Source organism: Micrococcus sp. 116 (genome assembly GCF_902506395.1).
Classification (GTDB): Bacteria; Actinomycetota; Actinomycetes; order Actinomycetales; family Micrococcaceae; genus Micrococcus; species Micrococcus luteus.
Genome location: NZ_LR732370.1, coordinates 2398209 through 2455331, shown reverse-complemented (window position 1 = coordinate 2455331; position 57123 = coordinate 2398209). Strand labels below are relative to the sequence as shown.

47 protein-coding genes, 1 tRNA gene and 1 other RNA gene (1 of these 49 cut by a window edge) are annotated in these 57123 nt (G+C 73.5%); 22 read left to right on the top strand and 27 right to left on the bottom strand.

Translation table 11 applies throughout. From position 1 onward, the window contains the following. Positions 1-326: the 5' end (the start) of an electron transfer flavoprotein subunit alpha/FixB family protein gene (locus CITRIK5_RS11480; protein ID WP_144879291.1), read on the bottom strand. The gene continues 712 nt to the left of window position 1, outside the view; the window shows 326 of its 1038 coding nt (coding positions 1-326); its start codon is at positions 324-326; its stop codon lies off the left edge, out of view. Continuing rightward, positions 323-1105 (bottom strand): electron transfer flavoprotein subunit beta/FixA family protein, encoded by a 783-nt coding sequence (locus CITRIK5_RS11475; protein ID WP_144879293.1) that lies wholly within the window; start codon positions 1103-1105, stop codon positions 323-325. Before CITRIK5_RS11475 ends, CITRIK5_RS11480 begins: the two co-directional genes overlap by 4 nt. 179 nt (positions 1106-1284) lie before the next feature. Here CITRIK5_RS11475 and CITRIK5_RS11470 point away from each other — a divergent pair, with 179 nt between their 5' ends. The 3 genes from CITRIK5_RS11470 to CITRIK5_RS11460 all read left to right on the top strand — a co-directional run bounded on the left by CITRIK5_RS11470 (position 1285) and on the right by CITRIK5_RS11460 (position 5007). Continuing rightward, the gene (locus tag CITRIK5_RS11470) at positions 1285-2199 is read left to right on the top strand and encodes an NUDIX hydrolase (RefSeq protein ID WP_144879296.1); all 915 of its coding nucleotides are present in this window, start codon (positions 1285-1287) and stop codon (positions 2197-2199) included. 184 nt (positions 2200-2383) lie between these two features. Then, positions 2384-3802, top strand: coding sequence for an L-serine ammonia-lyase (locus CITRIK5_RS11465; RefSeq protein ID WP_061867550.1), 1419 nt, complete (start codon positions 2384-2386; stop codon positions 3800-3802). Positions 3803-3909: 107 nt separating this feature from the next. Further along, positions 3910-5007, top strand: coding sequence for a YihY/virulence factor BrkB family protein (locus CITRIK5_RS11460; protein ID WP_227717929.1), 1098 nt, complete (start codon positions 3910-3912; stop codon positions 5005-5007). 93 nt (positions 5008-5100) lie between these two features. Here CITRIK5_RS11460 and CITRIK5_RS11455 read toward each other — a convergent pair whose 3' ends face one another. Both CITRIK5_RS11455 and CITRIK5_RS11450 read right to left on the bottom strand, forming a co-directional pair. After that, the gene (locus tag CITRIK5_RS11455; RefSeq protein ID WP_159833662.1) at positions 5101-6105 is read right to left on the bottom strand and encodes a thermonuclease family protein; all 1005 of its coding nucleotides are present in this window, start codon (positions 6103-6105) and stop codon (positions 5101-5103) included. Positions 6106-6255: 150 nt separating this feature from the next. Further along, complete coding sequence (locus tag CITRIK5_RS11450; protein WP_041102773.1) at positions 6256-7188, bottom strand: TspO/MBR family protein; 933 nt, start codon at positions 7186-7188, stop codon at positions 6256-6258. Positions 7189-7302: 114 nt separating this feature from the next. Here CITRIK5_RS11450 and CITRIK5_RS11445 point away from each other — a divergent pair, with 114 nt between their 5' ends. Next, entirely contained in the window at positions 7303-8199 is an 897-nt protein-coding gene (locus tag CITRIK5_RS11445) for a haloacid dehalogenase (protein ID WP_049146689.1), read from the top strand. Between the two features lie 130 nt (positions 8200-8329). Further along, positions 8330-10045 carry a ubiquinone-dependent pyruvate dehydrogenase gene (gene poxB / locus CITRIK5_RS11440; protein ID WP_049146688.1) on the top strand — a complete coding sequence of 572 codons (1716 nt, stop codon included), beginning with the start codon at positions 8330-8332 and terminating at the stop codon, positions 10043-10045. A gap of 87 nt (positions 10046-10132) precedes the next feature. Here the strand turns inward: poxB and CITRIK5_RS11435 are convergent, their stop codons facing one another. Continuing rightward, positions 10133-11695 carry a sodium:alanine symporter family protein gene (locus CITRIK5_RS11435; RefSeq protein WP_061867552.1) on the bottom strand — a complete coding sequence of 521 codons (1563 nt, stop codon included), beginning with the start codon at positions 11693-11695 and terminating at the stop codon, positions 10133-10135. A gap of 217 nt (positions 11696-11912) precedes the next feature. Continuing rightward, a tRNA-Ser gene (locus CITRIK5_RS11430) sits at positions 11913-11998 on the bottom strand. A gap of 155 nt (positions 11999-12153) precedes the next feature. On the opposite strand from CITRIK5_RS11430, the gene ffs reads away from it, so the two are divergent. Beyond that, positions 12154-12250, top strand: an RNA gene (ffs, locus tag CITRIK5_RS11425) — signal recognition particle sRNA small type. Positions 12251-12266: 16 nt separating this feature from the next. Further along, positions 12267-13253, top strand: coding sequence for a tRNA glutamyl-Q(34) synthetase GluQRS (gluQRS, locus tag CITRIK5_RS11420; protein WP_061867553.1), 987 nt, complete (start codon positions 12267-12269; stop codon positions 13251-13253). Between the two features lie 39 nt (positions 13254-13292). Here gluQRS and CITRIK5_RS11415 read toward each other — a convergent pair whose 3' ends face one another. Beyond that, complete coding sequence (locus tag CITRIK5_RS11415) at positions 13293-13958, bottom strand: malonic semialdehyde reductase (RefSeq protein ID WP_049146682.1); 666 nt, start codon at positions 13956-13958, stop codon at positions 13293-13295. Positions 13959-14036: 78 nt separating this feature from the next. On the opposite strand from CITRIK5_RS11415, the gene CITRIK5_RS11410 reads away from it, so the two are divergent. The 3 genes from CITRIK5_RS11410 (at position 14037) to recR (ending at position 18053) form a co-directional block, all read left to right on the top strand. Then, positions 14037-16952: a DNA polymerase III subunit gamma and tau gene (locus CITRIK5_RS11410; protein ID WP_236557187.1), complete on the top strand. Its 2916-nt coding sequence runs from the start codon at positions 14037-14039 to the stop codon at positions 16950-16952. Beyond that, on the top strand, positions 16895-17338 hold the full coding sequence (locus CITRIK5_RS12290) for a hypothetical protein (RefSeq protein WP_236557186.1): 444 nt from the start codon (positions 16895-16897) through the stop codon (positions 17336-17338). The genes CITRIK5_RS11410 and CITRIK5_RS12290 overlap by 58 nt, the downstream gene beginning before the upstream one ends. 115 nt (positions 17339-17453) lie before the next feature. Then, entirely contained in the window at positions 17454-18053 is a 600-nt protein-coding gene (gene recR / locus CITRIK5_RS11405; RefSeq protein WP_041102761.1) for a recombination mediator RecR, read from the top strand. 43 nt (positions 18054-18096) lie between these two features. Here recR and CITRIK5_RS11400 read toward each other — a convergent pair whose 3' ends face one another. After that, on the bottom strand, positions 18097-19353 hold the full coding sequence (locus tag CITRIK5_RS11400; RefSeq protein WP_002856658.1) for an ABC transporter permease: 1257 nt from the start codon (positions 19351-19353) through the stop codon (positions 18097-18099). After that, positions 19350-20363: an ABC transporter ATP-binding protein gene (locus CITRIK5_RS11395; RefSeq protein WP_002856656.1), complete on the bottom strand. Its 1014-nt coding sequence runs from the start codon at positions 20361-20363 to the stop codon at positions 19350-19352. Before CITRIK5_RS11395 ends, CITRIK5_RS11400 begins: the two co-directional genes overlap by 4 nt. 227 nt (positions 20364-20590) lie before the next feature. On the opposite strand from CITRIK5_RS11395, the gene CITRIK5_RS11390 reads away from it, so the two are divergent. Next, on the top strand, positions 20591-21877 hold the full coding sequence (locus CITRIK5_RS11390; protein ID WP_002856654.1) for an aspartate kinase: 1287 nt from the start codon (positions 20591-20593) through the stop codon (positions 21875-21877). 125 nt (positions 21878-22002) lie between these two features. Here the strand turns inward: CITRIK5_RS11390 and CITRIK5_RS11385 are convergent, their stop codons facing one another. Continuing rightward, on the bottom strand, positions 22003-24987 hold the full coding sequence (locus tag CITRIK5_RS11385; RefSeq protein WP_002856649.1) for a S8 family serine peptidase: 2985 nt from the start codon (positions 24985-24987) through the stop codon (positions 22003-22005). A 266-nt stretch (positions 24988-25253) separates the two neighbouring features. Between CITRIK5_RS11385 and CITRIK5_RS11380 the strand changes: the two genes are divergently transcribed. The 3 genes from CITRIK5_RS11380 to CITRIK5_RS11370 all read left to right on the top strand — a co-directional run bounded on the left by CITRIK5_RS11380 (position 25254) and on the right by CITRIK5_RS11370 (position 29480). Next, positions 25254-26324, top strand: a complete 1071-nt coding sequence (locus CITRIK5_RS11380) for a hypothetical protein (RefSeq protein WP_002856647.1) — start codon at positions 25254-25256, stop codon at positions 26322-26324. 95 nt (positions 26325-26419) lie between these two features. After that, positions 26420-28285, top strand: a complete 1866-nt coding sequence (locus CITRIK5_RS11375; protein WP_002856645.1) for an alpha/beta hydrolase — start codon at positions 26420-26422, stop codon at positions 28283-28285. A gap of 202 nt (positions 28286-28487) precedes the next feature. Continuing rightward, entirely contained in the window at positions 28488-29480 is a 993-nt protein-coding gene (locus CITRIK5_RS11370) for a GNAT family N-acetyltransferase (protein WP_159833660.1), read from the top strand. Positions 29481-29701: 221 nt separating this feature from the next. Here CITRIK5_RS11370 and CITRIK5_RS11365 read toward each other — a convergent pair whose 3' ends face one another. Continuing rightward, complete coding sequence (locus CITRIK5_RS11365; protein ID WP_020621445.1) at positions 29702-30064, bottom strand: VOC family protein; 363 nt, start codon at positions 30062-30064, stop codon at positions 29702-29704. Positions 30065-30679: 615 nt separating this feature from the next. On the opposite strand from CITRIK5_RS11365, the gene CITRIK5_RS11360 reads away from it, so the two are divergent. The 3 genes from CITRIK5_RS11360 (at position 30680) to CITRIK5_RS11350 (ending at position 31635) form a co-directional block, all read left to right on the top strand. Beyond that, a complete protein-coding gene (locus CITRIK5_RS11360; RefSeq protein WP_233569922.1) occupies positions 30680-31186 on the top strand; it encodes a hypothetical protein in 507 nt (168 codons plus the stop codon). Positions 31187-31189: 3 nt separating this feature from the next. Further along, on the top strand, positions 31190-31393 hold the full coding sequence (locus CITRIK5_RS11355) for a helix-turn-helix transcriptional regulator (protein ID WP_002856639.1): 204 nt from the start codon (positions 31190-31192) through the stop codon (positions 31391-31393). A gap of 86 nt (positions 31394-31479) precedes the next feature. Beyond that, positions 31480-31635, top strand: a complete 156-nt coding sequence (locus CITRIK5_RS11350; protein ID WP_002856637.1) for a hypothetical protein — start codon at positions 31480-31482, stop codon at positions 31633-31635. A 40-nt stretch (positions 31636-31675) separates the two neighbouring features. Here the strand turns inward: CITRIK5_RS11350 and CITRIK5_RS11345 are convergent, their stop codons facing one another. Both CITRIK5_RS11345 and CITRIK5_RS11340 read right to left on the bottom strand, forming a co-directional pair. Next, a complete protein-coding gene (locus CITRIK5_RS11345) occupies positions 31676-32122 on the bottom strand; it encodes a YchJ family protein (RefSeq protein WP_002856636.1) in 447 nt (148 codons plus the stop codon). Continuing rightward, positions 32119-32283 carry a hypothetical protein gene (locus CITRIK5_RS11340; protein ID WP_155116188.1) on the bottom strand — a complete coding sequence of 55 codons (165 nt, stop codon included), beginning with the start codon at positions 32281-32283 and terminating at the stop codon, positions 32119-32121. Before CITRIK5_RS11340 ends, CITRIK5_RS11345 begins: the two co-directional genes overlap by 4 nt. A 175-nt stretch (positions 32284-32458) precedes the next feature. Between CITRIK5_RS11340 and purS the strand changes: the two genes are divergently transcribed. From purS to purL, 3 genes are read left to right on the top strand one after another with little or no spacing between them, the layout of a single operon-like run. After that, a complete protein-coding gene (gene purS / locus CITRIK5_RS11335; protein WP_002856633.1) occupies positions 32459-32725 on the top strand; it encodes a phosphoribosylformylglycinamidine synthase subunit PurS in 267 nt (88 codons plus the stop codon). Next, positions 32722-33516 (top strand): phosphoribosylformylglycinamidine synthase subunit PurQ, encoded by a 795-nt coding sequence (gene purQ / locus CITRIK5_RS11330; protein WP_002856628.1) that lies wholly within the window; start codon positions 32722-32724, stop codon positions 33514-33516. Before purS ends, purQ begins: the two co-directional genes overlap by 4 nt. Next, the gene (purL, locus tag CITRIK5_RS11325; protein WP_123244063.1) at positions 33513-35819 is read left to right on the top strand and encodes a phosphoribosylformylglycinamidine synthase subunit PurL; all 2307 of its coding nucleotides are present in this window, start codon (positions 33513-33515) and stop codon (positions 35817-35819) included. Before purQ ends, purL begins: the two co-directional genes overlap by 4 nt. Before the next feature lie 91 nt (positions 35820-35910). On the opposite strand, the gene CITRIK5_RS11320 is transcribed toward purL, so the two are convergent. The 4 genes from CITRIK5_RS11320 to CITRIK5_RS11305 all read right to left on the bottom strand — a co-directional run bounded on the left by CITRIK5_RS11320 (position 35911) and on the right by CITRIK5_RS11305 (position 38994). Next, positions 35911-36822, bottom strand: a complete 912-nt coding sequence (locus CITRIK5_RS11320; RefSeq protein ID WP_123244062.1) for an anti-sigma factor domain-containing protein — start codon at positions 36820-36822, stop codon at positions 35911-35913. After that, positions 36809-37357, bottom strand: coding sequence for an RNA polymerase sigma factor (locus CITRIK5_RS11315; RefSeq protein WP_049148010.1), 549 nt, complete (start codon positions 37355-37357; stop codon positions 36809-36811). Before CITRIK5_RS11315 ends, CITRIK5_RS11320 begins: the two co-directional genes overlap by 14 nt. 76 nt (positions 37358-37433) lie before the next feature. After that, the gene (locus tag CITRIK5_RS11310; protein ID WP_158604212.1) at positions 37434-37868 is read right to left on the bottom strand and encodes a class F sortase; all 435 of its coding nucleotides are present in this window, start codon (positions 37866-37868) and stop codon (positions 37434-37436) included. A gap of 307 nt (positions 37869-38175) precedes the next feature. Continuing rightward, positions 38176-38994: a DUF4397 domain-containing protein gene (locus CITRIK5_RS11305; protein WP_049148008.1), complete on the bottom strand. Its 819-nt coding sequence runs from the start codon at positions 38992-38994 to the stop codon at positions 38176-38178. A gap of 191 nt (positions 38995-39185) precedes the next feature. Here CITRIK5_RS11305 and CITRIK5_RS11300 point away from each other — a divergent pair, with 191 nt between their 5' ends. Both CITRIK5_RS11300 and CITRIK5_RS11295 read left to right on the top strand, forming a co-directional pair. Then, the gene (locus CITRIK5_RS11300) at positions 39186-39662 is read left to right on the top strand and encodes a hypothetical protein (RefSeq protein WP_233569921.1); all 477 of its coding nucleotides are present in this window, start codon (positions 39186-39188) and stop codon (positions 39660-39662) included. 106 nt (positions 39663-39768) lie between these two features. Next, entirely contained in the window at positions 39769-40149 is a 381-nt protein-coding gene (locus CITRIK5_RS11295) for a YtxH domain-containing protein (RefSeq protein WP_049148007.1), read from the top strand. 63 nt (positions 40150-40212) lie between these two features. On the opposite strand, the gene CITRIK5_RS11290 is transcribed toward CITRIK5_RS11295, so the two are convergent. The 10 genes from CITRIK5_RS11290 to CITRIK5_RS11245 all read right to left on the bottom strand — a co-directional run bounded on the left by CITRIK5_RS11290 (position 40213) and on the right by CITRIK5_RS11245 (position 54408). Continuing rightward, the gene (locus tag CITRIK5_RS11290) at positions 40213-40959 is read right to left on the bottom strand and encodes a hypothetical protein (protein ID WP_049147412.1); all 747 of its coding nucleotides are present in this window, start codon (positions 40957-40959) and stop codon (positions 40213-40215) included. Beyond that, positions 40956-41666 carry a Tat (twin-arginine translocation) pathway signal sequence gene (locus tag CITRIK5_RS11285; RefSeq protein ID WP_223247498.1) on the bottom strand — a complete coding sequence of 237 codons (711 nt, stop codon included), beginning with the start codon at positions 41664-41666 and terminating at the stop codon, positions 40956-40958. Before CITRIK5_RS11285 ends, CITRIK5_RS11290 begins: the two co-directional genes overlap by 4 nt. Before the next feature lie 820 nt (positions 41667-42486). Then, positions 42487-43095, bottom strand: a complete 609-nt coding sequence (locus tag CITRIK5_RS11280; RefSeq protein ID WP_159833658.1) for a flavoprotein — start codon at positions 43093-43095, stop codon at positions 42487-42489. Next, positions 43095-44366 carry an ABC transporter permease gene (locus CITRIK5_RS11275; RefSeq protein ID WP_049146757.1) on the bottom strand — a complete coding sequence of 424 codons (1272 nt, stop codon included), beginning with the start codon at positions 44364-44366 and terminating at the stop codon, positions 43095-43097. The genes CITRIK5_RS11280 and CITRIK5_RS11275 overlap by 1 nt, the downstream gene beginning before the upstream one ends. Beyond that, positions 44366-45067: an ABC transporter ATP-binding protein gene (locus CITRIK5_RS11270; RefSeq protein ID WP_159833656.1), complete on the bottom strand. Its 702-nt coding sequence runs from the start codon at positions 45065-45067 to the stop codon at positions 44366-44368. The genes CITRIK5_RS11275 and CITRIK5_RS11270 overlap by 1 nt, the downstream gene beginning before the upstream one ends. Further along, the gene (locus CITRIK5_RS11265) at positions 45036-47708 is read right to left on the bottom strand and encodes a S41 family peptidase (protein WP_049146753.1); all 2673 of its coding nucleotides are present in this window, start codon (positions 47706-47708) and stop codon (positions 45036-45038) included. The genes CITRIK5_RS11270 and CITRIK5_RS11265 overlap by 32 nt, the downstream gene beginning before the upstream one ends. Before the next feature lie 604 nt (positions 47709-48312). Beyond that, a complete protein-coding gene (locus CITRIK5_RS11260; protein WP_159833654.1) occupies positions 48313-48942 on the bottom strand; it encodes a GNAT family N-acetyltransferase in 630 nt (209 codons plus the stop codon). Continuing rightward, positions 48939-51518 (bottom strand): phosphotransferase, encoded by a 2580-nt coding sequence (locus tag CITRIK5_RS11255; RefSeq protein WP_159833652.1) that lies wholly within the window; start codon positions 51516-51518, stop codon positions 48939-48941. The genes CITRIK5_RS11260 and CITRIK5_RS11255 overlap by 4 nt, the downstream gene beginning before the upstream one ends. Further along, positions 51515-53152 (bottom strand): thiamine pyrophosphate-binding protein, encoded by a 1638-nt coding sequence (locus CITRIK5_RS11250; RefSeq protein ID WP_049147084.1) that lies wholly within the window; start codon positions 53150-53152, stop codon positions 51515-51517. Before CITRIK5_RS11250 ends, CITRIK5_RS11255 begins: the two co-directional genes overlap by 4 nt. After that, entirely contained in the window at positions 53149-54408 is a 1260-nt protein-coding gene (locus tag CITRIK5_RS11245) for a beta-ketoacyl synthase (RefSeq protein ID WP_049147082.1), read from the bottom strand. Before CITRIK5_RS11245 ends, CITRIK5_RS11250 begins: the two co-directional genes overlap by 4 nt. Positions 54409-57123: the final 2715 nt, after the last annotated feature.

Sequence of the window (57123 nt, the reverse complement as noted above, 5' to 3'; positions counted from 1 at the left end):
GCCACGGGCGCGGTGCGGGCGGCCGCGGCGGCGAGGGCCTGCACGGCGGCGTCGCCGAGGGTGGTGGCGGCGTCGTCGGCCACGAGGACGTGGACGCGCGTGGCGCCGTACTCCCCCAGACGGGCTACGGCGGCGTCCCTGCCCTCCGCGCCGGTCACGAGGACGGCCTCGGGCACGCCCACGGTTGCGGCGGCGCCGAGCAGCTCGGCCACGACCGGGCGGAGCGCGCCGTCCGCGCCGATCTCGGCGTGCACCAGCACGGTCTGACCGCTGTTCGCGGCGTCGGTCTGCGTCGTCATCTCGGTCTCCTCCACGTTCGCGCTCACACGAGCCCCCGACCCGCGAGGAACTCCACCAGCCGCTCGGCGGCGGTGCCGTCGTCGGTGATCTTCTCGCCCGCGGCACGCTCGGGACGCGTGTCCGCCGAGACCATCACGGAGCGGTAGGCGGCCTCGGCCGGGCCCGCGGCGATGCCGAGGTCGGCCAGGGACAGCACGGTGAGCGGCTTCTTCTTGGCCGCCATGATGTTCTTGAAGTTCGGGAACCGCGGCTCCGCGGTCTTCTCCGTCAGGCTCGCCACGGCGGGCAGGGCGACGGCGGCGCGCACGTCCGCGTCCGAGGTCGCCACGGTGCCGGTCAGCTCGCCGTCGGCCAGCTCGGGTGCCTCGGCGTGCGGCAGGTAGGGCCGGTCCAGGAGCTCGGCGACCATGGCCGGCACCACGCCGGTGCCACCGTCCGTGGACAGCGTGCCGGCGAGCACGAGGTCGGCGCCCTCCTTCTCGACGGCCGCGGCGATCACGCGGGCCGTCTCCACGGCGTCCGAGCCGACGAGCGCGTCGTCGGTGATCTGCACGGCGGAGTCCGCGCCCATGGCCAGCATCTTGCGCAGGGTCTTCGAGGAGTCCTCGGGGCCCACCGTCAGGGCCACGACCTCGACGTCCGCGCCGGCGTCCCGCCAGCCCAGGGCGACCTCCATGACGCGCTCGCTGATCTCGTCCGGCACGGGCTCGGCCGCGCCGTCGCGCACCACCCAGCCGGTCTCCAGGCTCAGCTCACGCTCCTGCCACGTGTCCGGCACCTGCTTGGCCAGCACCAGGATCTTCACGGCCTCTCCTCCTTGGGTCGCGGTCTCGCCCCGGGGCCTCCGCCCCGAGCACGGTGACTTACGCTACAGACTACGGGTCCGCGCACGTCCGGGCCGCATGACCCCCGCGCGGGAGCGGCCGGGGCCGCCGTCGTCGGCCCGTGCGTCCGGACCATGATCGCCCGAACCGAGGAGGCACCGTGAGCCCCGCCGCCCCGCCCGCCGAGCCGCCGGCCGCCGAGGACCGGCCCCGGGTCCCGGCGGTGCCCGCCTCCTCCCTCGTGCTGGTCCGGCCCGGGGCCGGCGGCGAGATCTCGGTGTTCACCGTCCGCCGCGCCGGGACCATGGCCTTCAGCGCCCACGCCACGGCCTTCCCCGGCGGCCGCGTGGACCCCGCGGACGACCTGCCGGACCGGCTGTGGGAGGGCACGGATCTGGCCGACTGGGGCCGGCGCCTGGGGCTGCCGCGCGAACCCGTGGACGCCCACGGCACCCTCACGGAGCTCGACCCCGCCGAGGGCGCCGGCCGCGTGCTGGCCGCCGCCGTCCGCGAGACGTTCGAGGAGACCGGAGTGCTCCTGGCCCGGGACGCCGTCACCGGCACCCCCGTGGACCCGGCCCGGGTGGCCGCGTTCCCCGACGAGCTGCGCGACGCCGTCGAGCGCCACGAGGTGGACTTCGGGGAGCTGCTCGACCGCGAGGGGCTGCGCCCCGACGCCGGCGCGCTCGTGCCGTGGTCCCGGTGGATCACCCCGCACGGGGGCCCGCGCCGCTACGACACGTTCTTCTTCGCCGTCCACCTGCCGCAGGGCCAGTCCCCCGAGCGGATGTCCTCCGAGGCGGCCAGCCACGGCTGGGCGTCCCCCGCCGAGCTGCTGCGCCGCTTCCGGGCCGGCAAGGTCAACCTGATGGCCCCCACGTGGTGGCAGCTGCGCACCCTGGTCGACGCCGGCGAGGACATCCACGCGGGCCGCTCCCGGTTCGAGCCCCTCGAGGGGGTCATGCTCGTGGCCGGGCAGGGGCCCGTGTTCCCCCACGCGGACGAGTATCTGCGTGACCTGACGGCGTTCCGTGCGGCCGCGCAGGTGGAGGAGTCCAAGGACAACATCCTCTGAGCGCTCCCGTCTCCGGTCCGTGCGGTGGGCGACGGGCCGGAGAGCAGCGCGGACCACGAGCCGCGACCCCATGGCCTGCCGGGCCCCGTGCCCCTAGTCTGGTCTGCACCGGATCACCCGGCTCCGCGCGTCCGGCCCCCACCCCCGGCCACCGCGCGTCCCGCTCGCACCCTAGGAGCACTGCATGGCGCTCAGCGTCCTCGACCTGTTCTCGATCGGCATCGGCCCGTCCTCGTCCCACACCGTGGGACCCATGCGCGCCGCCCGCCGCTTCACGGACAGCATGGGCCAGCACGGCGTCCTCGAGCGCACGGCCCGCGTGCACGCCGAGCTGTTCGGCTCGCTGGCGGCCACCGGAGTGGGCCACGGCTCGGACACCGCGGTGCTGCTCGGCCTGGCCGGCCAGGACCCCGAGACCATCGACCCGGACGCCTGCACCGGGCTCGTGGCGGAGATCGTCACGGGCGGTCGGCTGCCCCTGGACGGGCGCCACGAGATCGCCTTCGACCGGCAGGCGGACCTGACGCTGCACATGCGCGAGTCCCTGCCCGGGCATCCGAACGGCATGCGCCTGACCGCCTACGACGACGCCGGCGAACAGCTCCACACCCGCGACTACTACTCGGTGGGCGGCGGCTTCGTGGTCACCTCGGACGAGCTCGAGGCCGAGCTGGACGCCACCAAGGACGTCAACCGCACCGACGACGGCGACACCGGCGAACCGTACCCCTTCTCCACGGGCGCCGAGCTCGCCGCCCGCTGCCGCGAGGCCGGCCTGAGCATCGCGGAGCTCATGCTCGCCAACGAGGCCACCCGCCACGACCTCGACGAGCTGCGCACCCAGCTGCTGGCCATCTGGGCCGTCATGGAGGAATGCGTCCACAACGGCGTGACCCGCACCGAGCCGATCCTGCCCGGCGGACTGCAGGTCCGCCGTCGGGCCCCCGCGCTGCGGGAGCACCTGCTCCAGACCACCGACCGCACCGACCCCATGTGGGCCATGGAGTGGGTCAACCTCTTCGCGCTCGCGGTGAACGAGGAGAACGCCTCGGGCGGGCGCATCGTCACCGCGCCCACGAACGGCGCCGCGGGCATCATCCCGGCCGTCATGCTCTACTACATGCGCTTCGTGCTCCCCGAGGGCGCCACGCAGCAGGAGCGGGACGACAAGGTGGTCGAGTTCCTGCTCACCGCGGCGGCGATCGGCATCCTGTACAAGCGCAACGCCTCCATCTCCGGCGCCGAGGTCGGCTGCCAGGGCGAGGTCGGCTCGGCCTGCTCCATGGCGGCGGGCGCCCTGTGCGCCGTGCTCGGCGGCACCGTGGACCAGGTGGAGAACGCGGCCGAGATCGGGATCGAGCACAACCTCGGGCTGACGTGCGACCCCGTGGGCGGCCTCGTCCAGGTGCCGTGCATCGAACGCAACGCGATCGCGTCGGTGAAGGCCATCAACGCGGCCCGGCTGGCGCTGCTGGGGGACGGCTCGCACCGGGTGACCCTGGACCAGGCCATCACGACCATGCGCGACACCGGCGCGGACATGAAGTCCAAGTACAAGGAGACCTCGCGCGGCGGCCTGGCCGTGAACGTCATCGAGTGCTGATCGCCCGGGTCCGCGGCCCAGCGCCGCTCCGGTCGGGACGGACGGGGCACCCGTCCGCTACCGTGGGGCCCGACCCGCACCCTGCCCCCGAGCGCGAGAGGACCGACGTGGCCATTCATCCTGTGGACGCGACCCTGGAGGCCGCGAAGATCGATCCCGACCAGCGTGCCGAGAGGCTCAAGGGCGTGAAGCTCGACGGCGCCGGCTGGAAGTACGCGCTCACACGCGCGCTCAAGGAGTTCGGCAACGACGGCGGCACCGACCTGGCCGCGAAGCTCACCTACTACCTGGTGCTCTCGCTGGCTCCTTCCCTGCTGGCCGTGTTCTCCATCCTGTCCCTCGTGCTCGCCTCCAACCGCGGGGCCATCGACGATCTGCTGGGGGAGCTGACCGGCCTGGTCCCGAGCGACTACCAGCCGCTCGTCACGAACCTGGTGACCACCATGAGCGACTCGGCCGGCTCAGGCGGCGGGATCATCGCCCTCATCATCGGCATCGCGACCGCCCTGTGGTCCGCCTCCGCGTACGTGAAGGCGTTCAACCGCTCGGCCAACACGGTGTACGGCTACGAGGAGGGCCGCGGCCTGGTGAAGCTGACGCTGACCAACCTGCTCACCACGCTCATCCTGATCGTGGGCATCGTGGTCGTGCTGCTCTCGCTGGCGCTGAACCGCTCGCTCGTGGACGGCTTCCTCCAGCCGATCGCCGGGCCGCTCGGCATGACCGGCGTGGTGAACTTCCTCTCGGACACGTTCCTGCCGGTGTGGGCGTGGGCGAAGTGGCCTGTCGTCGTCGTGATCCTGCTGGTGCTGATCGCGACCCTGTACTACACCACCCCGAACGTCCAGAAGCCGCGCTTCCACCTCTTCGGCCCCGGCAACATCGTGGCGCTGGTGGGCATGGTGCTGGCCGCGGTGGCCCTGTCCGTGTACTTCACGCAGTTCGCCGGCTACTCGGCGTACGGTGCGATCGGCACGGTCATGGCGCTGCTGTTCGCCCTGTGGATCTTCAACATCGTGCTGCTGCTCGGCCTGGAGGTCGACGCCGAGGTGGAGCGTGCCCGCCAGCTCGAGGCCGGCCTGCCCGCCGAGGCTCGGGTGCAGCTGCCCCCGAAGGACGTGGCCGGGGTGGAGAAGCGCGCCGAGAAGCAGACGGCCGTGGAGGAGCGCGGCTACGAACTGCGGGCGGTCCACGAGGGCCGCTGACCGCGCCCGGCGCGGCGCCGAGCGCACGTTCCGCACCGACAACGACGGCCGCTCACCTGGCGAGGTGGGCGGCCGTCGTCGTGCGCGGGGCCCTCAGCGCCGGGCCGCGCGGTAGCCGCCCGCCTGCGCCGCGGAGGCGGAGGCGTAGCAGTGGCGCGCGTTGGTCTTGCCGTAGTGCTGCTGACCGGGCATGTGGTAGATGCCCGAGTTGTCGTTGGCCTTGACCGGGTGGGAGTCCGGGCACACGGAGTCGGCTCCGCTCACCGGCCCCGCGTCGCCGGCCGCGGGGGCCGCCTCCGGGGCGGGGGCCGGGGCCGCCTCCGGGGAGTGCGGCACCGCGGCCGAGCCCATCCCGGAGGCGGCCCCGGCCCCCGCCCCGGAGAACCTGCCGACGCCGTTCGCCCGGGCCTCCTCCCACGCCGCCTCGACCTCGGGCAGGAAACGGTCGTTGCCGTCGAAGACCGCCGGCTCGCCGTAGCCCAGGCGGGCCATCTCGGCGTTGAGCAGGACGCCGTCGGCGTACACGCCGGCGAGGAGGCGGTCGTAGCGGTCGTAGAGCCGGCGATCGTACCGCAGCACCACCGTGTCGCCGGGGCTGATCATCGACTTCAGCGCCGCCGTCGCCTCCGGTCCCATGCACTCGACCGGCTTCGAGGGGTGGTGGGTCTCGGGGGTGTCGATGTTGAGCAGGCGCACCCGCGTGGACACCTCGCCGAGGGTCACGCGGAGCGTGTCGCCGTCCGAGATCGACTCGACCGTGACCACGTCTCCCTCGACGTCGGCCGGGGCGGCGGGCGCCGCCGGCTCGGCACTGCGGGAGCCCTCAGCGGCACGCGACTCGGCGGCCCCGCTCGAGGACGACGCTGCGGCGCGCGAGCTCTGCGCGGCGGAGGAGGCGGCCAGCGACGACGCAGCGGCACGGCTCGTCGCAGCCGCGTCGACGGAGGGGGTGGGCGTCGTCGGCATCGTGCTGACCGACGCGGAGGTGTCGGCATCGCTCGCCGGGGTGACGCCGTCGTCGGTGGCGGTGCAGCCGGTGAGCAGGAGCAGGGACAGTGCGGCCGCGGGGAGCGCCGCGCGCAGACGGGCAAGGGGCACGAGGATCCTGGAGGGGAAGGGACGGGGACATGACGAAGGCCCCGCCGTGAGGCGGGGCCTTCGGATCACCACATCATCGCATGTGGGAGGCACAGGTGTTGCCGCACGTCACGACAGCATCGGTCCCCGTTCCGTCAATGACGACGGGGGTCAGCGACGGCCGTCGATGGGGTCGCCGCCGCCGTCGAGTGCGTCGAGGACGAGGTCGCGGGCCTCGCCCGTCGCGGACCGGCGGGAGAGCAGCAGCGCGGCCAGCCAGCACAGCAGGACGATCGCCGCGCCGCCCCACGCCAGGAGGGCGAGGCTGCCCGAGAGCAGCCCCGTGCCGTCCGCGCGGCCGACGCCGATCCACACCAGACCCCACGCGAGCGCGAACGCCGGAGCCGGGCGGCCGCCGTTGTACACGGCCGTGAACGCGCCGATCAGCACGGCCACCACGAGCATCACCTTCGCCCAGAGGGACGACTGCCCCGGATCGCCGACGACGCCGGTCGAGGCCAGCCACGCGGCCAGGTTCGCCACGGCGGCGATCGAGACCCAGCCCAGATGCAGGCCCTGCACCCCGTCCAGGAGGATCCGCTCCCCCCAGCTGTGCGCGCGGACGGATTCGAGGAGCACCAGGATCCACGCCAGGCACGTCAGCAGCAGCGCGATCACCACGACGCTCAGCCCCAGCAGCCCGGCCTGCACCGTCCAGATCCACGCGGCGTTGAGCAGCACCGAGACCAGGATCCACGGTCGCAGGCGGTCGTGACGGGCGGACTGGGCCGAGGCGAGGAACTGCCACACGGCGTACGCCAGCAGCCCCGCGTAGATCACGGACCAGATGCCGAACGCGGGGGTCGCCGGGGAGACCCAGGTGGCGTCCGGGCCGAGCCAGCCGCCCGCGGCCTCGGCCACGGGGGTCAGGCCGCCGACGACGCCGGAGCCCAGGAACGCGGCCACGACCGCGAGGATCACGACCACGAGCATGGCCACCCGGCCGCCCGTCGAGGACAGCCCCGTCCCCGAGCTGGGGACGCGCGCCGCGGCGTCGGGGCCGAAGGGGCTGCGGGACGGGCCGAGGTCGGTGGCGGTGCTCATGGGTGCTCCCGTGGGGTGATCGTCGGGGGTGTGCCCCGGGCGGGGCGGGTCTCAGGGTCAGCGTAGCCGCCGGGCCCATCGCGGGCACGGGCCACCGCGGCCTAGGGTGGGGGCATGCGCACTTCCTCCCCGATAGGACTCCTGCTGGACGTGGACGCCCCCGTGGCCTCCACCGAGACCCGGACCGTGCCGGAGGGGATCATCGACGTGCTCGTCCGCCTCGCGAGGCGCGGGGTGCCGGTCGGCTTCAACACGGGCCGCTCCACGGACTTCCTCCTGCACAACCTGATCGCCCCGCTGCGCGACGCGGGCCTCCCGGACGACGCTCCCTTCCACGCGATCTGCGAGAAGGGCGCCGTGTGGTTCCCGTTCTCCGCGGTGCCCTCCGGGGACCTGCCCGACGTCACCGTGGACGGCACCGCCCCGGACTGGCTCCGCACCGACCCGGACATGGCCATCGACGCGGACACCCGTGACGCGATCTGGGCCCTCAACGATGAGCGCGCCGGGGACCTGCAGTTCACCGACCGCACCAAGCTGGCCATGGTCTCCCTCGAGAAGACGGTCGGCGCGGACCAGACGGAGTACGAGCGGGTGCGCGACGACGTCGCCGCGGGCGTCGAGGATCTGCTCGCCGAGCGCGGACTCGCCGAGGAGGTGCGCGTGGCCCCCTCGGTGATCTCGGTGGACGTCGAGCACCGCTCCTCCGGCAAGGACCTGGGCGTCGAGCGCTGCTTCGACCTGCTGGCGGAGGCGGGCACCCCGGTGCCCGAACGCTGGCTCACCGCGGGCGACTCGCGCAGCGACTACGCCATGGCCGACCGGCTGCACGAGCGCGGACTCGCCGTGGAGCACATGGACGTGCGGCCCGCCGACGGCGTCCCCGAGAAGCCCTACGGCGTGGTGACGGCGGCGATCCTCGCCGAACGCGGCATCGGCGACGCCGACGACGTCCACGAGCGGGCGGGCGAGTCCCTGCTGCGCTGGGTGGAGCGCGACCTGCTGCGCTGACCAGGCCGGACGCCCCCTCTGCGGACGGCCGACCCTCCCCGGGCCTGGACCTCGACCCCTAGCGTGGAAGGGAATGCCGCGCCCCTGCCGAACCGGCCCGGGCGCCTCCCGACCAGAGAGAGGTTCCACCGTGGCCACCGTCGCCCAGAACATCGTCGAGACCCTCCACGCCTCGGGCGTGCGCCGCATGTACGGCGTGCCCGGGGACTCCCTCAACGGGCTGACCGAGGCCCTGCGCTCCCACGGCGGCATCCAGTGGGTGCACACCCGGCACGAGGAGACCGCGGCCTTCGCCGCCTCCGCCGAGTCCCAGCTCACGGACGAGCTCGCGGTCTGCGTGGGCTCGTGCGGTCCGGGCAACCTCCACCTGATCAATGGCCTGTTCGACGCGCAGCGCTCCCGCACCCCGGTGCTCGCGATCGCCGCGCACATCCCGTCGGAGGAGATCGGCTCGGGCTACTTCCAGGAGACCCACCCGCAGGACCTGTTCCGCGAGTGCTCCGTCTACGTGGAGCACGTCTCCTCGGCGGACCAGATGCCCCGTATGCTGCGCACCGCGATGCGGGCCGCCGTCGAGCAGCGGGGCGTGGCCGTGCTCGTGATCCCGGGCGACGTGGCCCTCACCGAGCTCTCCGCGAAGCCCGAGGTGATCCGTCACACGCCGTCCCGCGTCATCCCGGCCGACTCCGTGCTGCGCGAGGCCGCCGAGGCCCTGGACTCGTCCAAGCGGATCACCATCCTGGCCGGCGCGGGTGCGGCCGGCGCCCACGACGAGGTCGTGGCCCTGGCGGAGCGCCTGCAGGCCCCGATCGTCCACGCGCTGCGCGGCAAGGACCGGATCGAGTACGACAACCCGTATGACGTCGGCTTGACCGGCCTGCTCGGCTTCGCCTCCGGCTACCACGCGCTCAAGGAGGCCGAGACGCTGCTGATCCTCGGCTCCTCCCTGCCGTACCGGCAGTTCTACCCCGAGGACGCCACGGTCATCCAGGTGGACGTGCGCGGCGAGCAGATCGGCCGACGGGTGGCCGTGGACGTGCCGCTCGTGGGCGGCGTGAAGGAGACGGCCCAGGCCCTGCTGCCGCTGCTACGCGGGAACTCGTCGTCGGCGTTCCTGGACAAGGCGCTCAAGCACTACGCCAAGACCCGCAAGGACCTCGACCAGCTGGCCACCCCGGGCCGTGGACGCGTGCACCCGCAGTATGTGGCCCGCCTCCTCGACGAGCTGGCCGACGACGACGTGGTGTTCCTGCCCGACGTCGGCTCCCCGGTGGTCTGGGCCTCCCGGTACCTGACGATGAACGGGCGCCGCCGGATCATCGGCTCCCTGTCCCACGGCTCCATGGCCAACGCGGTTACCCAGGCGGTCGGCGCCCAGGCGGTCGACCCCACCCGCCAGGTGGTGGCGATGGCCGGCGACGGCGGGCTGGCCATGATGCTCGGCGAGCTGATGTCGTTCGTGCAGAACGGCCTGCCCGTGAAGACGCTCGTGTTCGACAACGACTCGCTGAACTTCGTGGAGCTCGAGATGATGGCCGCCGGGTTCGTCCCCTACGGGACGAGCCTGGAGAACCCGGACTTCGCGGCGATCGCGGAGGCGATCGGCATCAAGGGCTTCCGCGCGGACCACACGACGGACCTGCCCGCGGTGATGCGCGAGTTCCTCGCCCACGACGGGCCGGCGCTGCTGGTGGTCAAGACCGAGCGTCAGGAGCTGACGATCCCGCCGAGCATCGAGTTCGAGCAAGCCAAGGGCTTCGCGCTCTACGCCATGCGCACCGTCCTGGACGGCAAGGGCACCAAGCTGCTCGACCTCGCGAAGGCGAACCTGCGCCAGCTCTTCTGACCTGCCGCGCACGACGACGGCCCGGACGCTGGCGGCGTCCGGGCCGTCGTCGTGGTGGGGCGGGGAGAGCCCAGCCCCGCCGGTAGGTCAGGCGCGGTGGGCGCCGCCCTCGGCGACGATCGGGTGCTCGGCCGTGCCGGCGACGCCCTGGGTGATCAGGCCGTCGGCGCGGTGCTCCCAGAAGTCCGCGTTGCGGATGCCGAGCGGGCGCGGGTCGAACTGCGGGTCGAGACCCTGGCGCTTCTGTGCGCGGTAGTCCTTGAGGGCCTTGAGGGCCGGGCCCTGCAGCACCAGGATGCCGAGGATGTTCAGCCAGGCCATGGAGCCCACGCCGATGTCGCCGAGGCCCCAGGCCGCACCCGTGGTGGCGACGGCGCCGTAGGCCACCGACACGAGGATCAGGGCCTGCAGGAAGCGCAGCGCGACGCGGCGGACCATGCCGTTGCGCAGGTTGCGCGTGAGAAACACGATGTTGACCTCGGCCATGTAGTAGTACGCCACGATCGTGGTGAAGGCGAAGAACGCCAGCGCCACGGCCACGAACGTGGGGCCGAAGCCGGAGAACATGGCGTCGAAGCCGGTCTGGACGAAGGCCGGGCCCTCGGAGGCCGTCGGCGAGACGATGCCCTCGAACAGCAGGCCGGAGCCGGACCCGTCCGAGTACACCCGGTAGGCGCCCGTGGAGATGATGATGAACGCGGTGGCCGAGCAGACGAAGAGCGTGTCGATGTACACGGCGAACGCCTGCACGAAGCCCTGCTTGGCTGGGTGCGAGACCTCGGCGGCCGCGGCGGCGTGCGGGCCCGTGCCCTGGCCGGCCTCGTTGGAGTAGACGCCGCGCTTCACGCCCCACTGGATGGCGAGGCCGAGGATCGCGCCGAACACGGCGTGCACGCCGAACGCGCTGGCGAAGATGGAGCCGAAGACCTCGGGGATCTGGTCGAAGTTCAGGAACAGCACGATCAGCGCGAGGATGATGTACAGCACGGCCATCACGGGCACCACGTAGACGGCGAACGTCGCGATGCGCTTCACGCCGCCCAGGACGATGAAGGCCAGCAGGATGACCATGGCCAGGGCCACGACCCAGGCGGGCACGGCCCACGCCTCGCCCACGGCCGCGGCCACGCCGTTGGCCTGCACGCCCGGCAGGAAGTAGCTGGTGGCGAAGACGGTGACGACGGCGAACAGGATCGCGTACGCCTTGAAGGCGGGGGCGGCGGCCGTGTGCTTGTAGGCCTTCTCGAAGTAGTACGCCGGGCCGCCGCGGTACTCGCCGGTGTCCGGGTCGCGCTCCTTGTAGATCTGGCCGAGCGTGGACTCGATGAAGGATGTGGCGGCGCCGAGCAGGGCCATGACCCACATCCAGAACACGGCGCCGGGGCCGCCGAACGCGATGGCCGTGGCGACGCCGCCGATGTTGCCCATGCCGACGCGGCCGGCGAGCGACATCATGAGGGACTGGAGGGACGAGGTGCCGTCCGCGGAGTCCTGGCCCTCGCGGAGCTGCTTCACCATGTCCGGGATGTTCACGAACTGCAGGAACAGGGTCCGGATGGTGAAGTAGAGGCCGACGATCAGGCAGAGCCAGATCAGGGCCGGGGACCAGATGACGTCGTTCACGGCGGTGATGAGATCTGCGAAGGACATGGGGTCTCCAGATCGGGGTGGGGATGGCCGGTGCGGTGCGAGCTCCGAGCGGCGGCCGCCGGCGGTCCCGGACGACTGGGGAGAAGGATACGCGCAAATGTGACCCGCGTCTCGCATCCAGCGTGGCGGATCGGGAGTCCGGGCGCGCGGCCCGCGACGACAGCGGCCCCGGACATGCGAAAAGCCCCGGAACCACTGGGGTCCCGGGGCTTGCCCGCGGAGGATGGGGGATTTGAACCCCCGAGGGCTGTTAACCCAACACGCGTTCCAGGCGTGCGCCATAGGCCGCTAGGCGAATCCTCCTTGGTGCGCCCCCATGCGGCGGACCGCGCGAGGGCAGGTTCCATCATAACCAGATCGTCCTGGGCCGCGCCAATCCTCCGCGGGAGGCGCGAGCTCGGCCCGAGCCTCCCCGCGGCCCGAATCGCCGCGCCCGCCGCCACCCTGCTAGACTCTTCGACGGCCCCTCACGTGGTGTCATCTCGCTGAACTCCCCCAGGACCGGAAGGTAGCAAGGGTAGGTGGGCTCTGGCAGGTGCGTGAGGGGTCTTCACTTTCCCCAGGAGATCCCATGCCCGCCGGACGCTACGCCCCCTCCCCCACGGGAAGCCTGCACCTGGGCAACCTGCGCACCGCGCTCGTCGCGTGGCTCGCGGCGCGCGCCACGGACCGTGCCTTCCTGCTGCGGGTCGAGGACCTGGACCGCGTCCGCTCCGGGGCCGAGGCTGACCAGCGGGCGGACCTGGCCGCCGTCGGGCTGGACTGGGACGCCGAGCCGGTGCGCCAGTCCGAGCGCACCGCCCTGTACGACGCCGCCGTGGCCGCCCTGCGCGCCGCGCACGGCACGGACGCGGTCTACGAGTGCTTCTGCTCCCGCAAGGACATCGCCGAGGCGACGTCGGCCCCGCACCCGAGGCCCGACGACGGTGCCCCCGCCTCCGGCGGCACCGTGCCGCTGCGTCCGCCCGGCTTCTATCCGGGCACCTGCCGCGGCCTGACCGAGGCCGAGCGGGCCGAGCGACGGCGGGTGCGCCCCGCCGCCCTGCGGATCGATGCGGCGAAGGTCGCGGGCCTGCCGGCGGGCGAGACCCCGCGCGCCACCGCCGTGGACGTGCTGCACGGCGAGGTCACGGGCCTGGTCGACGACCTGGTGCTGCGCCGGAACGACGGGGCGTACGCGTACAACCTGGCCGTCGTCGTGGACGACCTGGCGCAGGGCGTGGACCAGGTGGTCCGCGGCGACGACCTGCTCGACTCGGCCCCGCGCCAGCGCTGGCTGGCCGAGGCGCTGTGCGCCGCGCGCGGGGAGCCGACGCCCGCGGTGGAGTACCTGCACGTGCCGCTCGTGCTGAACGCGGAGGGGCGGCGGCTGGCCAAGCGGGACGGCGCCGTGACCCTCGAGGACCTCTCCGCGCAGGACCCGGCGTGGACCCCCGAGCGGGTGCGGGACCGGCTGCTGGAGTCCCTCGGCCTGCCCGCGGGACCGCTGGCGGCCGCCGTGCCCGCGTTCGACCCGGCCGCCCTGCCGCGTGATCCGTGGGTGTTCACCGGGCTCTGAGCGGGCCGGCGCCCTGGTCCGCCGCAGGCCCGGCCCCGGTCAGAGGACCTGGGCGGCCTGGTCGAAGTCGAGGCGGCCCTGGCGGGGCTGCTGCGCCTTCTCGTCGTCTGCGGCGGCGTGGCCCACGTTGATCACCAGGAGGGACTTCCAGGCACGGTCCGCATGGAACTCGGCGTCCACGGCGGCGGCGTCGAACCCGGCCATGGGGCCGACCTCGAGCCCGTGGGCGCGCAAGGCCACGAGCAGGTAGCCCACCTGGATGAGCGCGTTCGTGCGGCCCATCCCCTCGCGCATGCCCGGCTTGCCCTCGGCATCCTCCTCGAAGCCCTCCCGGAACGGGGCGAGGTGGCCCATGTGGCGGTGCCAGTCGAGGTCGTAGGAGGCGATCAGCGTGAGCGGGGCGCGCTCCGTCTTCTCCCGGTTGAACTCGATCATCAGCGGAGCCAGGCGGGCGCGGGCCTCGGGGCTGTCCACGACGTCGAGCCGCAGCGGCTGGTTGTTCATGGCGGTCGGCGCCCAGCGGAGGTCCGCGTAGGCCCGCTCGATCAGCGCGAGGTCGACGGGCTCGTCCGAGAAGAGCTGCGTCGTGTGGCGGTCCGCGAAGAGGCGGTCGATCTCGGCCTGACTCAGCGGTCCCGCGTCCGGGGCCGGCTGCGTGGGGTGGATCGTGTCCTCGGCGTCGGTGTGCATGTGCGTGGTGGTCATGGGCCAGGGAACGGGCCGGCGGGCGTGCGCATTCCCCGGCTCCCTTAGCCCGTCCGCCCGCCGGATAGGCTTTCGAGGGTGAGCACCGCCCTGTATCGCCGCTACCGCCCGGACCGTTTCGAGGACGTGATCGGGCAGGACCATGTCACGGTCCCGCTGCGCACCGCACTGGCGAAGGACCGCGTGAACCACGCCTACCTCTTCTCCGGCCCGCGAGGCTGCGGCAAGACCACGTCCGCCCGCATCCTCGCGCGCTGCCTGAACTGCGCCCAGGGCCCCACGCCCACGCCGTGCGGCGAGTGCGACTCGTGCCGGGACCTGGCCACCGGCGGGCCGGGCTCGCTGGACGTGCTGGAGATCGACGCGGCCTCGCACGGCGGTGTGGAGGACGCCCGCGGCCTGCGCGAGCGGGCCACGTTCGCCCCGGTCCGGGACCGCTACAAGATCCTCATCATCGACGAGGCGCACATGGTCACCGCGGCGGGGTTCAACGCGCTGCTCAAGATCGTGGAGGAGCCGCCGGAGCACCTGAAGTTCATCTTCGCCACCACGGAGCCGGAGAAGGTCATCGGGACCATCCGCTCCCGCACCCACCACTACCCGTTCCGGCTCGTGCCGCCGGAGCCGCTCATCGCCTACCTCGAGCAGCTGTGCGCGGAGGAGGGCGTGTCCGTGGAGAAGGGCGTGCTGCCGCTCGTGGTGCGCGCCGGCACGGGCTCGGTGCGTGACACGCTCTCCGTGCTGGACCAGCTGATCGCGGGCGCCCAGGAGGGCCAGGTCTCGTACGAGCTCGCGGTGAGCCTGCTCGGCTTCACCCCGGAAGCCCTGCTGGACGACGTGATCGACGCCGTCGCCGCGGACGACACCCCCACCGTGTTCCGCGTGGTGGACCGCGTGGTGCAGTCCGGCCAGGACCCGCGCCGCTTCGTCGAGGACCTGCTGGACCGCTTCCGCGACCTCGTGATCGCCCGTGCCCTGCCGGAGGAGGCCGGGGCGATCCTGCACGGCATGCCGGAGGACCAGGTGCGGCGTCTGTCGGCGCAGGCCGCGCAGCTCTCCCGCGCGGAGCTCTCCCGCCTCGCGGACATCACCAACCTCGCGCTGACGGACATGGTGGGGGCCACCAGTCCCCGCCTGCACCTCGAGCTGCTCATGGCGCGCCTGCTGCTGCCTGCCTCGGACGAGACGCACCGCGGCCTGGCCGCCCGCCTCGAGGCCCTCGAACGGCGCCTCGAGCTCGGTGGCGCCGCGCCCATCGAGGACGGCGCCTCCGAGGGCACGACGACGCCGGCCCGGTCCGGCACGCCCGCCGCGGACGGCGGCGGATCGGCCGAGAACGCGGAGGGCTCCGGCACTCTGACCGGTGCCGCGCTCGCCCGGGCCGCCATGCGGCGGCCGGAGGAGCCCGCGCCGACCGCGTCCACCGCCCCGCCGGAGCGCTGGACGCCGCCTGCCCCGCAGTCCGTGGCAGAGGCGCCGGAGGGGGACGCCGCCGCCGGGGCCACGGGGTCCGAGCGTCCGCAGCAGGCGCCGCAGCCCAAGCGGCCCGAACCGGCTGAGGTCGGGGCCCCTTCCGGGGACACGCGCCGCCCGGAGGCCGGGAGCCGCCCCGAGCCTGAGGGCCGGCCCGAGCCTGAGGGCCGGTCCCATGCCCAGGAGCGCACCGGTGCCGCGCCGGCCCCCGCCCACGGGCCGGAGGAGACGGCCGCGCCGTCGAGCCCCACGCCCGCCCCGGCGGCGAGCCAGGTGGAGATGATCCGCCGGGCCTGGCCGGACATCCTCACGGCCCTCGAGGACGCCTCACGCCTGGTGTGGATGCTGGTGAAGGACAACGCGAGCGTCGCGGGCTACGACGGCTCGTTGCTGACGATCGGCTTCCAGCAGGACGGGCCCCGCCAGTCGCTGCTCGGCCGGGGCGGTGACCGCGTGCTCGGCGAGGCCGTCCACCAGGTGCTCGGCATCCGCCCGCGGCTCGATCTGATCCTCGGTGGGGACGCGCCGACCGGGGACGCCCGCGCACAGTCCGGCGCTCGCCCGGCCGGCCCGGCGCGGACGGACCGGCCTGAGCGTCCGGCCCCGCAGCAGGGCCGGCCCGACCGACCGACGGCGCAGCCGAACCGGCCCGCTCCGGCACCGGGGCAGGCCCCACGCGAGCCGGAGTCCTCCCGCCCCACCCCGCCGCGCTCCGCCGCACCGGCTGGGGCGGCCCGGACGAGGAGCCGCCCGCCTGGGACGACGCTCCCCCGCCCGAGGAGGACCCGTGGGACTCGCTGCCCGCGTTCGACCCGGACGCGGAGCAGGACGACTCGGACGGCCCCGAGGGCTGGACCCCGCCGGCCCGGGACGCCGAGGAGCGGCCCGTCGGCGCCGCCGGCTGGGACGGCCCCGTGCCGTCGGTCGAGGACTGGGGCGCGCCGCCGCAGGCCGCACCGGCCCCCGGCGGCGCCGCGCCGGACGCCGGCCAGGACTCCCCGGTCCAGCCCGACGCCCCGACCCCCGGCGAGAGCGAGCCGAGCGCCGAGGAGGTCCGTCGGGCCTACGACCCGGGGCCGCTGGTCCGCGAGGAGGAGCACTCGATCCCCGTGTTCGCCCGTCCGGAGGCGGAGCTGCGCGCCGAGTTCGCGAAGCGCTTCGGCGCGACCCGTCCCGCCGGCTTCGACGACGGCGCGGGCGCGGCCGCGGACGGTGACTCCGCCCGGCCTGCCACGCCGTCGCCCGCCCCGGACGACGACGCAGCGGCCACGGAGCGACGCGATCTCCACCCGGCCGCCTCGGGCGCCGGCCCGTCCTCGGACGAGGAGCGGCGCCCCACGGGCTCGCCCACGGCCGACGCGACCCCTGACCCGGGCGTGCCCGCCGACGACGCAGACGCCGCGCCGCGCGCGGCTGCCGGCCCGACCGGTTCGGACTTCCCGGGTTCGGGCCATCCGGCGAGCATGTACCCGCGGCTCATGGAGCGGCTGCGGGCCGGTGGGCCCCTCGAGCCTCCGGTGAACGCGGGCTCGAGCGGCGGCCCCGGCGCTCCCGGTGGCCCCGACCCGGACGCCTCGCCGGGCTCCCCCGCCGGGGGCCGGCCGAGCGCGGCCTCGCTCGGGGCGCGCCCCGCCGACGTCGAGCCCGCCGGGGGAGCCTCGGCGCCGCCCTCGTTGGACGCGCGGGCCGCGGCCATCCACGCCGCCCGCGAGGCCGCCCAGGGCCGCGGCCCGACCCGGCCCGCCGACACCGGCCCCGCCGCCCCGGCGACGTCCGGTGTGGGGTGGGAGGACGAGGTCGCCAGCGACGACGACGTCCCGCTCGAGGACTCGGGCCTCGTGGGCCGGGCCGTCGTCGAACGGGTGCTCGGCGGCCGTCTGCTCGAGGAACGCCCCAACGACGCCTGAGGCGAACGCGCCCGTACGCCGTCCGGGGCCGCGGGCATGATGGACGCGGCGCCGGACCGCGGCGCCGCGTCGGGGCGCACGCCCCACGAGACGCACCATCGGACGAGGGGGACGGATGTACCAGGGCGCGGTGCAGGACCTGATCGACGAGCTCGGCCGCCTGCCGGGCATCGGGCCGAAGTCCGCCCAGCGCATCGCCTTCCACATGCTGGAGGCGGACCGGGAGGACATGCTGCGGCTCGCGGACGCCATCCGCACGGTCAAGGACAGGGTGCGGCTGTGCTCGGTCTGCTTCAACGTCTCCGAGGACGAGGTGTGCTCGCTCTGCCGGGATGAACGCCGGGACCGCTCCCAGATCTGCGTCGTCGAGGAGTCGCAGGACGTCATGGCCATGGAGCGCACCCGCGCCTTCCGGGGCCGCTACCACGTGCTCGGCGGGGCCATCAATCCGATCGCCGGCATCGGCCCCGAGCAGCTGCACGTCCGCGAGCTGCTCACCCGGCTGCAGGACGAGGCCGTGCAGGAGGTCATCCTCGCCACGGATCCCAACCTCGAGGGCGAGGCCACGGCCACCTACCTCGGCCGCCTCCTCGGCGCCACGGGCATCCGCGTCACGCGCCTGGCCTCCGGTCTGCCCGTCGGCGGGGACCTCGAGTACGCGGACGAGGTCACCCTCGGCCGCGCCTTCGAGGGACGTCGTCTGATCAGCGGCTGACACCGGCCGGCGTCGAGCAGGCCCCGCCCGACGCCGGCCCGGCTCAGGCCACGCGCGTGCCGGCGGGCAGCCGCCCGGCCGGGGTGTCCAGGCGACGGTGGCCCCACCAGCCCAGCCCGGCCACCAGCACACCCTGCATCGCCAGGCCGAGCGGCCACACCGGCCAGGTGCCCTGCCGGTCCGGCACGCCGCTCTGGTCGAGACCGCGCAGCTCGCCGTCGAGGCACTCGACGTCCCGGACGGGGTCTCGCTGGGTCCAGCGCAGCCCCACGGACAGCAGGTTGAGCGGCCCGGGATCCACCCGGGTCCCGTCCTCGAGGAGGCCTGCCTCCCAGGGGGAGGCGTCCGCGAGGACGGCGTAGGGGTTCGCGGCGAGCAGCCATCCGCTGCGCCGCGGGTCGGGGATCGTCCGGGTGGTCACCGGGCCGACGCAGCGGTCGGCGATCCCGTCGAACAGCTCCGGGTTCGCCGCCTCGTACTCGGCCCAGGCCTGCTCCGCCTCCTCCGGGGTCATCTGCTCGAGCTCCGCCTCGGTGAACGGCTCCGCCGTCATCGAGCCGTACTCGGCGTCGTTGGCCCGCACCTCGGTCTGCAGGAACTGCAGGGACAGCCCGAAGGCCACCAGGGTGCCGATCGTCAGCGCCGCCACGATCAGGTACGTCACCACGACGGCGAACAGCGTGCGCCCGGCGATCGCCGAGACGGCCACGCCGATCCCCGCGATCATGCCGAACTCCACGAGGATCATCACGAGCCCCACCAGCACGGCCCACGGGGACACGCGCCCCACCACGGCCGCGACCGCCAGCCACGGCAACGCGGCCGCGAGGAACGCGGCGGAGGCGATCCACGCGGCCAGCCACTTGCCCGCCATCAGGTGACCGGTCCGCAGCAGGGTGACCTGGGTGATGGCCAGGGTGCCGCCGGCACGGTCGCCCGAGATCGCGTTGGCCGCCAGGGCGGGCGAGACCAGCAGCGAGAGGGTGAGGACGAAGAGCAGGACGCCGTCGAAGAGCGTCCGCCCCAGGGCGCGCATCTGCTGCTCCGCCAGCTCCGGCTCCAGGCCGGACGCCTCCATCTCCGCCACGCCCAGGCCGCGTAGCCCGAGGGCGCCGAGGGTCACCGCCCCCACCACCACGAAGAAGACGCCCAACAGCACGTACCAGCCGCGCGAGCGCAGCCGCTGACGCAGTTCCATGCCCACCACGGTGGCCACGGCCTGGGCCGCGCCGAGGCGTCCCCCCGGCTGCGGCTGCGGCGGGCGGCGGTCGTGGATCGAGGTCGCGACGGCGGTGCTCACGGCCGGTCTCCTTCGGTGCGGGGGCCCTCCAGATGGAGGCCCAGGTAGGCGTTCTCGAGGCGGGAGCCCTCCGGGGCGAAGTGGCTGACGAGCACACCCTCGCGCACGAGGTCCGCGAGCAGCGCGGCCGCGGCGGCCTCCCCCCGCAGCTGCACCACGACGCCGTCCCGGCGCTGGCCTGCGCCGGCGCCGGTGGCCGCGGTCGCGGTCAGGCCGCGGGCCTCGAGGGCGCGGACGAGCGTGTCCCGGGCCGTCGGGTCGGGTCCGGCGATCCGGTAGGGGCGGGCGAGGTCGTCGGCGGCGCGGAACTCCTGGGTGGCCACCGTGGCGCCCTCACGGAGGAACACGGCGCGGTCGGACATCTCCTCGAGCTCGGCGAGCACGTGGGAGGAGACGAGCACGGCGGTGCCGGCTGCGGCCATGGCGCGCAGGTCGTCCCGCAGCCGGATGCGGGCGGCCGGGTCGAGGCCGTTGGCGGGTTCGTCCAGGAGCAGGACGGAGGGCCGGTGCACGGTGGCCCGAGCCAGGGACAGGCGCTGCTGCTGGCCGCGGGAGAGCACGCGGGCGGGCCGGTGGGCGAACTCCGTGAGTTCGACCCACTCGAGCTGCTCGTCCGCGCGCGCCGACGCCTCCGCCTTCCCCATGCCGTAGAGCCGTCCCAGGCTGGCGAGGATGTCGTGGCAGGTCAGCTCCTCCCACACGCCCAGGGTGTCGGGCATCCAGCCGAGCCGCCGCCGGGCCTCGACGGGCTCGCGCACCGCGTCCACCCCGGCCACGGACACGGCGCCGGCGTCCGGGCGCAGCAGGGTGGCCAGGATCAGCAGGAGCGTGGTCTTGCCCGAGCCGTTCGGGCCGACGAGGGCCGTCACGGAGCCGGCGGGCACGGTGAGGGAGACGTCCCGCACCGCATGGACGGCGCCGAACGAGCGGGCGAGGCCGTGAGCCACGATCCCGTCGTGGGCGGCCACCCCCAGGACGGGTGAGGCGGGCGGGGGCGCTGGAGCGGTCATGGCCCCATCCTTGCCGCGCCGGGCACGGACGCGGATCCACCCGGGGGATGATCCCGGCGCCATCCCAGCCCGACCGGGGTCGCAGGCGGGGCCGCGGGCGCCGTCGTGCTGGCCTGCCGCGGGCGCCGGGTCCAGCATCCGGAACAGGGGTTCACCTGGCGGACCCGCGCGAGAGTGCGCCCCTAGACTTGGCCCGAACCGACCCTCGACCCCGTCCGGAGCGACCCATGAGTCTCATCGTCCAGAAGTTCGGCGGCTCCTCCGTGGCCGACGCCGCCGGCATCCAGCGCGTGGCCCGCCGCATCGCGGACACGGTGCGCGCCGGGAACCGCGTGTGCGTGGTCGTCTCGGCCATGGGGGACACCACGGACGAGCTGCTCGACCTCGCCGCCGAGCTCACGCAGGACGCGCCCGCACGCGAGATGGACATCCTGCTCTCGGCCGGCGAGCGCATCTCCATGTCCCTGCTGGCGATGGCGATCCATGCCGAGGGCCTCGAGGCCCGCTCCTACACCGGCTCCCAGGCCGGCATGCTGACGGATACCTCCTACGGCCGGGCCCGGATCGTCAAAGTCAACCCCCACCGCGTGCAGGAGGCCCTCGACGCCGGCCGCGTGGCCATCGTGGCCGGGTTCCAGGGCATGAGCCCCGAGTCCAAGGACATCACCACCATGGGCCGCGGCGGCTCGGACACCACCGCCGTCGCCCTCGCCGCCGCGCTCGGCGCGGACGTGTGCGAGATCTACACGGACGTGGACGGCGTCTACTCGGCCGACCCGCGCGTCGTGCCGACCGCCCGCAAGCTCACCGAGCTCTCCTCCGAGGAGACCCTCGAGATGGCGGCCTCCGGATCCAAGGTGCTGCACCTGCGCTCCGTGGAGTACGCGCGCCGCTTCGGCGTGCCGCTGCACGTGCGCTCCTCCTTCTCCGACCACGAGGGCACCTGGATCCTGCCCGACCCGAACGACACCATCACCCTTCAGGAAGGCGCTCCCATGGAACAGCCCATCGTCTCCGGCGTCGCCCACGACCGCTCCGAGGGCAAGGTCACGATCGTCGGCGTCCCCGACGTGCCCGGCAAGGCCGCCGAGATCTTCCGCGTGATCGCCGAGTCCAACGTGAACATCGACATGATCGTGCAGAACATCTCCCGCGAGGGCTCGGGCCGCACGGACATCTCCTTCACCCTGCCGATCGTGGAGGGCAAGGACGCCATGGCCGCCCTGCGCGCCGCCCAGGACCGGATCGGCTTCCAGGACATCGTCTCGGACCCGGAGATCGGCAAGCTCTCGCTGATCGGCGCGGGCATGCGCTCCAACCCGGGCGTCTCCGCGACCTTCTTCAAGGCCCTCGCCGACGCCGGCGTGAACGTGGACCTCATCTCCACCTCGGAGATCCGCATCTCCGTGGTCACCGCCGAGAGCAAGCTCGACGACGCCGTCCGCGCCGTGCACGCCGCCTTCGGCCTCGACGCCGAGGAGGAGGCCACGGTCTACGGCGGCACCGGCCGCTGACGCCGCACCCGCCGCTGCCCCACCCATCACGACGCCGGCCCCGCACCTTCAGCGTGAAGGTGCGGGGCCGGCGTCGTGCGGGCGGTTCCTCCCGTTCCGTCAGCGAGGACGGAGGGGGTCGGCGGTCACGGGACCTGGACGGTCACGTCGGTCGTGATGCCCGCGTCCCAGGTGACGAGGCCCTTCCAGGTGCCCGAGGTCAGGCCGGACCAGGAGAGGGTCGCCTCGGTGGCCTTGCCCGAGGTCACGGGGACCGGGTTCGGGGAGACGGTGAGGTTGCCCGCGTCCTCGCGCAGCTTGAGCGTCTCGAGGGTGCCGGTGTCCTTGCCGCCGTTGGCCGCGTACAGGTGGCCGACCACGGTGTAGGCGCCCGGGGTGGGGTTCGCGATCGTCAGCGTCTCGGACTCCTCCGCGGTCGCCCGGGAGAGCTGCTTGCCCTCGGGGGTGATCACGTACAGGTCCCAGTCGGCGCCGGCGGCGCCCGCGTTGATCGAGGCCACCAGGGACTTGGTGCCCTCCTCCACGGTCACCGTGGACACGGCCAGCGCGCTGGACACGAGCGAGTTGCTCGCGGTCGCGGTGGCCACGGTGGAGTCCACCTTGCCCAGGCCCAGGACCTGCGGGGTCAGCTCACCGGTCACGCCGGGGGTGATCTCCACGTCGGCGGAGCCGGTGGCACCGGAGCCCTCGACGGCGGAGGTGACGGTCGCGGACTTCGCCTTGACGGTGACCGGGGAGGTCACCTCCGGGACGGCCTTGCCCTTGGCGGTGGTCCAGGACATGGAGCCGTGGGTCCAGGTGTTCACCGCGGCGTCGGTGCGGGTGACGGTCAGCTCGACGTCGGCGGACTGGCCGGCCTTCAGGTCCAGCACGGCCGGGGAGGCGGTCATCTCGAAGCCGGGCACGTTCGCGGAGAACTGCCAGCGGCCGTTCTCCAGGGCGGTCACGGTGCGGGTCACGGTGGCCGAGCCGACGACGTCGGGGATCGCCAGGGACGGGACGTTCACGTCACGACCGGCGATGTCGCCGCGCAGCAGCGCGTCCCACTGCTCCTTGCCGGACTCGTAGACCAGGCCCGGACGGGCGGCGGCGGCCGGATCGGCGGAGCCGGCGCCCGTGGCGAAGTTGTCCGTGTTCACGGTGCCGTCGGCGTTGTACACGTCGCCGGCGGTGGTCATGAGCGCGGACTTCACGGCCATCGGGGACCAGGCCGGGTACTTGCCGATCAGCAGCGTGGCCATGCCGGCCAGGTTCGGCGAGGCCATGGACGTGCCGGACATCAGGCCGAACGTGTTGCCGTGGTAGTCGGGGTCCAGCGGGGAGACGCCGGCGATCACGTTCACGCCGGGGGCGGCGAGGTCGGGCTTCAGGAGCTCCTGGTTCACGGCGTTGGCCGGGCCGCGGGAGGAGAAGCCGGCGATCTGGGGCAGCGGGTCCTCCGGCAGGCCGGTGGTGTCGCCCGGGACGATCGTGGCGGTGAGGTCGGAGGACTTCACCTTCTCGATCACGCCGTTGTCGTTCATGTGCACGGTCGGCACCGCGTGGATGTCCGCGTCCAGCGAGCCGGACGGGGTGTTCACGAGGATCATGCCGACGCCGCCGGCCTCCTCCACCACCTGCGACTTCTCGGTGCGGGCGTTCACGCCGCGCTCGCAGAGCACGATCTTGCCGGCGGCCTCGTCGGTGAGCCCGCCGGGCAGGCAGAGACGCGCGGCCTCGGCGTCGCCGGCGGCGACCTCGGACGCGTGGATGACCTCGGCCGGACCCACGCCGGTGCGGGCCGAGGAGGCGCCGCGGAGCTGCGTGCCGTCGGAGAACTGCACGGTGGCGGTGAGCTCGTTGGAGAACGTCTCCGCGGCCACGGTGGTCAGCCACGGGGAGCCGTGGTTCACGGTGTTCGGGCCGGGGCCGGAGTTGCCGCCGGAGGCGGCCACGAAGATGCCGGCCTCGGCGGCGGACTTGAAGGCCATGGCCACCGGGTCCACGATCGAGGTGTTGGAGCCGGAGATCGAGTAGTTCAGCACGTCCACGTTGTTCTCGATGGCCTGCTCGACGGCGGCCACGGAGGCGGAGGTGTAGCAGCCGCCGGTGTTCGGATCGGTGTCCTCCCAGCAGATCTTGTAGGAGATCAGGTGGGCGGCCGGGGCCACGCCCGCGCCCTCGCCGAAGGAGTCGCCGTCGATGGTCTGCTCCACCCCGGTGTTGCCGAGGATGGTGGTGGCCACGTGGGTGCCGTGGGAGAACACGCCCAGCGGGGAGATGCGCTCCTCCGGGGCCCGCTCATCCACCGGGACGAAGCGCTCGAAGTCCTCCGAGAAGGCGTAGGCACCGATCAGCTTGGAGTCGCACGACGACGCCGGGAAGTCCGGGCCGGTCTCGCACTCGGCCGTGGCGGTGGTGCCGTCCGCCTTGAGCACGGCGATCTGGCCGTCCGCGGTGCGGTAGGGCACGCCGACCTTGGCCTTGCCCTTGAGCGGCTGGACGGGCTGACCGTCGATGAACGGGTTGTCCGGGTGGATGCCGGAGTCGATGACGCCGACCACCACGCCCTTGCCCGCGTTCTCGGCCTTGCCGTACACGGACTTCCAGGTGCCCTTCTTGCCGGGCAGGCCGAGGAACTCGGTGGAGCTGTAGTCCGGGGCCACCTGCTCGTCCGGCGCGACGCCGAGCACGGCCGGGTCCTTCGCGATCTCCTGGGCCTCCTCGGCGGTCAGCTCGGCTACGAACGCGTTCACGGCGCGCTGGAAGGAGATCTCGGCCTTCGCGCCGTGGGTCTTCGCGACCTTCTCCTGCTGGCGCTGGAGCTTGGCCTCGTAGTTCTTCACGCGCGGGTGCGAGGGGTCGAACTTCGCCTTCGGGGCGGCGCCCGGAACGGCGCCGGCCTCGGGGGCGGTCACCGACGGCTGGTCCTTCAGGACCACGAAGTAGCGGCCGTCCTCGAACTGCTGCTGGACCTGCACCTCGCCCTGCGGGCTGGAGACGGTGCTGCCGTCGGGCAGTTCGACGGCGGTGGCCGACACCGCGAGCGCGGGAGCGGCCACGAGGCTCGCGCCGGCGACGGCCGCGGCCAGGGCCCGACGGCGCCGGGCAGGGGTGGGGTTCTGAGGCATTGCCTCCGCCTTTCTCATCAAGGTCCGCCCAGCTCTCGCCCGTGGCACACCGGCGGGGATGGCGCCGGGGGACGGGGAGATCGGCACCCATGTGATGGGCACCACAGCGAGACAGGTGAAATCTACCGTCCGGTAGGGCGTTTGACCAGACCTTTGCCAGGCAACGTCCAGGACCGTCGAATAAGAGCCGCCGGAGCGCGCTCCCCGCGTCGGCGCCGCAGGCCCGCTCGCCCTTGAGGAGCGCCACGGGGGAGGATGGTGGGGTCATGCCCGAGCCACGCACCGCCCCCGTGTCCCCGCCGACCGCCGTCGTCGCCCTGCCCGCCGACGTGTGGCGGGCCCACGCGCGGGCGCACCGCGCGCGCATCGCCCGACGCACGGACCCGCTGGTGGCCCTGCGGATGCGGGGCGAGAAGCACCCGGTGCAGGACTTCCTCTTCGGCTACTACACGCACTCCCCCGCCGCACTGCAGCGCTGGCACCCCGGGCCGGGGGTCCTCCTCGCGGACGACGACGGCGCCGCGGCCCGTGCCGAGGCGACCGAGCTGGGCACAACCCCGCGGGGCGAGTGGAAGCACTACCGGCGCGTCGAGGCCGGCGAGGTGGCGGGCGCCGTCGTCGACGGCCACCCGGTGGGCGGCTGGCTGGTGGACGTGGCGGCGGTGCTGGCCGACCGCGCGTCGGGGGTGGCGTTCACGCGGGAACTGCTCGCGCGCACGGCGGCGCGGGCGCCGCGCCTGGGCTGCTTCGGGCTGCACGAGTGGGCGATGGCGTACCGCTCGGACGTGCACGGGGTGCGGCACTCCCAGCTGCCGCTGCGACTCGGGGCCGAGGGGACGGACGCGGTGGTGGAGGGCTCGCGGATCCGGTGCACGCACTTCGACGCGTTCCGGTTCTTCGCGCCCGAGGCCCGCGACCGCAACGAGGGCGACGACGGCGTCCTGCCCACGCGCGCCGGGATGCGGGCGATGGAACAGCCCGGCTGCCTGCACGCGGGGATGGACCTGTACAAGTGGGCGTACAAGCTGGTGCCGGTGGTCGACTCGGACCTGCTCGCGGACTGCTTCGACCTCGCGTGGGACATCCGCCGGTTGGACATGGAGGCCTCGCCGTACGACCTGACCGGGGTGGGCGACCTCTCCGACGGGCGCGGCGGCTACGCGGCCGTGCAGATCGAGGAGCCGGCCGGGCGTGCCGAGTACGCGCGGCGACAGCGCGAGTTCGCCGAGCGGGGGCAGGCGCTACGGGCGCGGCTGTTGGCGGTGCTGGACGAGGCCGTGGGGGCGGCCCCCGGGGCCCGGCCGGACGCCGAGTGGACTTCCAGCGCGCGTCCATGATTACGATGGCTGCCATACAGGCTGTGAGGCGCGTCACTCGCGTCATCCGGTGAGCGCCCCGGCCCTCTCCGCACCGAACGACTCGAGGACCTGACGTGACCAGAACCGTTCCAGCTCGCCGCCGCACCACGTTCGCCGCCGCCGTCGCGGCCGTCTCACTCGCCATCACGGCCGCCGCCCCCGCGCTCTCCGCGCCCGGCAACGGCAACGGCAAGGGGTCCGCATCGCAGGGCCAGGCCCGCTCCAACGACCTCTCCACCACGCGCGGCAACAAGGTCAACGACGCCGCCGCGCTCGCGCCGCACCTCGTGGGCCAGACGCTGGACTGGGAGGCCTGCGACTTCGGCAGCGAGAGCCTCAACGCCCGGTTCAACGCGATCCCCGGCACCGCGTGCTCCGACGTCACGGTGCCGCGGGACTGGAAGAACCCCGAGGACGGCCGCACCATCACCCTGCGCGTGGCCAAGACGGAGACCTCGAAGGGCAACCCCGACCGCCAGGGCATCGCGCTGGTCAACCCCGGCGGCCCGGGCGGCTCCGGCCTGCCCTGGGGCCCCGCCATGGCCGAGCGCGCCCCGGAGCTCGCGGAACAGTACGACTTCATCGGCTTCGACCCCCGCGGCGTGGGTCAGTCCACCGCCCTGGAGTGCACCTACACGCCGAACGCCGAGCACGACGTGTGGCAGGACACGAAGGCCCAGGTCGACGCCTGCCTCGAGAACGAGCTCACCCCGTACATCACCACCGAGCAGACCGTGTACGACATGGACTTCATCCGCGCCGTCCTGGGCGAGGAGAAGACCTCCTACATCGGCTACTCGTACGGCACATGGCTGGGCAGCTGGTACCAGCGCGTCTTCCCCCAACACGCGCACCGGTTCCTGCTGGACTCCGCCGTGGACATCTCCCGCGACGGGCTCCAGACCACCTGGGACCTGCAGCCGCGCTCCCGCGACCGTCAGTTCCAGGACGCGATGCTCCCCTACGTGGCCCGGCACGACGAGATCTTCGGCCTCGGCGACGACCCGATGCAGATCCGGCAGCGCTGGGAGGACGGCGGCGGCACCCGCACGCAGCTCGGCATGATCGTCGCCGGCTCGTTCCTGCTGCCCGCCATGTACGACACGTCCCAGTACCTCAGCGCCGGGTCCGTCATCGCCGCCTACATCCGCATCATGGAGTCCGAGGCCGCAGCCACGGACCCCGCGGGGCAGCGCGCCCAGATCGAGCGCATCCTGGCCGAGGCCCGTGCGTCGCTGCCGGCCGAGGAGCGCGACTCCTTCGACCGCTTCGCCGCCCGCGGCCTGGAGACCGTGGGCGAGCGCGAGCAGCTCGTCGCCGCCACCCAGGCCGGTGACGCCGTCACCTTCGAGGGCGCGTTCTCGGCGATCCGCTGCCAGGACGGCCAGTGGAACACCTCGCAGGGCTACTGGACCTCGTGGGTGGACGACCTCGGCCGCAAGGCCCCGTGGATCGGTGTGCTGATGGGCCCGTCGGAGTGCATGTACTGGCCCGCCCAGACCTCCATGCCCGCCCAGCCCGGCGGCAAGGGCGCCCCGAACACCGTGATCGTGCAGTCCGAGCTGGACGCGGCGACCCCGTACGAGGGCGGCCACCGTGCCGCAGGCGTGCTGCGCAACACGTCCCTCATCTCCGTGGACAACGAGGGCACCCACGGCCTGTTCCCGTACGGCACCGAGTGCGTGGACGCGCCCATCCGTGACTACTTCCTGACCGGCGCCCAGCCGGCCGAGAAGTCACTGTGCGACGCCGTCCCGCTGCCGCTCGAGACTCAGCCGGTCCAGGTGGCCGGGACCCCGACGCACAAGGGCGACATCAAGATCTCGATGCGCACCGATGCTGTGCGCGAGGCCAACCGCATCACCCACGACGCGATCGAGCGTCAGCTGATCGACTCCCGCGCGGTGACCCCGGACGTCGAGGCCTTCCTGGAGGACTGACGGCCCGGGCACCCGGAACCCGGTCCGCCCCCGACGGCCCGGCGACTCCCCCGCGGAGACGCCGGGCCGTCGTCGCGCCCGGGGAGGGCCTGCAACGCGGGTTGAGTTGTCGCGGGTCCGGGCGCCCAGCACCCCCGATAACTCAACCCGCGATGGGCAGCCGGAGGGGTGGCGTCGACGCCGGGGCCGATAGCCTCGCGCCGTGATCCTGCACATCACCCTCCCGGAGGACTGGGCCGCCGCGCGGCGCATCGGCCGCTACACGGCGTCGACGCGCGGCGCCTCGATCGACGACGTCGGCTTCCTCCACGCCTCCGACGACGCCGCCCAGGTGGGCGTGGTCGGCGCGGCGATCTACCCGGACCGGCCAGACGCGTTCGTCGTCGGCCTGGACGAGGACGAACTGGCGGGGGCCGGCCTGCGGGTGCGGCGCGAGCCGGGAGACCCCTCCGATCCCCACTCGGCCGAGTTCCCGCACGTCTATCCGGGCGAGGCCGTCTCCGGGCACATCCCGTGGTCGATGCTCACCCCCGTGACCGACCCACGGGCGGAAGCCCGCGTGCACCGCGAAGACTCGGCCGAGGCCGCCGCGCTGCTCGATGCCGGGTGGAGCATACGCTCCCGCTCCTGGGGCGCGCGCCTCCACCTCGACGACGACGCCGACCTGGCGTCCTACCGTGGCCACGTCGCGGCGGCCGAAGCGCGGGGAATCGAGGTGCGGAGACTGACCGCCGTCGACCTGCCTGCCCTGCGCGCCCTCGACGAGGAAGCGGCTCCCCGATTCCCGCACACCGACGGCTCCCGTCACGAGCCGCTGCCGGACGACCTCGAGGCCCGACTGTCCACCCCAGAGGGGCTCGCCGTGGGGGCCTTCGAGGGAGGCGTGCTCATCGGATTCACCCTGACGTTCCGCTCCCCTGCCCGGTGGGAGGTCGACCGCACCGCGGTCGCGGCCGAGCACGAGAACCGTGGCGTGGCGAAGGCCGTCAAGGCGGCGACCGTCCTGGCGACCCATGCCCGCGGTGGGCGCGAGTGGGGAACCGGCGGCGCCGAGTCCAACGCGGCGTCCCTGCGGATGAACGCGGCCCTCGGGTTCCGTCTCGAGCCTGCCTGGCTCGGGCTGACCCCGCCCACGACGTGGGAGGAGTTCGCGCGGGCCCCGGCGTCAAGCTCCCTTGACGACAAGGTCACTTGACTGTCAAGCTTGCTTCACAACGTCCGGTCGGACGGCCCCCACAGAGCCTCCGAGGCGGGCCGGGCCACCGGCCCAGGGCATCGACCACAGGAGGGCCCCATGACCACGAACCACTCCCGCCACACCACCGCCGCCGCGGACGGCCCGGGCACCCGGTACCCGGTCCGCCCCGACGGCCCGGCGACTCCCCCGCGGAGACGCCGGGCCGTCGTGGGGTCGGCTCAGCCGTCGAGGATGCAGAACTCGTTGCCCTCGGGGTCGGCGAGGACGGCCCAGCCGAGGTCGACGCGGCGGTCGTCGACCATCGCGGCGCCGAGGGCGAGCGCCCGCTCGATCTCGGCGTCGCGCGTCGAGCCGGCGGCCGCGCGCAGGTCCATGTGGGCGCGGTTCTTCACGCGCTTGGCGTCCGGGACGCGGAAGAAGAGGACGACCTGCCCGTCAGGGCCGACGAGTGAGCACTCGTCCGACCCCGGGCGGTAGAGGTGAGGCTCGTCGACCTCCCAGCCGAGCAGCGCGCGCCAGAACTCGGCGATGGCGTGGGGGTCCAGCGCGTCCCACGTGGTGTGAGAGAGACGGAGGGACATGGCGGCTCCTCAGGAACGGGCCGGGGCGGGCGGGGACGACTCCACGCGAGCCAAGGGCGCGGCACCCCGGGCAAGGCGGGTTGACTTGTCACGGGTATTCACCGCCCAGACCCGCGACAAGTCAACCCGCGTTGGCCGGACGGGCGGACGGACGGCGGAGGGCCGGGTCACCCGCGGATGTGTCGCATCACGAGCCGCGGGATCGCGCTGCGCGGGCTGATGCTGCACCACGCGACGGGCTCGCCGTCCGAGTACCGACGACGCCGGGCGCAGGCTCCCCCGCAGCGAGCGCCCGCATGGTGTCCTCGCGGGGGTCGCCGGGCGCGTGCCTCTGCGGCGCTGAGAGCCGGGGGGACAGGCACCAGCAGTGCGTGGCGCGGCGGTTCGGGTTGACGACGTGCGCGAAGTCGTCGAAGCGGTCGGCGGTGAGCGGGTGCACCTCGAAGGCCATGCGGCCAGCATCGTGGGCGGCGGTGGAGGCGTCCACGGCGAGGCCCAGCTCCGCCGCCGCCCTGTCGGGCCACCGTCAAGCAGACTTGACGTCAAACTCTCTTTACTGTCAAGCTTGCTTCACACGACGGGGACAAACCCCGGCCCCGCCCCGGAGGGACCGCCATGGCCACCACGCCGCACACCACCACCGACCTCGCCCGCGACCGCCGCCCCCGCTGGGGCCGCTCCGCCCGTCTGGGCGGCGGGTCCGGGCGACTGATCCTCGTCAGCCTCGTGGCCGGCGTCGTCATCGCCCTGCTGATCGGGGCCGCGTCCTACGGTCTGGCCTCGAGCCAGGGCGACGCCGGTCCCCGCTTCCCGGCGGTCACGGGCGCGGTCATGGCGGCGTCGGCGCTCCCGGTCGGCGCAGCCCTCGCCTGGCTGTTCCTCGTGGACCGCACCACCCTGCGCGGCGCCGTCCGGGACACCGAGGAGACCATCGAAGGCCGGTGGCTCGAGAAGGCGCAGTCCGGCGCGTTTGGCGACCTGCTCGTGGTGCTGGGCCTGGGCACGTTCGTCGTCGCCCTGGCGGGGTGGCAGCCCAGCCTCCCCCTCGTGGGCGCCGGGCTGCTCCTCTTCGCGGGCGCCTCGGTGGCCGTCCGCTACGAGCTCCAGAAGCGCCGGGGCTGAGCCGTGGAGAACACCATCCCCGACGAGCGTGCCCGCCTCGGCTGGTCGCAGCAGCGGCTCGCCGACGAGCTCGGCGTCTCCCGGCAGACCGTCATCTCCCTCGAGAAGGGCCGCTACGACCCCTCGCTCCCGCTCGCCTTCCGCCTCGCGGCCGTGTTCGGGCGGCGGATCGAGGACCTGTTCACCCCGGACGGCAACGCGGGTTGAGTTCTCGCGGGTCCAGGCGCCCAGCACCCGTGACAAGTCAACCCGCGTTGGGCCCGGGGCGGCGTGGGGCGTGAGAGGCTGGGGCCATGGATCGAGAGCTGCGCACCCCTCCGGAGCTGGAGGGCGTGGACTGGTACGACGACGCCCCGCGTCGCCCCCGTCCGATCGTCACCCTGGTGGCGTGGATCGCCATCCTGGGCCTGGTCCTCAGCGTGGGTGCCGGGATCTTCTCGGCCTTCTGACGCGTCACCGCCGGCCGCCGGCCAACGCGCCACCCCGGCCTCAGCGCACGTCGCCGTCCACGTAGCGCCAGATCCCGTCCTCACGGCGGAACCGGCTGACCTCATGGAGTCGGAACCGCCCCCCGGCCCCCGTGCCGACGGCCACGAACTCCACGGTCCCGGCGTCCTGGAACGGCCCGCCGTCCCGCACCTCCAGCACCGCCAGGCGGGTGAACCGCGGCGCCTGTTCCCCCGCGACCGGCAGCAGCTCGGCCGCGGTGGGCCGATGCTCGGGGGCCCAGGTCGCGGCGAGGTAGTCGGCCATCGCCCGGGCCTCCGCCGGCCCGGCCTCGCCCAGCCGCGCGAACGCCGTGTACCGGGAGCGCATGAGCGCCTCGGCGGTGGGCGCGATCAGGGCGCCGTCCCGGGCGAAACGTTCGTGCAGGCGACCGCAGCACGCCGCGAGCCCGGCTCCGGACCCGCAGGGGCAGGGGTCAGGACGGGTCACCGGCGCGGACGTCCGGCCGCGCGACGCCGGGCGGACCGGGCCTTGATGCGGCGCACTCCCGTCAGCACGACGCCGGCCGCCGCGGCGAGCAGCGCAGGGCCGAGCGGGCTGATCGGCCGACGGCGGCCGAGCGGGGACACACGGGTCTGCTGAGGTCTCATGCCGCCAGGCTACGCCGGGCCGGCTGCCGCGTGCCGCCCCCGTCACACCCCCGATTCCGCGTCCGGGCGGCCGAGTAGACTGGGCGGGCAAGCACGCGGAGCGCCCCGGGCCGGGCGTGAGACGGCATCACACCGTCCTGCTCCGCGGCATCGTCCCGCACCCAGGAGCGTGTTCATGCCCATCATCGTCGTCGACGTCATGCCCAAGCCCGAGATCCTCGATCCGCAGGGCAAGGCGATCAACGGGGCCCTGCCCCGCCTCGGCTTCACCGAGTTCAGCCAGGTCCGCCAGGGCAAGCGGTTCGAGCTCACCGTGGAGGGCGAGGTCACCGACGAGATCCTCGCCCAGGCCCGCACGGCCGCCGAGGAGATGCTGTCCAACCCCGTCATCGAGGACGTCGTGAACGTGGCCGTCCTGGACGAGGCCGAGGGCGCCCGATGACCGAGCTCCCCCTCATCGGCGACTACTCGACGCCGGCGACGCCGCTCAGCGGCGCGCGCATCGGCGTCATCACCTTCCCCGGCACCCTGGACGACGTGGACGCGCTGCGCGCCGTCCGCCTCGCCGGCGCCGAGCCCGTCTCCCTGTGGCACGCCGACGCGGACCCGCAGCGGACGCTCGCCGGGGTGGACGCCGTCGTGATCCCGGGCGGCTTCTCCTACGGCGACTACCTGCGCGCCGGCGCGATCGCGCGCTTCGCCCCCATGATGGACGCGGTGGCGACGGCGGCCGGCGGCCCCGAGGGCGACGCGGACGGCCTGCCGGTGCTCGGCATCTGCAACGGCTTCCAGATCCTCACGGAGTCGCACCTGCTGCCGGGCTCGATGATCAAGAACGACCACCTGCACTTCATCTGCCGCGACCAGGAGCTGGTCGTGGAGGGCACGGACACTGTGTGGACCCGCGACTTCGAGGAGGGCCAGACCATCACCGTGCCCCTGAAGAACCAGGACGGCCAGTACGTGGCGGATGAGAAGACCCTCGACGCCCTCGAGGCCGAGGGCCGCGTGGTGTTCCGCTACCGGGGCTGGAACCCGAACGGCTCGCGCCGGGACATCGCGGGCATCGCGAACCCGGCCGGCAACGTCGTCGGCCTGATGCCGCACCCGGAGCACGCCGTGGAGACGGGCTTCGGCCCGGACACCGCCGCCGGCCCCCGCTCCGGCGTGGACGGCCTCGGCTTCTTCACCTCCGTCCTGACCACCCTCGCCAGCCGTGGAGGCCATGCATGAGCCAGCAGTTCAACATCGAGACGGTCGCGGACGCGCAGGCGACGCCGGACGTCGAGCAGCCCTGGGCCGAGCTGGGCCTGAAGGAGAACGAGTACGCCGAGATCAAGAAGATCCTCGGCCGCCGCCCCACCGCGGCCGAGCTGGCCATGTACTCGGTCATGTGGTCCGAGCACTGCTCGTACAAGTCCTCGAAGGTGCACCTGCGCCAGTTCGGCGAGAAGCTCACCGACGAGATGAAGCAGCACATGATGGTGGGCATCGGCGAGAACGCCGGTGTGACCGACCTCGGTGACGGCTGGGCCGTGACGTTCAAGGTCGAGTCCCACAACTCGCCCTCCTACGTGGAGCCCTACCAGGGCGCGGCCACGGGCATCGGCGGCATCGTGCGCGACATCATCTCCATGGGCGCCCGCCCGGTGGCCGTGATGGACCCGCTGCGCTTCGGCGCGATCGACCACCCGGACACCGCCCGCGTGTTCCACGGCGTGGTGGCCGGCATCGGCGGCTACGGCAACTCCCTGGGCCTGCCGAACATCGGCGGCGAGACCCGCTTCGACCCGGTCTACCAGGGCAACCCGCTCGTCAACGCCCTCGCCGTGGGCGTGCTCAAGCACGAGGACCTGCGCCTGGCCAACGCCTCCGGCGTGGGCAACAAGGTGGTCCTGTTCGGTGCCCGCACCGGCGGTGACGGCATCGGCGGCGCCTCCGTGCTGGCCTCCGAGTCCTTCGACGGCGACGGCAAGCCCGCCAAGCGCCCCTCGGTGCAGGTCGGCGACCCCTTCTCCGAGAAGGTGCTCATCGAGTGTTGCCTCGAGCTGTTCCGCGACTCCCTCGTGGAGGGCATCCAGGACCTCGGCGCCGCCGGCATCTCCTGCGCCACCTCCGAGCTCGCCTCCAACGGCGAGGGCGGCATGAGCGTGGAGCTGACGGACGTGCTGCTGCGCGACTCCACGCTGACCCCGGGCGAGATCCTCATGTCCGAGTCGCAGGAGCGCATGATGGCCGTGGTGACGCCGGAGAACGTCGCCGCGTTCGAGGCCGTCATGGCCAAGTGGGACGTCGAGTACTCCTGGCTGGGCGAGGTCACCGGCGACGGCCGCCTGATCATCACCTGGGACGGCGAGGTCATCGTCGACGTGGACCCGCGCACCGTGGCCCACGACGGCCCGGTCTACGAGCGCCCGTACGCGCGTCCGGCCTGGCAGGACGAGCTCCAGGCGGACACGTTCCGCTCCTCCGAGGCCGGTCAGGACCTGCCCGCCACGGGCGAGGAGCTGCGCGCCGCCGTCGTGGAGCTGATGAGCTCTCCGAACCTGGCGGACACCTCCTGGATCACCCGCCAGTACGACCGCTACGTCCGCGGCAACACCGCCCTGGCGGCCCCGGACGACGCGGGCGTGGTGCGCGTGGACGAGGAGACCGGCATGGGCGTGGCCCTGGCCACGGACTGCAACGACCGGTTCACCTACCTGGACCCGTACACGGGCGCGCAGGCCTCCCTGGCCGAGGCGTACCGCAACGTCACCACCGCCGGGGCCGTGCCCCTGGCCGTCTCCGACTGCCTGAACTTCGGCTCCCCCGAGGACCCGGACGTGATGTGGCAGTTCGCGGAGGCCGTGCGCGGCCTGGCGGACGGCTGCCAGACCCTCGGCATCCCGGTGACCGGCGGCAACGTGTCCCTGTACAACCAGACGGGCAGCACCCCGATCCACCCCACCCCCACGGTGGCGGTGCTCGGCCAGCTCGACGACGTCCTGCGCCGCACCCCGTCCGGCTTCGCCCCGGACGCCGACGGCCAGGCGATCTACCTGCTCGGCGAGACCGCGGACGAGCTGGACGGCTCCGAGTTCGCGCGCCTGCGCGGCCACCTCGGCGGCCTGCCCCCGAAGGTCGACCTGAAGAAGGAGCGCCTGCTCGGCGAGCTGCTGGTCAACATGTCCCGGGACGGCATGATCGACGCCGCCCACGACCTCTCCGGCGGCGGCCTCGCGGCCACCCTGTCCGAGATGGTGCTGCGCTTCGGCGTGGGCGCCCGCGTGGTGCTGGACGAGGTGCTGCGCCGCGACGGCGTGGACCTGTTCACCGCACTGTTCTCCGAGACGCAGGCGCGCGCCGTCGTGGCCGTGCCCCGCACCGAGGAGGTCCGGTTCACGGACATGACCACGGCCCGCGGCTACGCGGCCGTGCGCATCGGCGTGGTGGACGCCGACTCCGCGGCCCTCGAGGTCCAGGACGCCTTCACCCTGCCGATCGCGGAGTTGCGCGAGGCCTGGGAGGCCACCCTGCCGAAGCACTTCGGCTGAGCCTGGGACAGAAGCGACGAGCCCTGCGCAGTGGTGCCTATCCAGTACCGATAGGCCCCACTGCGCAGGGCTCGTCGTATTTCAGGGCTCGTCAGGTGGTCCGGTGCATCTCACCGACCCACAGGGAGAGCGTCGAATGGGACGGGTCGCCGTCGAAGTGCTCATGCGAGACGTCCAGCACGGGGTAGGACGCCAGGTCGACGCCCTCCGGGACGGTCAGCGTCGTGTCCTGGCGGGTCACCGTGCCCAGCGAGATCATGCGGCTGGCGGCATCGTCGCGGATCCAGACCTCCAGGTAGCCGTCCTCGGGGGCGGGCACCTGGGGCACATGCACGGCCAGGTGCATCTCCCCGTCGGCGGCACGCGTCATCTCCGCGCGGGCCGGCGATCCGTCGGTGGTCACGGACGCCATGACGGCGGTGCCGATGAGGTCGTCGCCGCCGCCCGGCTCATCCCCCTGGCCGGGAGCGTCCGTCCCGCGCGTCGGCGGCGCGGGCGACGTCGTCGCGGGCTTCCCGGCCTCCGGGACCCCGCCCTGCCAGGGGCCGCCGCCCAGGGCGACACCCACGGCCCCGCCGCCGATGACGAGCCCGGCGGCCGCCGCCGCGGCGACCGGCCACCAGCGGCCGCGGGCGGCGGACGGACCCGAGCCGATCGGACGGACGGTCGCGACGCCGTCGGGCGCGACATCCTCGCCCGTGGCCTCCCCCTGCAATAGCCCGTCGTGAGCCACGGCCTCCGTCTCGGGTCCCAGCTCAGCGGCGATCCGCCCCCACAGGTGCGGCGGTGGGTCGGCCAGGTCCGGGGCGGGGCCGTCGAGGGCGGCCAGCACACGCAGGATGGCCTCCAGCTCGGCCGCGTCCTCCGGATGGAGCGACGCCGCGACGTCGGCGGGCACGGCGAGCGGGCCGCCGTCGCCGCGCACGCGCTCGTGCAGCCGGACGGCGAGGTCGGAGATCTCCTCCGCGGGCTGTCGGCCGCGGGGATGCTCACGCTCGGGCATCGGCGGCCTCCAGACGGCTTCTCAGTGCGGCCAGGCCGCGGTGGATGTGGGAACGGACAGTGCCGAGCGGCATGTCGAGGCGCTCGGCGATCTGCTGGTGCGCCAGGTCCTCCAGGAAGGCGAGGCGCAGCACCTCGTCCTGGGGCGGACCCAACAGAGCGAGGGCGTCATGCACGACGACGGCGGCCACCACGGTGTCGCTGACCGCGTCCTCCGCGCCCTCGGCGCGGGGGAGGTGGACGACCTCCGCCTCCATCTTCCGCGCCTCACGAGCACGGCCGGCGAACATGTCGGCGATGACGCGACGGGTGATGCCCGTCAGCCACCCGCCGAGCGGCCGGGCGGGATCGTAGGTGTCCCGCGAGCGCCACGCCCGCGTGAACACCTGCTGGGCGGCGTCCTCGGCGTCCTCCCGGCTGCGCAGCGCGGCGAGACACAGGGAGAAGACCAGGCGACCGTGGCGCTCGTACGCCTCGCGCACGGCGACGGCCTCCCCCGCGGCGAAGCGGCGGTCGAGCCCGTCGTCCTCAAACATGGGACTCCTCTCCCGCGGTGTGCTGCGTCGGCGCGGCGCGGCCCGATTCAGGCCAGACCTTCCGACAGGCTACCGGTCAGCCCTCGACGGGAGTGGCGATGGTCACGATGTTCTCCGTGTAGTCCCGCTCGTCCGGCAGCCATTCGCCGCCGCAGGTGATGAGGACGAGCTCGGCGGCGCCGTCCCGGCGGAAGTACGGGGACAGGTCCAGCTCGCCCTTCCCCAGACTCTGGGTGGAGGCCACCCGATAGCGCCGGGCGGTCCCCGCCGCATCCGTGACGGTGACCTCGTCGCCGACCGCGGCCTGCCGCAGCCCGTAGAGGGCCCCCACGGGATTGCGCGGTGAACCCGAATGGGAGGCGATCACCGCCGTCCCCTCAGGATCCCCGGGGGCCGAGCCGTGGCGGTACCAGCCGCCGACGGAGCTGTCGTCGGGCAGCTCCATCGCCCCGTCTTCCGTGACCCCGACCGAGACCACGCTCAGCGTGGCCCCGATGGCCGGATAGTCCACGCGCACGGGGATCCTGGCGTCGTCCGATGGGCTCTGGGTGGCGCGCCGGACGGCGATCCCCGACGGCGGCGTCCGCCCGGGGGCGGCCGGAGCCGCGGAGGGGGTTGCGGCCGGTGGGGTTCCCGTCCCCGCCGCGGGGCCCGGCGTCATCGCGACGACGGAGCCCCGCCCCTGCTCGGACGGGAGGGAGGAGACCGCCGCCGACGGCGCGCAGCCGGTGAGGACGACGGCGGCGAGGGCGAGGACCGCCGGCACACGGCCGACGGTCCCCATCTCCGGGCGGGACGGACCCCGCCCGCAGGACTCATCACGCACGGGCCGCCCGGCGGCGGGCCATGAGGACGGCGCCGGCGACCAGGGCGGCCGCACCGGCGCCGACGGCGGCCAGCATCCCGGTGGAGTCCTGGGCGGGGGCGACGTCGATGCCCGCGGGGACGGAGCCCGGCGCGCTGTGGTCGGCGGCGACCTCCTGGGTGGCCAGCGCGAGGGTGCCGTCGGCGGCGGAGCCCCAGGCGTAGGCGATCGTGGTGACGCCGTCCTTGACCTCGACGTCGGCGGGGCCGATCACGGGGTCGGTGGTGCCGGCCACGGACACGGCGGCGGAGACGGTGCCGGCGGGCACCTCGAGGGAGGCCTCGTCCGGGTTCTCCAGGCCGGGCACGACGACGTCCTCGCCGGCCCAGACGTCCACGGCCGGGGCGGCGGCGATGTGACGCACGGTGAGGCGGCCCTCGCCGGCGGCGACGGCGCTCGTGTCGTTCTCGAACGCGGTCACCGTGGGCGTGCCGGCGGCGTCGAGGTGGGCGGCGGCGGTGTAGTCGCCGCCGTCGGCGAGGGTGAGGGTGACGGGACCGAGGATCGGGGCGGAGTCATCCATGGCGTCCGCGGCGGTGATGGCGACCTCGTAGTCGCCGGCGGCGAGCTCCAGGGGACCGGCGAGGTCGCCGGGCTCGAAGTCGTCCAGGGTGAGGGCACCGTTGACGTAGACGTCCACGGGGGTCGCGGGCACGGCGTGCAGCACGGAGAGCTCGGCGCCGGACGGGGCGTCCATGGCGGCGGCGGACAGGGGGGCGAGGACGGCGATGCCGAGGGCGGTGGTGACGGCGGCCGGGAGAGACTTGCGCATGGTGTCGTTCCTGTTCGTCGAGGGTCCTGCGGGGCGAGGCGCCGAATGCGCTCACACCAGGACTACCGACGCCGCGACCGATCCGTTGCAGAGGATTTTCCTCCCCCTCCGATCACGCGCCCTGCGCAGTGGGGCTCGTCGTGTTTCGGGGGCTCGTCGGAATTGAAGAAGGTCCGCCCCGTGGATTCATCGTGTACACACCCCTCCCGCGAGCCTCCCCGCCCCGCGGCCTGGGCGCCGTCGAGGTCGCCGAGCGGACGGCCGCCGGCCTGACGAGCGTCCAGCCGCGGGACACCGTGCGCAGCCTCGCGGCGGTGGCCAACGTCGTCATCGGCGTCGTCCAGGGGTACTCGGCCAAGCGCACACTGGACTGCATCGCCCTCCTTCACCAGGACGACGCGATCGTGCCCCGCGACGGCGATCGCGTCCCGGTGCGCGGGGCCGACATCGTGCAGGACGACGTCGTGGTGCTGCGCGGCGGCGACCAGGTGCCGGTCGACGGCGAGGCCCTCACCGCCGAGGGGCTCGACCGGGAAGAGGCCCTCCTCACCGGCGAGAACGACCCCGTCCCGACGCACGCGGGAGACGCCGTGCTCTCGGGCTCGGCCGTCGTCGCGGGCACGGGAGTGGTGCTCGCCATCGTCGTGGCCGTGCGCCTCAGTCGTTGACGCGGCGGGCTCCGATGACCAGAGTGATCCCAGGACAGCGCGCCAGCGCGCCGCCCGGCCCGTCCAAGAGGGTCGGCGCGGTCCCGACACATGAAGGAGACCACCCATGCGCCTCATCACCCTGGGCCTCGGCGCCGCACTCGGCTACCTGCTCGGCTCCGCCGAGGGCCGCAAGAACCTCGAGAAGATGACCCAGAACGCCCAGAAGCTCTGGAACGACCCCAAGACCCAGGAGAAGGTCGGCCAGGTCCAGGAGTCCGCCCAGCAGAAGTTCGCTGAGGTGAAGAAGTCCGATCCGGTGCAGAAGGCCACGACGAAGGTGGAGGATGCCATGCAGGGCAACGACAAGAAGAACGACGTCCGCGACGACCGCGTGACCGAGTCCAACAACGACAACATCACCTCGGCGGCCCGCCACGGTGCCGAGCCGGACACCATCTCGGACCCGTCCACCCCGCTGGGTGACGAGGGTCCGCTGACGCGCTGACCCGCGCAGACACGGCGGCCCGCCTCCCCGAGGGGAGGCGGGCCGCCGTCGCCGTGGGCCGGGTCAGCCGTCCTGCTTCAGGACCTCGTCGGCCGGCGGGGCCTGCACCGGATCCACCCCGCCCATCTCGGAGAGGGTCACCACCGCCTTCGTGCCGGCGGACTCGGTCTCCACGGTGAGCAGGCGGCCGTCCTCCTTGGACACCGTGAACGCGGTCAGCTCCACGCCCTCCTGCGGGCCCGAGACGGGCTCGTCCAGCACGTAGCGGATCGCATCCTGACCGCTGCGGCGGATGCCGTCCGCGTCCGCCTCGACGTCGTCCAGGCCGCCCGACTCCGGCAGGGAGCCCAGCAGCGAGCTCACCATCGCGCCCATGCCGGTGGCGCTGGGATCGCTCTCGTACGGGGTGGCGGTCCAGCGCTCCACATAGGCGGGGCGGTCCTCACCGCTCGTGCCGGCGCGCTCCACCGTGAACCGGGAGTACGCGGTGCCGTCCACGATCCGGGACTCGTCTCGGGTGATCAGGCCGTCGTCCTGGTACACGGACACGTACCGCATGGACGAGCCGTCCACGGGACCGGAGATGTCCACCGAGTCCGGGACCGCGCGCCCGTTGCTCGGGGCCTCGGACCGCAGCTCGGTGACCATGCGGACGGAGTCGGCCTCCTCGAGCTGGGTGCGGGCACGGTCCCAGGCGCCGGGGGCGTCATCGCCCGAGGCGCAGCCGGTCAGCAGCAGGGCGGCCGCCCCGAGGGCGGCGAGGGACAGGCCGCGTCGGGTGCGGCGGGTCTGGGTCTGGCGCTGCCTCACTCGGCCACCTCCTCTGGCGCCTCGGCCGGCTCGATCTGGTTCCAGTCGCTCAGGGCGTACTGCTGGGTGGCCCGGCCGTCGTCGACGGTGAGCGCGACCAGCTCGCCGTCGTCGTCCACCGTGAAGGAGTGCACCCGGGTGGCGTCGCCCTCGGCCATCGCCGCGTCGGCGACCTCCTCGGGCACGGCATAGCGGTAGGCCGTGCCGCCGTCCCAGTCGACCTCCTCGGCGCGCACCTCGGCGCCATCGAGGGCGTCCGCCGCGGGGAAGCCCACCTGGTCGAGGAGGGACTTCAGGGGCGGCTCCTGCCCCTCACCGGCCGAGACACGGCGCCACTGCGGGTCGGCGTACATCAGCTGGACGTCGTCCGGGACGTCGGACCCGTCCACCTCGACCCGCACGAACACGTCCTCGCCGACCTGGCGGGACTCCATGGTGATGTGCGAGTCCCGGCCGACCTGCATGACGCCCTTCGACTCGGCGTCACCGCCGTCGAGCCGACCGGCGATGTCCCAGCGGACCGACTGCGGGCCCTGACGGCCCGTGGTGTAGGCGGTCTCGAGTCGGACGGTCTCGGCCTCGTCCACCTGGGTGCGGGCCTGATGCCAGGCCTCCCCCACCGACTGCGGCTCGGATCCGCACCCGGCCAAGGCCAGGGCGCCCACGACGCCGAGCCCGGCCGCGCGGACGGCACGTCTGCGCTGCATGTTCTCCTCCTGGGGCTGCTGCCGGCCGAGGCAGGGCGCCGCGGCCACTGGCGTCACCCTACCGGCGCGCGAGGCCAGGACGACGTCGTGGTGCGCTGCCGACCAGACCACCAGCGCAGCCAGGGGGATCTCCAGAGCCCACCCCGGGGCGGTGAGCTCATCCTCCACGCGCCGCGGCGCACCGCAGCGGGCCCTTCGCCAGCGCGATGGCGCCGGGCCGTCCACGTGGTGGCGGTACGCGCCACGGAGGTGCGGGACGGGCAGCCAGCCGGCAGCGGATTCCATGGACGGTTCGTGACGATCGTCTGCCCCCTCGTAGGCACGTTGAGGTGACCGGCAGCCCTCCGCACACCATGGAAGGTCAACGGCTGGTCACGTTTCCACCCCCTGCAGGAGAGTTGAGCAGGGACACCCCCACCGCCGCCGAGGTCGTCGGCAACCATCTCCAGAGCCGCGCCGACGGCGAGGTGGAGCAGGCGATGGCCGCCCTGGACCCGCGCGTCGAGTGGCACCAGCCCGGTGAGGACCGGCTCTCCGGAGTGCACCGAGGGCCGGAGGCCGTCGGTGCACTCATGGGCGGAACGATGGAGGTCAGCCAGGACGCCTTCGTTGGTGGCCCGACCGGCCCGCTGATGGCGAACGGCGACGTCGTCGGGACGCCGGGACGCCCACCTGCCCCAGCCCGGCTCCCTTCAGCTCGGCTAGAGCGGCGAACGGCAGGGGCCGTTCGCGGCCTTCTCGGCTTCACGTCCTTGCCGGCGAAAGCCTCGGGCATGTCCTCCTGCTCCCCTGGCCGCCGTGAACCGCTGAGGCCGCCGGTTCAGGAGGCGGCCGCCTTCAGCGGCCGTGCCCGGTGTGAGACCCGGGCGATCGCCATCATCAGCTCCGGAAACGGCGGGGGCGCGCTCGCGGTGACCGTCCCGTCGCTCGCGGCCCGGCCAGGCACACCGTCCAGGACCACGTAGTCCGACCGGCGCAGCCGCTCCACGTTGTCCTGATGGATCCGGCGGGCGGCGAAGCCGGGGGCGACCCCTGGGGCGAGGATCACCGGGCAGCTGGCGTCCTGGACGGTCGCCAACGCGAGGGAGTCTCCGATCCCCGCGGCCAACCGGCCCACCGTGGCACCGGAGGCCGGGTACACGAGCACCGTGTCCGCCCAGGCGGCCAGCTCACGGTGGGGCACCGGCAGGCCGGGTGCGTCCTCCCACCCCGGCCCGTACACCGGTTGACGCGAGGTGACCTCCAGCAGCGTGCGGGTGACGAAACGCAGCGCGTTCTCGGTGACGAGCACGCGAACCGTGACGTCGGGGTACCAGCCGCGCACGGTCTCCACGAGGTCCGGGACGCGACGTGCCGCGAGCGCGCCGGTGACGACGACGAGCAGGTGGCCGCGGGGCAGGCCGAGCCGGACCGGGCGAACGGCACCCATCACCGCACCTCCCGCAGCGCATCCATCGGTTCGAGCCGGGCGGCGCGGACCGCCGGCAGCACGGCCGCAAGAGTCGCTGCCACGAGGACGCCGAGCACGATGAGCAGCACCGAGACCGGATCGAAGCGGAACAGCGTCAGCCCGGGCAGGTCCAGCCCAATGGCGCCGGGCAGTGACGGGCCGACGACCAGCCCCACCAGCAGGGCCAGCAGCACGGCCCCCACCGCGCCGATCAGTCCGAGCACGAGGGCCTCCACGGCCACGGAGGCGAACACCCAGCGGCGGGCCATCCCCAGGGCCCGGAGCATCCCGATGTGCCGGGTCTTCTCCTGGACGGACATCAGCAGGGTGTTCACGATCCCGAACATCGCGGCGAGGATCGCGATGGCCGCCAGCACGTTCAAAAGCAGCAGGACGGCGTTGACGATGGACTGGTAGTCGCCCACGATGTCCTCCGCGGTCGAGACAGTGAACCCGTCGTCCTGGACCGCCTGTCGCACGCGGTCGGCGTCGGTCCCGGAGACGAACAGATAGGTCGCCACGCCCTCCGCCGAGGGCGGCTGGCCGATCGCGGTGAGCCGCTCGAGCTCCTTGCCGAACGCCTGGTTGCCGAAGGGCAGGTTCCCGCCGATCAGGGACCGCACCTGGACTCCGGACACGGTGGCGCGCAGCTCGCGCACCTGCCTGTCCGCGCCCATCACGCCCACCGTGACGGTCTTCCCGACGGCGGATTGCGGGTCCCCGAGACCCAGCGGTTCCACGGCGTACTCGGGGATGATCAGCCGCGGCTCGTCCCCCTCGTCCGTCAGCTGGTCGCCTGCGGCGAGATTGGCGGTCTTCCCCGGCCAGTTCCCGTTGTAGATGAACCTGTACTGCTCGGAACCCTCGTGCTGGAAATAGAGCGGGTTGACCGGCCTGCTGGCGGTGACCGTGGCCTCGTCGCCCACCGCATCCCGCACGGACTGCACCTCCTCGGTGGTGAGGATTCCGCTGGCGGACTCCTGGACCCCGGCTTCGGCCATGGACGGGTCGTACGGTTCCATCCGCTCGTTCAGGAAGGACATGGGGCTGGTCTTGGAGACCTGGACGGTGTCCGTGGCGCCGACGGATCGGGTCTGGGAGTCGATGTACTCGTTGACCCCGGTGCCGAGGGCGCTGGTGATGGCGAAGGTGAAGGCGCCGATGCCGATCGCGATCACAGTCAGCAGGGCCCGGGCGGGGCGGCGCCACGCCGATCGCCACGCGCTGCGGAGCAGATCCTGGATGCGCATCAGCGGGACACCCCCACGGGCCGTTCGGTCAGGCGGCCGTCGACGATGCGCAGCTGCCGCGAGCATCGCTCGGCGAGTTCGGAGCTGTGGGTGACGATCACGAGGGTGATTCCTTCCGTCTCGTTGAGGTCGAAGAGCAGCTGGGTGACCGAGTCGCCGGTGGCCTGGTCCAGCGCACCGGTGGGCTCGTCCGCGAACAGCACACGGGGCCGGTTGACGATCGCGCGGGCCAGCGCGACGCGCTGCTTCTGCCCGCCGGAGAGCGCACCGGCCCGCTCATCCACACGATCAGCCAGGCCGAGGCGCTCCAGAGCCTGAACCACGCGGGGCCGCCGCTCCTGAGGCGGGCCACCCGCGATCATCAGCGGGATGGCCACGTTCTCCAGCACGGAGGCGCTCTCGTCCAGGTGGAAGTGCTGGAACACAAACCCGAACTCGGAGTTGCGGATGCCGTCCACCTGGCGTTCCGAGGCGTCGGCAAGCGAACGGCCGCGGTACCGGACATCGCCCCCGGACGGGGAGTCCAGGGCGGCCAGCATGTGCATGAGCGTGGACTTGCCGGAGCCGCTGGGGCCCACGATGGCCACGGTGTCCGCCTCGTCGATCTTCAGGCTCACCCCCTTGACAGCCTCGAAGGCAGCCTGTCCGGTGCCGAAGGTTCGGCGCAGGTCAACGGCTTCGAGCAGCGATGAGTCGGTCATCTTCCCTCTCCTTTCGTGTGGTGGGGTCGACGTTCGCCGTCCCCGGGAACGAGTGCGCGACGAGTTCCAACAGGTGGTCGTCGAATCCGTCTCCGGCCAGGTGATCCCCCGGCACCTCGACGTCGGGCACGACGCCGGTGTTCTCGATGAGGTCCCGCCGTCCGCCGCCGAGCCGGTACTGCGGCAGGGCGATCCGCAGACCGCCGCCGATCGACCGGGTGCGGTGGAAACCGGTGCCGGCCCCTGCGGTGCGCCGCCCCCAGAGAGTGACGCCGGGCAGTCCCTGCAGGAGCGCGGCCAGGTGCTCCCCACCGGAGCCGGTGCCCTCTCCGATCAGCACCGCCGTCGTGCACGGGCCCGTGAGCAGGGGGTGGGCGGCACCGTCCCCCGGGGCGGCGGTGGCCGAACGCCGCAGGAACGGCAGGAGTACGGCCGCGAGCGCGTCGGCGAACTGCCCGCCTTCGTTGAACCGCAGGTCCAGGACGAGGGGACCGGTTCCGCGCCACGTGCGGATCAGGTGCATGACCTGACCCCATCCGCGCACCGACACGTCCCGCAGCACCACGGTGCTGGCCTCCGGGGGAAGCTGTGCGGCCATCCTCCGGGTGAGTGCCTCGGCGGGATCGGGGGTGAGCGGCGTGCCGGGGCCGAGCACCGCGGAGTGGGAGATCCCGGTGCGGCCGACGGCGGCGGTGAGGACGTCGACGAGGTCGGCGTCGTCCTGGACGTGGCGCGCCGCCGCCCGGACCTGTTCCTCCCAGCCCGTGTCCGCGCTCGCGTCCCCGGCCAGTGACGCCCGGACGGCGCGCACCTGACGGATGGTCTCAGCCGTGGCACGCAGGGGATCGGGGCCCGCAGCCGGTGGGGTCAGCGTGCGCGTCCGCCCGCCCCTCTCGAGGATCTGCAGCGCACCTGTGTCCGTCTGCGTGGCCGGCGCCGAGGAACCGGGCACGGGCGCGCCCGCCAGGCCCGTGACATCGGCGGGGCCGTGCACGGGCCGCCACCGCCCGCCGGCGAGCCGGGCCCAGGGCCGGCCGTCGACGAGCGCCAGCTCATGCAACGGCACCGGCGCCCGCCACAGCTCACGGACGGCAGGCGCACCCTCCTCCGTCAGGAGCAGGCCGGGGTCCACCCCGAGCACACGGCCGGGCTCGAGCGGCACGGCGGTGCCCGCGATGGCGCTCACCGGCCGAGCGAGCAGGACCAGGCCGCCGTCGGCGGTGAAGACCGGGCCGGTCAGGTGCACACCGGCCGGGGCGAGGACGGCGGTCGCTGCGGACCGCACATCATGCAGGACGAGGCGTCCGCCCTGCAGGTCGATTTCCTCGGTCCAGGCCACGTGCGCACCGTCCGGGGAGACGACCGGCCGGGAGCGGCGGTGCGCGGCGTCGGGGTCGATCCGGCGGGGGCCTGCATTCGAGGCATGCACGTGCACGCCGAGCCGCTCGCCGGCGACGACGGTGGTCCCGCCCGCGTGCGTGAGTGCGTCGGCTCCCGCGGCCGCGGCGCCCAGCGCCACGGTCCAGACCGGATCGGCCGGCGAGGGGCCGACCACGAGCAGCCGGTCGTCGTGATGCTCCAGAGTCAGCAACCCCCCGGCCCCGTCCCACGCCGCGTCCACGATCCACCCCTGGCCCGAGGCGCGCCGCGTGCTCCATTCACCGTCCAGGGTGCGCACGCGTCCCTCACCGACGACGGCGACCGGCCCATTCGGCGCGATGACCACGCGGTCGACGGCTGGGGCCGCCGGTCGCGACACCCGGCGCCGGTGACCGGCCGGGACGACGACGCCCTCGCCTGTCGGGATCTCGATCGGTTCGGCCAGTCGGCCGTCCTCCGCAGGAAGGAGGCTCCAGGCCCGGCCGAGGCTCCCCAGGATCAGGTGCCCGGGGCCGCGGCGCAGGCTGGTGGCCCCGACGCCGGTGAGGTGGGTGACCCGTCGGGGGCGTTCCTCCGGGCCGGCGTCGATGGGCAGGGTGTAGACGTCCACCGGGCCGCAGAGGTCGTCCAGCCAGTAGACCCGGTCCCCGAGCACGACCGCGTCGGCCGCGTTCCCCGTCCCGGGAAGCCAGCGGGTCGATCCGGTGGCGGGGTCGTGGACCATCACACGGCCCGCGCCGCCGCCGCGGTGTCCCGCCCAGGCCACGGGGCGTGGCCCGAAGCTGGTCATCACGATGCGCCCGTCCGAGGCGTGGTCGGCCCAGGCGATGCCGGTCGGAGCCGTGTGACGGGTCGCCTCCGCCGCCGGGCCGGGCGTGTCGGCGATCGGGCACAGAAGCAGCTGCGCTGGCCGGTGGCCGGCACCGGTGCCGTGGGTGAGCAGGAGGACGTCGTCGGCCCACCAGCCGCACAACCGCACGGCACCGGCCGCACGGTGCACCACGGCCCCGCCCTCGGGGCCGTCGGCGGTGAGGACCCGCACCCGCTGGGCCCCGCCCTCGGCATCCTGCTCCTCGACGACGGCGATCAGGGGTCGCGTCGGATGGCCCAGCACATCGTGGACGACGGCGCCGGGAGGCAGTGCCACCCAGGCCGGGACCGGAGCGTCGGCCATGGCGTCGAGAGCCCAGAGGGCTCCGGCCGCGCGGGCCACGGTCACGTGTCCGGCGGCTGAGGGCCGTGCCAGGTAGGTCTCGCCCATGGGTGCCCCCCTTCTTCTTGTGGATGCGCCCGCGGCCCGCGGGTTCAGGGCCGTCCTGCGTGTCAAGGTCCGCGGCGAGCGGCCGTGTTCTTCAGTCTCGACGGCCACCGGACGCCGGGCGATGGCCGGAAGTACACATCTGCGCCCACACGAAAGAAGGCCGGCCCGGATCCTGTGGATCCGGGCCGGCCCTCGTGTCTGCTGTCTCCGTGAAGGCTCAGCAGCCGCTGGAGGTGAAGGAGGCGACGGTCTGATCGCCGGCCACCTCGACCACCTCGATCTCGTCGATGAACTCGATGTTCATGGCCCCCCTCCTTTCTGAATGTCTCGTCGGTACAGGTCAGGCGACCCCTCCTCAGCAGTAGCTGGACTCGAAGGACGCGACGGTCTGATCGCCGGCCACCTCGACCACCTCGATCTCGTCGATGAACTCGATGTTCATGCCCCCCTCCTTTCTTTCTCATCGCTCCTAATAGACGTTCTCTGCGCAGATCGTTGAGGTTGACCTCTCCGTCTGAACACTTTCATCATGTCGCGCTTTCCGGGGCCTCACCATCTACTTTGGTGCATATCCGAGATGATCTATGGGGCAGTTCGGACGCACTCAGGCGGCCGTCTCGGCCCAGGCGGTGGACACGCGCGGCGAGGTCAGTACATGGGACAGCGTCCGGTGGGCGCGCTTGAGGTCCTCCTCGGAAACGCACCGTTCGCCGGGGAGCATGCGGCCGCTGGCCAGAAGTGCGCGGTATTCGGACTCGAGCATGCTGGCCACCACGACGGATTCGTAGCGCCCGTCCACGAAGACGACGTCCCGCAGAATCCCCTCCAAGGTGAGGAAACCGGCCCGGAGCATGCCCATGACGTGCCGGTTGTACGTGGCCGCGCGTAGCTCCACCCGATGCGCGCGCATCTGGTCGAACAGCAGTCCGATCCCCAGTTCCACGACCATGGCCCCGTATCCGGTGCCGACCCGGTTCGGCGGCACCACGATGCCGATGAAAAAGCTGCCGGTGCCGGGGGTCTCGACCCAGTTGAAGACGCCGGCCAGGCCCTCGTCCGGCACCACGCCGACCCTCACCCCACGGTGGGCGGCGGGGTCCGGCCGCAAGGCCTCGGCCGTGATGCGGCCCTGCATGCCGTGGGCCAGCCGGCCGGCCTCCCCGTCGAACCAACTGAGGATCTCGGGGATGTCCGACTCCTCCAGCTCTCGCAGATACAGCGTGTCCTGGCTCATGATGCGATCTCCTCTTCGTTCTCGATGGTGATGTCGTGGGTATCTGCGACGACCGACAGCCGGGGGCCGGCCAACGTCGTCGCCGTGGTCAGCGAGTCCAGCCCCGGCAGCAGGGGCAGGGCCGGGTCCTGCAGACGCGCCAGGACCCGCACAGCACCGGCCAGGCCGGAGCCGAGGGAGTGGGAGAAGCGCAGGTGCAGGTGCCCGGGCAGGTGGGGCCGGCCGTCGGCGAGGACGATGTACCGGCGCAGCCCGGCCAGATTGGCGACCAGGAGCTCCTCCTCCCGCGCCGTCCGGTCCGGGCCGCGCTCGGCCAGGAAGGCCAGCGCCCCCGTCCTGCCCCGCCACAGGCCCTGGGTCGCCCAGAGGGCTGCCAGGCAGGTGCGGCCGCCGGCGGCGACGAGGCCCGCCAGCTTCGCGCTCGGTGCCAGCCGGTGCAGATGCATGGCCGCCAATGCGACTCCGAGGGACCCGTAGCCCAGATCGGGCTGGTGCTTGAGGTTGCCCCGGTCCAGCAGAACCGTGCCGTCGGCGCGAGGCACCAGCCGCTCCAGGTCCAGGCCCAGGGCGCCCCGTGCTCGATCGAGCCAGTGATCGTCCCCGGTGAGCCGGGCCAGCCGGGCACCCATCAGCGCCACACCGCTCGGCCCCTCCAGCAGACCCCGTCCGGCGCGGCCCGCCTCCGTCGCCCGCAGGGCCCGGTCGGTGAGGTCGAAGGCCTCCTCGAACCGGCCCGCAGACAGGGCCGCCCATGCCAGGCCCGCCGACCCGGACTCCAGACCCGGCGCGGTCACACCGGAGGCGTCCGCCCGGGCACGGTCGAGCACGGCGGCAGCCTCCTCCGACCGGCCGAGCTCACCCAGCACGAGTGCCACGCCGGCGCGGCCGGTGAACAGACCGGGCCGGGCCCGCGGCGAGCTGAGCGTGACCCGGGTCAGGCGGTCCAGGGCGGGGTCGACGTCGGCTCCAAGCCACGGGGTGGCCACCCACAGCAGCCCGGCCATGCCGCCGCCCAGGGACCACGGCACGTCCCCGGCATCGACGGGCGAGGGGCCGTCGTCGTCATACATCCAGGCCCGGACGGCGTCGGCGAGGGTGTGGCCGGCCCTGTCCAGGAGGTCGCGGTCGGGGCCCTGCGGGGCGGTGACGACGGCGCCCCATCGCTGCCGGGAGAACCCCGCGCAGGCGGTCGCCGTCAGCGCGGCGACGGTGTCCTGGGGCAACAGGTGCCGCACGCTGTGGACCCGCTCAGCCAGGACGTCGTCGGAGAACTCCCAGAACGCGTTGTCCGGGCACAGGGCCCACAAGTGGATGAGGTCCACCCGCCGCATGTCGGCCTCTCGGGCGTCCATGGTGGGCAGGCGGAAACCGGGGGCGACGGTGAAGCGGTCGCCGGATGCGGCGGGGTCGTCCGAGGCCGTCTCGAAGTCGATGAGGCTGACCGAGTCGTCCTCGCCGATCAGAACGTTGCCCGGGTGCAGGTCGCCGAAGCTCCAGCCGCGTTCATGGAGCCGCCCGACGGTCTGCCGCAACGAGGCGATGATCCGGCACACGCGCGCGGCGTAGTCCGCCCATGCCTGCGAGCCGGCGTCGCCGCGCATCCCGGGGTGGTGCCGGGCCAGGAACTCCGTGGCCCGTGCGCCCTCGCGGTACTCCATGACGAGGTAGGCGCGGTCACTGAGATCGTGGTCGGCCACATGTTCCGGGACGCCAGGGACACCTGCCAGCGCGCGCAGGGCCCGGGACTCGTCGGCGAGGGAGGCGACGGCGTCGCGCCCGTCCAGGCCGAGTCCGGTGTGGCGGCGCCCCTCCTTGAGCACGACCCGCCGTCCCTGCGGGGTGAGCGCGTCGTACACGCCACCACCGTTGGACCGGTGCAGGGCACGGGTGACGGTGTACGGCAGGATCCGCTCACCGGCGGTCCGCTCATGCTCGGCGAGGGCATCGACGACGGTCTGCGGCATCGCCACACCGTCCGGGGCGGCGATCCGCCGGTTGCGGATGTCCGGGCGCAGCCGCCCGTTCGGGTCACGCACCGCCAGGACGTCGAGCCCGGAGGAGTCGACGATCCAGTGCTCCCGGAAGGCGCCGTACCGGGCCCCCATGGGGGTGCCGGGAATCGGCACGTCCGCCACCGGCACCGCCGCCGGGCGGTAGGCCAGCAACGGGGTGAGTCCACGGATGAGGGCGTCCGTCCGCTCTGCATCCCCCGGGTAGGCCGTGATGAACTTCCCGGAGCTGGACCGCGGCGCGTACTTGCGCTCCATCATGTGCAGGATGTTGCGGGCGGGCATGTACTTGAAGGGGATGCCGAGTTCCAGCAGCACCCGAGCGGCGAGGGTGAGGGTCTCGTCCGCGTCGTCCAGGCGGGCGGCCACATGGACCTTCCAGCCCGCCTCGGGCAGGGGTTCCGGGCCGCTGAGCACGGTCCACGGCGTGCGACCCGGATGGGACCGCGTCCACCCCGCGGGCAGGGGGTCCCTGTCGAAGCAGAACCGCTGCTCCTCCGCGGGCAGGAACCGTGCCTGCTCGAAGTAGCGCGACCCCGGCCGCAGGAAGACGTCGACGTCGTTCACAGTGCCTCCTGGGTCCGCAGCTGGGGGGCGATGTCCCAGTCGTCGACGGGCACCCACATCACGGTGGGCCGCCCCGCGAGGGCCCGTTCGACGGCCATGACCGTCGCCGGGCCGAGCAGTCGGACGTCGTCGGCGACGACGACCGCGTGCCCGGCCGTCCACCGCGGCAGGGCGGGGGTGGTCACGAAGCGCTGCGCGACCCCGGCCTCCTGCGCCTCGCGGTCCAGCCAGCCCATCCCGCCGTCGTCGAACACCACGTAGAGCAGCGGCAGGGGCTCGCCGAGCACCGCCTGCAGGTCCGGCAGGAGCGTGCTCATGGCCGTGTCCCCCGTGAGACACACCGTCAGCGGTGCCCCGGCCCGGGCGGCCCCGGCGGCCGCGGCCACGGAGCCGCCCAGCGTGGTCTGCTCGGACAGGGCCAGGGACGTGCCGCCCTGCGGCAGCTGCAGGTGCGGGAAGGAGTAGGACCAGATGTCGTGCAGACCGTTCTCATGCACCGTGACGGACCCTGCGGGCAGGGCCTCGGTCAGGTGCAGGAGCACCTGGGCGGCGCGCGAGTCCACCTCTCGCTGCAGGGCTTCGAAGGCCTTCGCCCGCGCCTGGCACAGCTGTTCCGCCCACGCGGCGGAGGCACCGCTGGCCGGCCGCAGCGCCGCCACCTCGGCGACGTCGGCCACCACGCCCAGGCCCGCCAGCCGAGGGACCAGGTGTTCGGAGGCGAGGTTCACCTGCAGCCACCGGGTCGACGCGCCGGTGGGCATGCCCGCCAGGGCGGTCTCCTCCAGACGGCTGCCCACGGCCAGCACCGTGTCCGCCTCGCGCACGGCCTCGGCGACCTCGGGCATCAAGTAGAGCCCGCTCAGGCCGAGGAAGGCGGGGTGGTCCTCGGGGAAGGAGCCCCGCCCGGAGGCGGTCACCAAGACGCCGGCGCCCAGGTCCGCGGCCAACCCGACCAGCGACGTCTGAGCGCAGGACCGCGCACCGGAGCCGAGCAGCAGCAGCGGGCGCTCGGCCTCCTGCAGTGCTGCCTGCAGGCCGGTCAGGTCCGTCCGCCGGAAGGCCGGGCGCTCGGCGGTGCCCGGTGTCGGATCGGGGTCGGGCAGCTCCACGTAGACGGGGCCGGCCGGGGCCGTCTGTGCGAGCTCCACGGCCGCGGCCACCACGCGTCCGGCCTCTGCGGGGTCCTCCACGCGCAGCGCACGCTTGGTCACAGGTGTGACCATCTCGAGGGTCGGCGCGTCCTGGAAGGCCCCGGTCCCCCGCAGTCGAGTGGCGGTGCCGGCGGCGAGCACCACCAGCGGGCGCCCGGCCTCCCAGATCTCGAGCAGACCCGGCACGGCGGCCGCGACCGCGGGGCCGCGGCCGATCACGCAGGCCCCCACCCCTCCGGCGACGGCCGCATGACCGGCGGCCATGTGCATGGCCGAGGCCTGACGCACCGTCCGGTGCAGCCGCAATCCGGCCGTCTCGAGGGCCGCCATGGCCCGCATGTCGTCGTCGGGAAGCCCGTAGACGTCCGTGACGCCTGCCCGGGCGAGGGCTGTGACGGCCGCCGACCAGCCGCCGTCGGACGAGGCGGGTGCGCCGACGTCCACGTTCGTCACCTCGTGGCGGGGCATCGTCGTCGTGGTCATGCCGCACGCTCCAGGATCACGCTCGCGTTGTGACCGCCGAAGCCGAAGGAGTTGGACAAGGCCGCGGTGAGCTGCGCCGGGCGGGAACGGTGCGGGACCAGGTCGAACTCCGGGAACTCGGGGTCGTCCAGGTTGATGGTGGGCGGGACCACCCCGTCCCGCATCGCCTGGACGCAGAACATGGCCTCCACCACCCCGGCGGCGCCGATCATGTGGCCGGTCATCGACTTCGTCGAGCTGATCGGGACGCGGCGGGCGTGCTCGCCGAGTACGTGGTCCAGGGCGGCCAGTTCCGTGCGGTCGTTGTACTCGGTGCTCGTGCCGTGGGCGTTGACGTAGTCCACAGCCTCCGGCGCCAGGCCGGCGTCGGCCAGGGCGAGGGCCATGGCCCGGCGGGCGCCGGCACCGTCCGGGTGCGGGGCGGTGGCGTGGTGCGCGTCGGAGGTCACCCCGTAGCCGGAGAGCACGGTCGAGGCGTCCGCCCCGCGAGCGCGGGCGCTCTCCTCCGATTCCAGGAGGATCGCCGCGCCGCCGGCGGCCATCACGAAGCCCGCGCGGTCCCGGTCGAACGGACGGGATGCACGCTGCGGATCGTCGTTGAACGTGCTGGCCAGGGCCCGCATGTTGGCGGTGGAGGCCATGTCCTGGGGGGTGACGGCGTTCTCGGAACCGACCACCAGCACGGCGTCCGCGTACCCGTGACGGATCAGCCGCAGCCCCTCCCCGAGGCCCACGGTGCCGCTGGCGCACGCCGCCGACACACCCTGGTTGGCGCCCCGCGTGCCCCACTCGACGCTGAGGTACGAGCTCACGGCGTCCGTGGCGCCGAAGATGGACAGGTAGGGGGAGACTGCCCGGTGGCCCCGGGAGTCCAGGGTCCGCGTGCCGTCATGCAGCACCTCTGTGGGGCCGTAGCCGGTGGCGGAGAGGATCACGAACCGGTCCAGCTCGACCGGCCACTGCTCCCCCGGGGTCAGGCCCGCGGAGGTTACGGCCTCCCGCGCGGCGAGCAGCCCGTACAGGCAGGAGCGACTCAGCCGCTTGCGTTCGGTGTGGGTCACGAGGGCGTCCACCTGGTCGTCGTCGACGAGCCCGCCGATCCGCACCGTGTGGTCCGCGAACTCGTCCGGCAGTGCGCGGATGCCGCTGCGGCCGGCACGGACGGCCTCCCATGTCTGCTCGGCGCCGAGCGCCAGCGGGGTCACGGCGCCCAGGCCGGTCACGACGGCCCGATGTTCTCTGCGGTGCGGACTCATGCCTGCTCTCCTGCCTTCAGCGACGCGCCGTAGCGGACGGCGGCCTGGGTGATGTTGATCGGTCCGAGGATCCGGCGACCCCCGTGATGGATGAACCCGGACTCGACGCCGTAGCCGCCGAAGGGTTCGAACGGGGGGATGGCCGTCACGAGCGACTGCCCCCACGCGGTGATCCCGATGTGCGTCATGGCCCGCGCGAAGGATTCCGTGCCGCCGTAGATCGCGGTGCCGAAACCGTTCTCCCGATAGTGCTCGCTGCGCAGCAGCGCCTGGGCCTCGTCCTCGTCCGCGAAGGTGGCGGTGGACAGGATCGGGGAGAAGTGCTCCTGCGGGCAGCGGCGGGCCTCGCCGGAGACCCTCACGACGGCCGGGTCAAAGGTCCGATGCTCGAAGCGCATCGCACCGCCGCTGACCAGCCCTCTCGCGTTGGCGGTGAGGTAGGCGACCGCGTTCAGCAGGTCCGAATCCTTGGCCAGCGGAGCAAGTCGGCCGCCGTTGGTCTCCACGTACTCCGCGGCGTCCCGGGACAGCAGCGCCTCGAGTCGGTCGGCGACGTCCTCGTGGACGAGGACGATGTCCGGGGCCAGGCAGTCCTGCCCGCCGTTGTACAGCCTGGAGTACACGATCTCCTGACTGGCCCGCTCCAGGTCCGCGTCCGGGAAGACGACGACGGGGTTCACGCCGCGGCCGAAGTACAGCAGCACGTGCCGGCCGGTGAGGCGGGAGAGCACGTCCTCGGCGTTCGCGCGGTGCCCGGTGAACAGGACGATCGAGGGTTCGGCGGCCACACGCCGGACGAAATCCTGCTGGGCCTCCCGGTGGAAGGACAGCGGGGACGGGCAGACGTCCCGCAGCAGCTCCACGATCCGCTCGACCACGGCCTCCGTGCCGGTGGCCGGCCGCACCCGGATGCGGCGGGCCCACAGCGAGGGCACGAGGCAGTAGAGGGCGATGGACTCCAGGATCGCGTTGCGGGCCATGAACACGTCCACCGGGACGCTCTCCGGGGTGGAGTAGAGGTTCAGCTCCCCCTCGGCCATGTCCAGCACGTTGAGCATGGCGCGGAAGTCGTGCTGCGCGGTGGGAAGGTCGCTCATCTCCTCGATCAGCCCCATGAGCACCTGTCGGTGCGCCAGCACCGTCGAGCGCAGCCGACCCAGGGCGCTGAGCCGATCTCGCCGCAGCCGGCCCCGGCCGTTCTGCAGTCCGGCGGCCAGCCCCTGCAGACGCCGGCGGCTCACCTTGCCGCTCTCGTCCACGGGCAGGGCTCCCATCACCTGCACGACGTCGGGCCGCAGGCTCTCGTCCAGCAGCGGCAGGATCCGGGACCGCCAGTGGTCTTGGCTGCGGTGCAGGGGATCGTGGACCATGAGCCAGATGCGGGTGCTGGTGGCCCCGGCCGCGGCCACAACGTAGGCCTCGATGCCGGCTCGGGCCAGCGTCGCCTCGATCCACGTGAACGGGATGACCGTGCCGTTGCGCAGGGCCATGCCCTGGCGCCCGGCCACCACGACGCCGCCGGCGTCGCTGTGGCCCACGTCCCCGGTATCGAACCACAGGGCCTCGCCGGTGATCGGCCTCCCGTCGGTGCGTCCCACCAGGATGCGGCCGGGGACACCGTCGACCACGGGGACGCCGTCGTCGTCCACGACGGAGATCTGGAAGGTGTCCAGGGGCCGCAGGATGCGTTGGACGGGCAGCGGATCGGCGGTGGCGCCGGGTACGGCGGGCTCGCCGAAGGCGACGTTCCCGAGCTGGGTCAGGCCGTAGCCATCCACGAGGCCCCGGCCAGTCTCTTCGTGGAAGTCCCGCAGAAGCAGCTCGGAGACACCCTCGCCTCCCACGCCGAACAGTCGCACGCCCTGCACGGCGGTGGCCGAACCCGGGCGGCGGCGCAGCTCCTCCACCATGGCCCGGTACACCAGGGGAGGCGCGTCCATGGCGGTGACGCCACAGCGCTGGGCCATCCGCAGGGCCTCGCCCACCCGGTGTCGGCGGCTCGTGGCCAGGCCGGCGCCGAGCACCCAGGCGATGAGGATGACGCTGGAGCCGTACTGGCCGGAGAAGGGCAGCAGGGGAAGGAGGACGTCCTGGGCCGAGTAGTCCAGGGCCCGCGCCGTGGCCAGGGCGTTCTCGACCAGCTGCGGGCCGGTCTTCCACACCAGCGTGGGCACCCCGGTGGTGGTGCCGGAACTGAACACGCCGAGTGCCCGGGGGTTCGCGAACCACGCCGCCCAGTCGGCACGGGAGTGCGGTGGCGCGGTGAGCCGGCCGCGTTCGATCGCGGTCAGCACGGGGCGCAGGTCCAGCGTGGGCGGATGGTCGTCCTGGGCCGGGCCGGTCTGGCGCAGCACCACAGCCGTCTCGGCGGGGACGCGGGTGGCCGGCTCGTCGAAGGCCCGGCCGAGCCGGTCCGTGAGCACCACGGAGCAGTCCATGCCGGCCAGGGCGAGCAGCCCGAGGACGGTCCGGCCCGAGTCATCGGACTCCAGGACGACGGTGCTTCCGGGGACGACGCCGCGCGCGGCCAGGTCGTCGATCACGTGGCCGACGGCGGTCTGGATCCCGACGGCGTCGAGGCGGGTCCCCTGCCAGGCGAGGGATCCCAGTCTCAGGGCGGCGGCGGGACCCGTGGCCAGATCGGGGGCTGTCTCTATACACATCTCCGAGCCCACGAGACTCCTGAGCATCTCGTATGCCGTCTTCTGCTTGAAA

Excerpts from the sequence above, each read along its gene's own strand:
- purQ (WP_002856628.1), top strand. The coding sequence starts at position 32,722 with ATGACCGAGCTCCCCCTCATCGGCGACTACTCGACGCCGGCGACGCCG.
- CITRIK5_RS11390 (WP_002856654.1), top strand. The coding sequence starts at position 20,591 with ATGAGTCTCATCGTCCAGAAGTTCGGCGGCTCCTCCGTGGCCGACGCC.
- CITRIK5_RS11385 (WP_002856649.1), bottom strand. The coding sequence starts at position 24,987 with ATGCCTCAGAACCCCACCCCTGCCCGGCGCCGTCGGGCCCTGGCCGCG.
- CITRIK5_RS11260 (WP_159833654.1), bottom strand. The coding sequence starts at position 48,942 with ATGAGCCAGGACACGCTGTATCTGCGAGAGCTGGAGGAGTCGGACATC.
- CITRIK5_RS11295 (WP_049148007.1), top strand. The coding sequence starts at position 39,769 with ATGCGCCTCATCACCCTGGGCCTCGGCGCCGCACTCGGCTACCTGCTC.
- CITRIK5_RS11340 (WP_155116188.1), bottom strand. The coding sequence starts at position 32,283 with ATGAGACCTCAGCAGACCCGTGTGTCCCCGCTCGGCCGCCGTCGGCCG.
- CITRIK5_RS11465 (WP_061867550.1), top strand. The coding sequence starts at position 2,384 with ATGGCGCTCAGCGTCCTCGACCTGTTCTCGATCGGCATCGGCCCGTCC.
- recR (WP_041102761.1), top strand. The coding sequence starts at position 17,454 with ATGTACCAGGGCGCGGTGCAGGACCTGATCGACGAGCTCGGCCGCCTG.
- CITRIK5_RS11265 (WP_049146753.1), bottom strand. The coding sequence starts at position 47,708 with ATGGGCGAGACCTACCTGGCACGGCCCTCAGCCGCCGGACACGTGACC.
- CITRIK5_RS11270 (WP_159833656.1), bottom strand. The coding sequence starts at position 45,067 with ATGACCGACTCATCGCTGCTCGAAGCCGTTGACCTGCGCCGAACCTTC.
- CITRIK5_RS11280 (WP_159833658.1), bottom strand. The coding sequence starts at position 43,095 with ATGGGTGCCGTTCGCCCGGTCCGGCTCGGCCTGCCCCGCGGCCACCTG.
- purL (WP_123244063.1), top strand. The coding sequence starts at position 33,513 with ATGAGCCAGCAGTTCAACATCGAGACGGTCGCGGACGCGCAGGCGACG.
- purS (WP_002856633.1), top strand. The coding sequence starts at position 32,459 with ATGCCCATCATCGTCGTCGACGTCATGCCCAAGCCCGAGATCCTCGAT.
- gluQRS (WP_061867553.1), top strand. The coding sequence starts at position 12,267 with ATGCCCGCCGGACGCTACGCCCCCTCCCCCACGGGAAGCCTGCACCTG.
- CITRIK5_RS12290 (WP_236557186.1), top strand. The coding sequence starts at position 16,895 with ATGTACCCGCGGCTCATGGAGCGGCTGCGGGCCGGTGGGCCCCTCGAG.
- CITRIK5_RS11245 (WP_049147082.1), bottom strand. The coding sequence starts at position 54,408 with ATGAGTCCGCACCGCAGAGAACATCGGGCCGTCGTGACCGGCCTGGGC.
- CITRIK5_RS11360 (WP_233569922.1), top strand. The coding sequence starts at position 30,680 with ATGGCCACCACGCCGCACACCACCACCGACCTCGCCCGCGACCGCCGC.
- CITRIK5_RS11380 (WP_002856647.1), top strand. The coding sequence starts at position 25,254 with ATGCCCGAGCCACGCACCGCCCCCGTGTCCCCGCCGACCGCCGTCGTC.
- CITRIK5_RS11350 (WP_002856637.1), top strand. The coding sequence starts at position 31,480 with ATGGATCGAGAGCTGCGCACCCCTCCGGAGCTGGAGGGCGTGGACTGG.
- CITRIK5_RS11305 (WP_049148008.1), bottom strand. The coding sequence starts at position 38,994 with ATGCGCAAGTCTCTCCCGGCCGCCGTCACCACCGCCCTCGGCATCGCC.
- CITRIK5_RS11435 (WP_061867552.1), bottom strand. The coding sequence starts at position 11,695 with ATGTCCTTCGCAGATCTCATCACCGCCGTGAACGACGTCATCTGGTCC.
- CITRIK5_RS11445 (WP_049146689.1), top strand. The coding sequence starts at position 7,303 with ATGCGCACTTCCTCCCCGATAGGACTCCTGCTGGACGTGGACGCCCCC.
- CITRIK5_RS11450 (WP_041102773.1), bottom strand. The coding sequence starts at position 7,188 with ATGAGCACCGCCACCGACCTCGGCCCGTCCCGCAGCCCCTTCGGCCCC.
- CITRIK5_RS11315 (WP_049148010.1), bottom strand. The coding sequence starts at position 37,357 with ATGTTTGAGGACGACGGGCTCGACCGCCGCTTCGCCGCGGGGGAGGCC.
- CITRIK5_RS11365 (WP_020621445.1), bottom strand. The coding sequence starts at position 30,064 with ATGTCCCTCCGTCTCTCTCACACCACGTGGGACGCGCTGGACCCCCAC.
- CITRIK5_RS11415 (WP_049146682.1), bottom strand. The coding sequence starts at position 13,958 with ATGACCACCACGCACATGCACACCGACGCCGAGGACACGATCCACCCC.
- CITRIK5_RS11250 (WP_049147084.1), bottom strand. The coding sequence starts at position 53,152 with ATGACCACGACGACGATGCCCCGCCACGAGGTGACGAACGTGGACGTC.
- CITRIK5_RS11395 (WP_002856656.1), bottom strand. The coding sequence starts at position 20,363 with ATGACCGCTCCAGCGCCCCCGCCCGCCTCACCCGTCCTGGGGGTGGCC.
- CITRIK5_RS11275 (WP_049146757.1), bottom strand. The coding sequence starts at position 44,366 with ATGCGCATCCAGGATCTGCTCCGCAGCGCGTGGCGATCGGCGTGGCGC.
- CITRIK5_RS11320 (WP_123244062.1), bottom strand. The coding sequence starts at position 36,822 with ATGCCCGAGCGTGAGCATCCCCGCGGCCGACAGCCCGCGGAGGAGATC.
- CITRIK5_RS11285 (WP_223247498.1), bottom strand. The coding sequence starts at position 41,666 with ATGCAGCGCAGACGTGCCGTCCGCGCGGCCGGGCTCGGCGTCGTGGGC.